Consider the following 57,671-nt stretch of genomic DNA (forward strand, 5'->3'; position numbering starts at 1 on the left):
TCCATTACAAAGAATATGTCAGGTTCAACCCAAATATTGATTTAAATATTTGATCACGGTTTTCCTAACCATAAAATGACTCATCCAGACTCAAGATATCCACACTGAGTGACACTAAAATACGATTTTATATTTATTCTAAAATATCAATAAATTTTAAAAACACAAGAAAATTATTTTAAAGGCTTACGACAAAAACCTTAGTACATGAAATTTAAAACATTTATATAAAAATACATTTATTTAAAAAACAAATTAATTATTTAATAAAACTCATCAATACTAAATATAAATATCAAATCCACTCACAAAATAAATCGACACGGTGCTTAAAAATAATATTGATCAATACTGATCTAATAATAAAATGCTCTTTTCGAATGTTTTACAAAAAAACTCGCACTTCACTTCGTCCATTCGTTATGATTATGCTTTAAAAATCAAAAACTTTTGCAGACATGGAAAGCTGAATGACACTCAAACAATTAAAAGCATTTTTGGCACTGGCGCGAAGCCTGAATTATGCCAATGCATCGACAGAGTTACATCTCAGTCAATCTGCCTTGAGTTTAAGTATTAAATCCTTAGAAGAAGAATTGGGTGGCAAACTTTTTAAGCGCAATACTCGCCGGGTAGAACTGACGCAGGAAGGCAAATCCCTGATTCCTTATGCCAGAAAACTCCTCGCCAATTGGGAAGACATGGAAAATGATGTTAAACAAAGATTTAAATTAAATCGTGGTACTTTAAATATTGCCTCGATGCCCTTCGTGACCCATGCCATACTTCCTCAAGTTATTCAGTCTTTTTCAAATCAGCACCCGAATTTAAGTTTTTCTATTCATGATATTCCCAATGAAAAAATTATGGAAAATGTACTGGATGGTATTTTTGAGTTAGGCATTTGTTTTCAACCGATCATGAATGATCAACTTGAATTTAAACCATTATTTGATGAGGATTTTTTGGCACTCGTTCCCAAAACGCATGCTTTGGCTAGCCAAAGTAGTGTAACTTGGCAACAACTCTATGCGCATCCTTTTGTGACACTGCAACATCCTTCCATTGTGCGTTATTTACTCGAGCAAAATGCAGCCCGCTTAGGTTTAGTGCTGGATTTAAAAGTGGAATGTCATCAAATTAGCTCTTTTTCAAGCTTTGTGGCTTTGGGAATTTGCGTCAGTGCTATTCCTCGACATTTTCAACATTCAATTGATAAAACACATAATGTATTACTAGAAATTGAACATAGTGATGTCCATCAAGCCGTCGGTATTGTGTATAAAAAAGATGCCGAGCTTTCCAATATTTCCAGTGAATTTATTGCGACTTTGTCCAATTATCCTTATGAGAACATCTTGCATTCATCTCAGGTATAATCCTGCAATCGTTGTATTAATGCTTTGATTGATAAAAATAATACGCTTCATTTTGAGAGGGTTGATTTAAACATTCCTCTTATTCATCTTCGCATTGATTAATTTTCCTCATTAATCCTTTAAAATTTTCAACTTCATTAAATAAATTACAACTGCTAATAATAAAAACACTAAGGGATATAGAGTAATCACAATGAATAAAGTGTATGCCAGTGCAGCACTTGCACTACAGGATATTGTTCAGGATCATCAAACTTTGGCTGTTGGTGGTTTTGGTCTTTGTGGTATTCCAGAAGCATTGATCCAAGCCTTAAAAGATACACAGGTAAAAGGTTTAACCTGTATTTCAAATAATGCAGGTGTGGATGATTTTGGTCTGGGCGTGTTATTACAAACCAGACAAATTAAAAAGATGATTTCTTCATATGTTGGAGAAAATAAGGAATTTGAACGTCAATATTTAAATGGTGAACTGGACGTTGAACTGACCCCACAAGGCACCTTAGCTGAAAAACTTCGGGCTGGCGGTGCTGGGATACCTGCATTTTTTACTCAAACAGGCGTCGGCACACTCATTGCTGAAGGTAAAGAACAACGCGAGTTTAACGGTAAAACTTATATTCTTGAACCTTCTCTCAATGCAGATATTGCACTGGTTAAAGCCTATAAAGCAGACAAGGCAGGTAACCTCATTTTCCGTAAAACTGCACGAAATTTTAATCCCGAATGTGCAATGGCAGGCAAAATTACCGTCGCAGAAGTCGAACACATTGTAGAAATTGGTGAGTTGGATCCAGACGACATTCATCTGGCAGGCATTTATGTTCAGCGTATTGTTCTCAATGAACACCCAGAAAAACGCATAGAACAAAAAACCCTAAAAGCACAGGACGCATGATCATGGCATGGACACGTGAACAAATGGCACAACGTGCCGCACTTGAGTTACAGGATGGCTTTTACGTCAATCTTGGTATCGGTTTACCGACTCTGGTCGCAAATTACATTCCTGATGACGTCAATGTCTGGTTGCAATCTGAAAATGGTCTGCTCGGCATTGGTGAGTTTCCAACTGAACAAACACTCGATCCCGATTTGATTAATGCTGGCAAACAGACAGTCACCGCAAGAAGCGGTGCTGCATTTTTTTCAAGCAGTGAATCTTTTGCCATGATTCGAGGTGGTCACGTCAACATTGCAATTTTAGGCGCAATGGAAGTCTCTGAAAAAGGCGATCTTGCCAACTGGATGATTCCGGGTAAAAAAGTGAAAGGCATGGGCGGTGCAATGGACTTGGTGGTTGGTGTACAGCGTGTGGTGGTCTTAATGGAACACTGCGCCAAAGACGGCAGCTCTAAAATTGTTGCTGAATGTACCCTTCCACTCACAGGTCAAAACGTGGTGCATCGTATCATTACTGACTTGGGTGTCATGGATGTTGTACCTGAAGGTCTGCAATTGGTTGAACTTGCGGAAGGTGTCACGCTGGAACAGATCCAAGCAGCTTCTGGGGTCGATTTGATTGTCGCTCTTGAAGTCTAAAAATTGACTGCGGCTGTTGCGTTCAATTGAGCTGCAACAGTCCATGTAAAAAATAAAAAAAAGGGGATCATCTCTGGATGGAACGATCGCCCTCAACATCAGATGGAATTTGATTATGGACAAACAACCTGCGATTTTAGAACGTTTCGCGATCAGTATTAGCAACTGGTCAGAAAAATGGTTTCCTGACTCTTATATTTTCGCTTTGCTCGGTGTGATTATTGTGGCGACGGCCGCGATTTTTATCGGAGCTTCTGTACAGGATGTTGCCAACTCTTTTGGTAACGGTTTCTGGAGCCTGATTCCATTTACCCTACAAATGACGATGCTGATTATTGTTGGCTACGTGGTTTCAGTCTCTAAACCTGTGAAAAAACTGATTCAGAAAATGGCACGTCTTCCCCACTCAGGTCGGGGTGCGATTGTGCTGGTTGCTACAGTCAGTTTGCTTATTTCACTGGTCAACTGGGCAGTGAGTACCATCCTAACCGCATTATTGGTCATTGCTTTAGCCAAACGTAAAGAATTGAATATGGACTATCGCGCGGCAGCAGCGGCAGCGATTATTGGGATGGGAGCGACTTGGGCACTTGGCATCAGTTCTTCTGCGGCACAATTACAAGCCAACAAAGCCAGTCTGCCAGAATCAATTTATAACCTCACTGGGGTGATTCCATTTACTGAAACTATTTTTCTGTGGCAATCGATTGTCATGACTGCCATTCTGATCGTGGTTTCGATTGTCATCGCGTATATGTCTGCACCCAAAGGGCAGAATGTGAAAACCATGCAGGATTTTCATCTGAATTTTGAGGATGAAGAACAACAGGAAACCCAGCAAACTAAATCCAAGCGTCCGGGTGACTGGTTAGAAAATTCGCCACTCTTGACCATTTTAGTGGTTGCGCTTGGTCTGATCTGGATGATGCTGGAATTTTCCAAAAATAATCCCATTATCGCCATTTCAAGTTTAAACACCTATAACTTTATTTTCCTTATGCTCGGTCTTGCATTGCATGGAACGCCACGTAATTTCTTAAATGCAGTGAGTAAAGCCGTGCCTGCTGTTTCAGGTGTACTGATTCAGTTTCCACTGTATGGCAGTATCGCTTATATGATGACGCAAGCAGTGAATGCACAGGATTTATCGCTGTCGCATTACATTGCACACTTTTTTGTTTCGATTGCCTCTCATGATACCTTTGCGGTAGTGATGGGAATTTATTCAGCTATTTTAGGCTTTTTTGTTCCTTCGGGTGGCGGCAAATGGATTATTGAAGCACCTTATGTGATGCAGGCAGCCAATGATCTGCAATATCATCTGGGTTGGTCAGTACAAATTTATAATGCGGCCGAAGCTCTGCCTAATTTAATCAATCCATTTTTTATGCTCCCGATGTTAGGCATTTTAAAATTAAAAGCCAAAGATGTGATCGGGTTTACTGTCACACAATTGGTGGTACATTTACCATTGGTACTGTTTTTACTATGGATCTTGGGTAAAACCTTAAGTTATACCCCACCTGTATTTTAAATACTGAATTGCAAGGAATCGGAACAATGTCAAAAATCGTGATCGTAGCAGCAACACGTACGCCTATGGGCAGTTTTCAGGGCAGTCTTTCGGGTGTGTCTGCACCAGATTTGGGTGCAGTGGCCATTCAAAAAGTGGTTGAACAAGCCAGTATCCCTGTTGATGATATTGATGAAGTGATTATGGGCTGTGTCTTACCCGCAGGGGTCAAGCAAGGTCCTGCGCGTCAGGCGATGCGTAAAGCAGGTCTGCCTGATCATGTTGGAGCAACCACCATCAATAAGGTCTGTGGTTCAGGTATGAAAGCAGCCATGCTGGCATCAGATGCGATCAAGGCTGGCAGCATTAAAATTGCGGTCATTGGCGGCATGGAATCCATGAGTAATGCCCCGTACCTACTACCCAAAGCACGTACGGGTTATCGTATGGGACATGGTCAGGTCATTGACCATATGTTTCTGGATGGTTTGGAAGATGCTTATACAGGTCGTGCCATGGGATCTTTTGCTCAGGAAATGGCCGATAAAAAACACTATACCCGCGAGCAAATGGATGAATTTGCGATTCGCTCACTAACACGTGCGCAAAAAGCCATTCAAGAAGGCTATTTTAAAGCTGAAATTTCACCTGTTACTGTCAATACCAGAAAAGGTGAAGTCGTGGTGGATACCGATGAAAACCCAGGTAATGCCAAGATTGATAAAATTCCAACATTACGCCCTGCTTTTGCCAAGGATGGAACCATTACTGCGGCAAATTCAAGCTCGATTAGCGATGGTGCATCTGCATTGCTCATCACGTCTGAACAAGAAGCTGAACAACGGGGTTTAGCTGTGTTGGCTGAAATTAAAGCGTACACCACTAATTCACAATTACCTGAAGAATTTACCATTGCTCCTGTAGGCGCAATTGAAAAATTACTCAAGAAGGTCGGTTGGTCTGCGGATGAAGTCGATGTGTGGGAAATTAATGAAGCATTCGCCATGGTCACCATGGCTGCAATTGATGCCTTTCAACTTGACCCTGAAAAAGTCAATATTCATGGCGGTGCGTGTGCGTTGGGACATCCACTTGGCTCATCGGGTTCAAGAATTATGGTCACCTTAATTCATGCCCTAAAACGTTTAGGAAAACGTAAAGGTGTTGCTGCACTATGTATTGGCGGCGGAGAAGCAACGGCTATTGCGATTGAAATAAGCGCATAAACTTTACCAGCGTCAGAACTTTGTCAGTATTAAAACAAACAAAAGGCAAGCATTAGTCTGGATGCTTGACTTTTGACGAATAGAAATAAAGATCGATAGATTTAGTTCTAATCTTAGATTATTTTGCGTGATGTGGCTCTTTAATCAGCTTACTCAAATCATAACCTTGTTGGCGCGCTGTTTCTAAATAAGACTGATAAGTCGCCTCATCCAAATTTGGTGTCCGAGACAATACCCATAAATATTTATGCGTTGGTCCACCGACTAAAGCTGTCTGATATTCAGGGTCAATACGTAATACCCAATAATCGCCTTTGGTAAATGGAACCCAACGTAAAGCTTTAGGTAAGAAACTGACTTTGAGCTTACTTTTACCTTCATTGGCAGCATAGGCCACGCCTTCAGCACTTTCTATTTCACCTGATTTATTTCGACAACTATTGACTACTTTAATGGTCTGATCTGGATTCAAGGAATATACAGCATTTGTATCACTGGCACATTGGCGCTGGAAAAACATAGGTAAATAGGCAATGGTGTACCATTTTCCACCATATTTATTGACATCAATACTGTCTACTGCTTGAGGTTTAGGTGTGTCGGCATGACTGAGAGATACACACCCTAAAGCAAAAGTCGATACTAGACCCAACGCTAAAATATACTTTTTTTGAATATGCATGATTAAACCTGATGCTTGATTATAATGTCTTTAAAATAATCTATTTTGATCGATATAAAAGCGATAAATATAGAATAACGATATGATTACAACAGAAAATTTATACAAATACACAAATAGTTACCGATTTAATTGCACACTTTTCACAGAAAAAAAGAAGTAGATCTTGGCCAGTTTCTACTTCTTTTTTTGTTTAGGGATGCTTAATTCCCCCGGTAAGTCGAATAGCCATATGGGCTTAATAGCAATGGAATGTGATAGTGCTTTACTGCACCGTCTACATTAAAAATGACAGGAACTTCTGGGAAAAAACTACTTTGATTATGTTGTTTAAACCAATCACCTGTCTTGAAAGTCACACGATAAATACCTTGCTCCAGCTTTTTATTTTCTGAATAAAGCGCAGTAATTCGCCCATTTTCATTGGTCATTTTTTCATTGAGTTTGACCCACTGACCGTTTTTGTTTTCTTCAAGTACCACGCTGACTTTTTCTGAAGGTAAACCCGTTTGCAAATTAAGCACATGTACGCTCAGTGGATTATCAGCAGCCATGACAGATACACTGCTTAAAAGTCCGGCACTTAATATTAATTGTTTTAACATATTTCAACTCCTGTTATTTAAAGGTCATTTTGATGGCTTGTTCAGCACACCAATCATCATTTTTTGAACCACCTGAACCTGCTACTCCAATTGCACCGACTATTTCATCCTGATATTGAATGGGGAAGCCACCTCCCAATAATAAGAGTTCAGGGACAGTGGTCAAATTTTGTGAGTCGACAGATTGTCGTGCATTTTGGCTAAATATAGTGGTTGCAGTTTTGGTTGATAAAGCCGTAAACGCTTTTTTCTGTGCCGCAGTAGCATTGTGTGGGCCGACCGATTCATGTCGTTTCACAATTAAAGGCAGACCAGCACCGTCTAAAACTGCCACAGCCAAATGCTTATGAAACTGATTTTGACATGCCTGTTCTGCATGTTGTGCTAATAACTCAGCCGTCTTTAAATCAAGATTATATTGCTGGGGAAGCTGAATCGTTTGCGCAGCACTCATTTGAGTAATGCTTAAAGCCAGCAGCGACCCTAAAATGATGTGTTTCATTCATCACGCCTCATTTGTCATACAGCTATTTTAGATAAAGCTTGATATATTCAGCATGACAGTTGCATTACAGTCTTGTCATGTTGCAAATAAGTGAGCAATACATGCGTATTCTTATCATCGAAGATGAAGTCAAAATTGCCCATTACTTGGTGCAGGGTTTAAACGAATCCGGTTATCAGGCAGAGTGCGTACATGAGGGTCTGCTCGGTTTGGAACGTCTGAAACAGAACAGTTATCAATTGGTCATTTTAGATGTCATGCTTCCTGATATTGAGGGCTGGACCATTTTAAAAGTACTGCGTCAATTTTCGCAGGTTCCTGTGCTTTTCTTAACGGCTAAAGATCATGTGCTGGATCGGGTTAAAGGTTTAGAACTAGGCGCGGATGACTATTTGGTTAAACCTTTTTCGTATATTGAGCTACTTGCTCGTATCAAAAGTTTATTACGTCGCCACCAACCTGTATCCGAAAATTTATTGCGTCTTGGAGATTTAAGTATGGATCTGATTCAGCATACCGCTTGTCGTGGCGAACAAATGATTGACCTGAGTAAAAAAGAGTTTGAGCTGTTACGTTATTTTATGCAGCATCCCAATGAAATTGTATCGCGTCGACAAATTGCCTCACACGTCTGGAACATTAATTTTGATACCGATACCAATTTTATTGATGTCACCGTTCGACGTTTACGCAGCAAGATTGATGATGATCATGATTTAAAACTGATTCACACCATTCGTGGGCTGGGTTATAAATTTTCTGAACATAACATTTGATAGCACGCTGATGAATGTTCGCTCTTTAGAATTTCGCCTTACAGTGCTGGTTACGCTCCTCTCGACGATTATTTTATGTATCGTTGGATCACTGACCTATTTTGCAATTCATCGCATTTTATTAAATGAGCAAGATCAAGCCTTGGCCAGCCGTATTGAACGTTTAGAAGTTCTATTACAGGACAGTGAAAATATTCAGCAAATTATCCAGCGTCCAAAAATCTATCAAAACATGCTGGGCAATCAGGATAATCTATTTATTTTAAGACATGATCAACAACAACTGATTCATATTAATCCATTACATATCAACATCCCAAAACTTGACTCACAATCTGGAATTCATTTTCTGGATTTGCATGAACAACAACGTTCAACCCGAATTGCATGGAAAAATTTTAATATTCAGGGACAGTCTTATCAACTCATTGCAGGCAAACAATGGTCTGAGCGTCTTAATATTTTGCATCAGTTCCGTCAGGATTTAATTTTATACTTCGGTATTGGACTCCTCATTTTATTTTTAAGTGGTTGGCTGACTTGTCATATCACCTTAACGGGGTTGCGCAAACTTACCCAACAAACTCATCAGATTGATATCGGTTCTTTACGGCAGCGACTGGAGATACAGCCTCACAGTACTGAAATAAGCCAATTATCCTTAGCGATTAATCATATGTTGGCGCGCATAGAAGCTGGTTATGACCAACTCAATCGGTTTTCAGAAAATATTGCGCATGAGTTTCGAACACCACTGAATAACCTGATCGGACAAACCGAGATTTTGCTGTCAGAAACACGTGAGCTTAGCGACTATCAGGATTTGCTAGTCTCGCATCTGGAAGAATATCAACGACTAAAACGCATGATTAACAGTATGTTGTTTTTAGCTAGAGCTGATCAGCAGCATATTCAATTGAAAATTGAAACGATCGATTTAACGGTGTTAATTGAAAATATCGTCAGCTTTTTAGATATCTATGCCAGTGAAAAAAATATAACCCTTCAAACCCAAATCACACAAAATGACCTTACTGCTGACTTTGAACTGTTGCAACAAACGCTGTTTAATTTGATTGAAAATGCGGTATTGCATGGTCAAAATCATTCAAATATTTTAATTAAAACCCAGAGCATTGAAATTGAGCAAAAATCTTACACCCTTTGTTCCGTTTTAACCGAAAATAATTTTATAGATGAAAAACATCTGCCCCATGTATTTGAACGTTTTTATCAGTGTAATACATCCCGTCATAATCAAGGCCGTTCTGGTGGCTTAGGTTTGGCTATTGTTGCGTCTATCGTCGAATTACATGCAGGATTTTACCAAGTAGAAAATACTCAACAGGGTATTCGCTTCAGCGTGTATTTTCCAATTTTAGCGAGCCTATCAGTAAATTCAGAATCATGATAGCAGTTCACCGCAAGGGGATTTATCGTAAAATATGACAGATGCAGTCTAAGATTCATTTTAAACTAAAAAATAAAATGGAGCACAGAGTTCCATTTTGATCAATCTTAGGTGATTTTAGTTGACCAAAAGATTAATCTTCCAAAATACGGCTATGATTTTTTTGATCTTTCTTACGGATAGCCGCCATCACTGATTGCGCCAATATAATGATAAAGATGGTTGCTGTGGAAAGCATGGTAGCTACTTCTTTGGAAAAGTTAGCGATATTCACCATAAATTTTTGCATATAGGTGGTATAGGCTATGCTTAATGAATGGACTCAATCCGGTCTATGTGGCTTCACAGTTGGGTCGTAGTCTGGTGATGCTTATGAAGCGTTATGCGAAGTGGATTGACTCAGTTAAGAACAAACAAGAGATCGCTAAAATTTCGAATAGTGTCAAAATTGTGCCAAAGAAAAAGGGAATCAAACTATATATTTGATCCCCTTTTAAATATTTGGCGGAAGCGGTGAGATTCGAACTCACGGAGGACTCACACCCTCGTCGGTTTTCAAGACCGGTGCATTAAACCGCTCTGCCACGCTTCCATGTGCGTAAGAATACAAAGACACTTCATTTTATTCAAGAAAAATTTTGATGCTCATATTCAATTGGATATTGTTTCATCAACCATCAGAGCTGTGCAGCCAATTCAGCACCCTCTCGAATAGCACGTTTGGCATCTAGTTCAGCCGCAAGCTTTGCCCCACCAATAATATGATAATTTGCAAGTGTCTTTTCATGTTCATTAGGCATGATGTCTTTAATTGATTCTTGTCCTGCACACACTACAATTGTATCGACGCGTAACAGTTGATCATGCCCATTGAGCTCAACCCATAAGCCTTCATCGGTAACTGCTTTATATTGCACACCACGCATCATACGCACTGCGTGTTTTTTCAGCTGTGCACGATGTACCCAACCAGAAGTTTTACCTAAACCAATTCCAAGTGGCGTGGTTTTACGCTGTAAAAGATAAATCTGGCGAATCGGTACTTCAAGTTGCGCAGGTTGTAAACCACCTTCAGTCATATAATCTGGCTGAGGATCAATTCCCCATTCACGCTGCCAATCTGCTAATGGTTGTGGCTGAGGTTGATGGGCAGGTTTCAATAAAAACTCAGACACATCAAAACCAATTCCACCTGCCCCAATCACTGCGACTTTATCGCCTACTGGAGCACCTTTTAAAACTTCTGCATAAGAAAGCACTTGCGGTAAATCACTCCCTTGGATTTTTAACTGACGAGGAATCACGCCTGTTGCCACAATGACTTCATCAAAGCCTTCACGCTCCAATTGCTCACGGTTGACGCGTGTATTTAAACGTAAATCCACTCCAGTTTTTTCAATTTGAACTTTAAAATATCGAATTGTTTCATGGAATTCTTCTTTACCCGGCACCACTTTTGCCAAATTGAATTGACCACCAATTTCAGCGTTTGCTTCAAATAAAGTAACCGTATGTCCACGACTGGCTGCCACAGTTGCCGCAGACATCCCTGCAACGCCACCACCGACAACGGCTATTTTCTTAATCTTTTTGGCTTTCACATAGACTAGTTCTGTTTCATAGGCTGCACGTGGATTAACCAGACAAGTCGCACGTTGATTTTTAAAGGTATGATCCAGACACGCCTGATTACAAGCAATACAAGTATTAATTTCATCAACACGATTGGTCGCCACTTTAGTGACCCAAAAAGCATCAGCTAATAATGGTCGTGCCATTTGCACCATATCAGCCTTACCTGCTGCCAAAATGTCTTCAGCCGTATCTGGCATATTGATACGATTTGATGCAATCACAGGAATCGAAACATGCTGTTTGACATAAGCAGTATAATCGACAAAAGCCGCTCGTGGCACAGAGGTCACAATGGTTGGTACACGTGCTTCGTGCCAACCAATTCCTGTATTTAAAATGGTCACGCCAACTTTTTCCAAAGCCTGCGCAATGGTAATTACCTCATGCATGGTGTTACCGTCATGCACTAAATCCAGCATGGACAAACGAAAGCTAATGATGAATTTTTCACCGACTTTTTCACGAATGGCTTTGACAATCTCAACTGCAAATCGCATGCGATTTTCAACTGTACCGCCCCAACGGTCATCACGTTGATTGACATGACGACTTAAGAATTGATTGAGCAAATAACCTTCAGACCCCATAATTTCTACGCCATCATAGCCGGCCTTTTTGGCAAGACTGGCGCAACGGGCATAATCTTCGATGGTCTCCAAAATATTGCTTTCCGACATTTGGCGCGGTTTAAACGGCGAAATAGGTGATTTAATGGGACTCGCAGATACCACAAAAGGCTGATAGCCATAACGACCGGCATGCAGAATTTGCATCAAAATCTTACCACCATGTTTATGCACGGCATGAGTGACTAGACGATGATGCGGAATATCAGCCAATGAATTCATGGTTCCACCCGCAGGTAAAAGCCATCCTTGACGATTGGGTGAGATGCCTCCAGTAATAATCAACCCCACACCGCCTTTTGCACGCTCGCCAAAATAAGCCGCTAATTTTGGATAATTATAAAAACGGTCTTCTAAGCCTGTGTGCATCGACCCCATAACAACACGATTTTTTATAGTGGTAAAACCCAAATGTAATGGTTTTAAAATATTTGCATAGCTAGTCATAGGGAATCCTTATCGAATTTGGCGGTGCAACTTGTTGCATACTACTTTAGCGTTTTTTTTTGAATTTTGGATGACTGAATTGAATGGCTATTGAGGCAAAAACGCCAATCCATCATTTCAAGTATTACAAAAAATAATTTAGTTCAAATATTTCAAAGACATGCAGTTGATTAAATCGAAGATTTATATTTTAATTTATCTTTATTTTACAAAAAAACTCTACTTATTCTGTTATTGCCCACACTCCGTTATTGCTCCGATAGAACATGCTATAAAATGATCTATCGAAGCTTTAGAACAACATCTAGTCAAGATGTTTAGAACAATAGGTTAAATCTGAATTTTTTGCTTTTAGCTTTAAGGAACTCATCACAATTCCTGAACAGATCAATGCAGCCCCTATCAAAATATTCATGGTGAGTGGTTCATGCCAAATGAATGCACCAAAACATAAACTCAAAACAGGAATACACATAATTGAAATAGATGCGATAAAGGTATCGATCTGACTCACAATCCAGTTCCAGAGCGCAAAGGCAAAACCAGTTCCAACAACCGCGATATACAAGAGCAATGACTGATTTAAAGGATTCTTCCAGACCGTCAGATCTACAGGTTCGAATATTAAAGCACCGATCAAAATCGCAATTCCACCAATCAACAGTTGCCAGATCGTCAGTTTAACTTTGTCATAGTTTGCAAAATTTCTTTTAATATAAATCGTTGACAATGCCCAGAAAAAACCAGATCCAATCAAAAGTAATTCCCCTGCCAAAGACAAATTCCAGCTCAAATGCAACAGTTGTGGCCAAAGAATGGCAATTAGTCCTAATGTACCTAAAATTAAACCTAATATCTTTTGTCGGTTTAGACGTTCATGTAACACATAGTGCGCCAAAACACCAATAAAAATAGGCATGGTAAATACCAACACCGCAGACAAGCCAGAGTCTACAAATTGCATGGCAAAGATTTGCGTTGCGTAGAAACCCAGGCATACCATTGCACTTAAAATGACCAAAGGTTTCCATTCGCTAGGTTTAGGCAAAATGGTTTTTTTCAAAATCAACTGAAGTAGCATTAAAGTCACAGCAGCCAAAATCAGACGTAGCGAGGTAAATAAAAAAGGCGGAAAAACCTGCAAACTATGTTTGACCAGCCCCCACAAAGAACCCCACACCAAACAGAGCAAGCTAATAGCACTGACAACACGAATATTCACGGGTCTTACTCTTAAAACGATAAGGTCTCAATAGTGTATAAAATAAATGACATCATGAATAATGTTATGTTTTAATAGATCCATCATTTTTTTTAATGTCTTTTTCAGATCAACATTTCATTTTTAGAATAATGGGATCGACCTGAATATTGAGGTTTTGCCGTGAATATTGATATGAGTGATATCCGATCGTTTGTCACTGTGGCTGAGCTGAAAAGTATCAGCGCGGCAGCGCATAAGCTCAATTATTTACAGTCCAACATGACCGCCAAGATCAAAAAGATTGAAAATCACTACAAGCGCCAACTTTTTATACGCAAACCCAAAGGCGTTGAGCTGACTGAATCAGGCATGAACTTGTATAGCCAATACAAAAAAATGATGTTCACTTGGGAAGAAACTGAACATAAAATTTATCAAGAGGAAAACTATTTACGTTTTGGCACCAATACCAGTTTAGGCGGTATGCGTTTTTATCCCTCATTTAGCCAACTTTATACAGCTTATCCCGACTTGTCCATCACCATGAAAACTGGGGCAACAGGTTTTATTGAAGATGAAATTTTAGCTGGAAATCTTGATATTGCTTATGTTCTGGGTCATCCTAAACATAAAAATCTTCAATATATTCATAAAGCTGAAGACCAATTGGTGATCATTGGTAAAAATATGATTAATCATGACCATTTTCATGAATGTTTGCATCAACAAAATATTTTATTGGCATCTGAAGCATGTTGTTATGCCACGACACTCGATCAGATTTATGCAGATTACCAACTTAGTAAAGGTGAGCTGACCTATATTCATGATCATGAGGCTCTGATTCATTTCACTCAACTAGGTATGGGCGTGTCCATGATTGCAAAATCACTCATTCAAAAATTTAATATTGAATATTATCGGGAAATTCCTGAGCAATATCGCAACATTGGTCTTTATCTTATTGCACGAAATGACCATGTATTTACTGCAATCGAAAAACAATTTATTGGATTAAATGATTCACTTGAACGAAGTTAACATTGTAGCTCATTGAGATCACAAGGTTTTACCTCCTGAAATCGATTCAATTTAAATGAAGTATTGGAACCTGCCAAATCCATCCATACAGATTTAGTGTTTTTCGGTACGGATATTCAACCATCACGAAAAATAAAATAAAAAAAGTGCTACAATATCTGCCATTCTGAATTCTCAAGACCATCACTTCAGGTCTTTTTACAAATGTTAGTTAGGATTAGCAATGACTGATAACGCAACCATTTTGCAGCATGTACCAGTAGGCAAAAAAGTGGGTATTGCCTTCTCTGGTGGTCTGGATACTTCAGCAGCTTTATTGTGGATGAAACAAAAAGGCGCAGAACCTTATGCATATACTGCAAATCTGGGTCAGCCTGACGAAGATGACTACGATGCCATTCCAAAGAAAGCTGAACAATATGGCGCGGTCAAAGCCCGTCTGATTGACTGCCGTTTACAACTGGCTTTAGAGGGGATCGCAGCAATCCAATGTGGCGCGTTTCATATCAGTACTGGCGGTGTTCCATATTTCAACACCACTCCACTGGGCCGCGCGGTGACTGGAACCATGCTCGTCACTGCCATGAAAGAAGATGATGTCAATATCTGGGGTGATGGTTCAACCTATAAAGGCAATGATATTGAGCGTTTTTATCGTTACGGTTTGCTGACCAATCCAAGCTTAAAAATCTATAAACCATGGTTAGACCAAACGTTTATTGATGAGTTAGGCGGTCGTGCTGAAATGTCTCAGTTCCTGATCGATAATGGCTTTGACTATAAAATGTCAAAAGAAAAAGCCTACTCAACTGACTCAAATATGCTCGGTGCAACGCACGAAGCCAAAGATCTTGAATATCTGGATGCGGGTATCAAAATTGTTGATCCAATTATGGGTGTGGCATTCTGGAAAGATGATGTTGAAATTCAACCAGAACAAGTGAGCATTACTTTTGAAGAAGGTATGCCTGTCGCGCTCAATGGTCAACGTATTGAAGATGCTGTTGAGTTTATTTTAGAAGCCAATCGTATCGGTGGTCGTCATGGTCTAGGCATGTCAGATCAAATTGAAAACCGTATCATTGAAGCGAAATCTCGTGGTATTTATGAAGCACCAGGCATGGCATTGCTACACATTGCCTATGAACGCTTGGTGACAGGTATCCACAATGAAGATACGATTGAACAATACCGCATCAACGGATTACGTTTAGGTCGTTTACTTTATCAAGGTCGCTGGTTCGATTCACAAGCGCTTATGCTGCGTGAAACTGCGCAACGTTGGGTCGCCAAAGCCATTACGGGTACTGTGACTTTAGAACTGCGTCGTGGTAATGACTACACCATCATGAATACTGAATCTCCAAATCTCACATATGAAGCAGAGCGTTTGACGATGGAGAAAGGTGATTCAATGTTTACACCGATGGATCGTATTGGTCAGTTGACCATGCGTAATCTGGACATTACCGATACTCGTGCAAAACTTGGGATTTACACCAATACCGGTTTGCTGTCTATTGGTCAGGGTTCAGCAGTTCCACAGTTGGAAACTAAAAAATAATTTTGTTTTTAAATAACAAAGCTCATTGAACTACTCAATGAGCCAATAAAAAAGAGAGATTCAATTGAACCTCTCTTTTTTTATTTCTAGGTCACTTATGATCGACGGCGATAAAGCACTAATCCAGCCAATCCTAATATTGTAAAAATACCTAAACTCCCCCCGCCACTACTACTTTGGTTATTAGGTGTCGATTCAGAATTTTTTAATGTGACGGTCGCTTCAGGCGATTTCGCTCCATCAGCATCGTAAATTAAATAGCTGAATTTGTAGTCAAAGACGTTGAAATTATTTTTAACCTGTACGGTGAGTTTACCGCCATAACAAGTTTCTTTCTGATCTGGATATGGACAAGCACCAGTGCGTTCAGGTGTTACGGTAATCCCAGAAGGAACAGTGGTTAATCGAATCGGTAATTCAACCCCTTCTGAATCTTGATAAAAAGCAGGTTTATTCGGTTTATTAACCAATGTTGAGACTGAACCATCCCCATCATCAGAATCATTTTCCAGCAAATTAACTGAAATTTTTTGATCAGTGCCATATTGAATGTTATAGCTATCCGCTTTGGCAATTGGTGGTATATTGACAAAGTTCACCTGCATAAGACCTGAAGATTTTTTATCAGTATTTTTTAAGGTCAACGTATATTGACAGAAATTGTATTCTCCCGCTTGGGTAATCCCATCATCTATACGGTATGCCACAATTCGTTTTAGATTGGCATCCCATTTACAGATCAAATGGTCATCAGGTTTGGCTTCGAGTCTAGTATCATCGCCACTACCGGTAATTACACCCACCCCACGTGGAATCACAGTCACATCATAGTTATCTGCGGTTAAATGTTGGATCTGACGACTACCATCAATCGATACCACTTCATCTGGTAAACTAAATTTAAATGGATCGACATAAACTGCGCGATAGTTTTGATTCGCCTTGGTATAGGTAATCAAATCCTCATATTCCTTAATGCGCTTATTATAATATGGCAAGAAATCAGGATTGGTGCTGGTATTTGCGACTTGCTCTTTAAAGAAATCTAATTCTGTTTGATAACTATCTAATAAGGTCACCAACGAAGTATTGACTATTCCATTAATATCACCTGCGGTTAAACGCATGATTTCAGTCGAGCCAATATCACAGCTATTGCGTACAGTGGGCTCTAACACCAGCGTACCATCAGTAATACGATTAATGCCGCGCTGATCTTGTGTGCTACAACCATCTGCGTTTACATCAACTAAATCTGTTTCCGATTTATTATCTTTCGGGAAATAAACTGGTAAAAAACCCGTATATTCTGTAGGTGTTTGTAAATTGCTGAGCAACTCAGCTCGGTTATTGCTGCTTATATTAATATTGGTGTGTTGCTCAGGTAATACTTCACTCGCAACATCACACTGACTTTGACTTCCCTCAGTCAAACTTAAAGCATTATAAGCTAAACCGACCCCTGTATTTTTTTGATCCTTTGCGTCACCCAATAAATAACGACATGAGCGATTACTATTAAATGCTAATACATTAAATGCCAAGACTTTGACACCAATTTTGTCATATAAAAAGGTACTAAATGCATTATTTTCAACAATGGTATTACTGACCATCTCTAAGCTACTGGATGTACTGAGCTTATTAACATCCGTATTTACTCGACTATCACCCGTAAATTTCAAAACACTACCGTCATTCGGATTGGTAATATTTTGAGCAATGGTGTTGGCAGTTAAGGTTGCTGTAGGTTCACCGCAAAACTCAAATGTACTTTTGCTTGAATTGGAACCATTTCCAATAAAGCTATTATTGTTAAAAGTTAATGTACGTTTGGTATAGACCAAATTATCCAAGCAACTCATCGCAAGAACATCACCCAGCACGGGTAAATTGCCATTAACTGTAGAGTTGCCCTGATAAATACCCCCAGTCAGCGTTAATGATGAATTATCCCCTTCCAGATAAATAGCTCCACCCTGATTCGCAGTAGAATTTAGAATAGAGACCCCTGTCAATGTGGTGGCAGCACCCAAATATAACGCACCACCGCGGTCATTACTTTTACCATTTTGAAAGCGAACATTACTCACCACAATACTAGATTTACTATTGCTGGTATTAATGAGACGTGTCTTATTTTGACCATCAATAATGGTTTTTAATGCGGTTTTAGCCGGATAATCATTGGTAATTACATCAACTTTACTATAATCCTGCGGGATTTTCCCCATAATTGAAATGGAGGATTTTGGCACCAGTTCAGTATTGAGCTTGTAAGTTCCTTCTTCTAATTGAATATAATCCTGAGCAGAAGGCGCAGTGTTACCCGCAGCACACCCTCCATAAGATCGATTCAATTCAGCAGCTTTTACAGCCATACGAAGCGAGCATTTATTACTACTTTGATCATCAATATCATCAGAAGTATTCACATAAATGGTTTTATCTTCTGCTGCCATCAATGACATCCCAGATAACACCATGATTGTCAGTAGTCCTTTTTTATAATTTTTCATGACCTATTCCTTGTCTTTATCTCGCGTAACGTCTTAAACCGATGAGTCCCAATAATGCAATCAATATTCCAAGCCCAAAGCTTCCGCCACTGACTTTAACTTTCTTGTCTTTGAAGTCATTTGGTGGGTCTTGTACAATTTTTGCTGGAATTTCAATATAACGATTCCCTACTGAATCACTGAATCGGGTAATCGTGGTCATCACCTGAATTTTAAACTCATCGGAACCATGCCAGTTTCCGTTTGGCACATAAGTCACATTACCCTCCTGATCCAGTGTTAGCGAACCTTTGGATGGCGTATTGGTTTGTACAATTTGCAAACAACCTGCTTGCCATGCCTGACCATCGGCTCTTTTACCAAGTAATGTTTCACATTGGCTGGCTGGGAGTAATTCACCATCTGCCAATTGATCTGCAATTGAAAATTTCGCAGTTTCTCCATATAAAATATCTTGTCCGACTGGAGTAATTGAATCGGCATCAATCACCAATTCGATTGCACCTAAGTCACACAACTCTTTGGTACTTCTTGTTTTGCCACGCTGGTCAGATGCTTCACAGCTTGAAAGACTGGTGACATTAGTACCATCACTGAGCACACGACCACGGTTGATAATCAGTGAATCAGATAATGTTTGATAAGACATGAGCAGACGTGGCTTAAAAAAGCCCAAAAATTGCTTTTCAGGGGTGTAATAAGGACACAATAATCCATCCGCTGGAGCAGCGTCACACTTGCCTTCAAGGCTTCCTGCTAATAACTTATTATTCCCAACGTTCACATTCGGATCAGTGGTACTGCCTTGACCACAATCTGCTGTACTGGTATTGGTCAGGTTATTGATCAAATTGGTTTTATCATCTGGCGCAAATGTACAGTTATTGCTTCCATTTTCAACAATAATACTATTTGAGACATAAGCATTGCCTTTAGGGCCTTGCAAATAAAGACCATCATTATTTCTGATCATGGTGATATTATTAATAATCATGCCATCTCGAACGTTGGCAATATAACCCGTATTATTAAAGATCGTGCTGTTTTTTAAACCATACGAACGTGAACTGGCATTTCCACTGGTCGACTCATCATCAAAAGCAATGGCTGAATACAGTAACGTCGGAGTGATATTGCCGGTTGCTTTATTATGACGAATCACGGTTTGGTAAAAATTGAAACGTGGCAATTCACTATAAATTACAGCACCTTGTACCGCATTATTATTTTGAAAAATCACATTTTGTGCAGCTACATAACCCGCAGTTTTATCTGTAGATACACCCTCATTATAAATTGCACCACCATTTACAGTCGCATGACCATTTTTTAAATTCACATACTGTAAAGCCAACTGTTCTCTATTAAAAATCAATCCACCATTATTAATTGTACTATTTGGATTTCCTTCTAAATTTACTTCTATAAGTGAAACCTGATATTGTGCATTTTCACTATTATCATCATATACATAGAATATACGGTCATTGCCGACCATTTTAATCGTGGCATTATTTACACCATATTGATTTTCACCAATTCCAGTGTCATAGGTCGTTTTGAGTTGAAGACTTTTCTGAATTTTAATTTGACTATTTAATTCATAGGTTTTTTGTTTTTCCAAAAGCACAACCGCAGTGGAATCTTTACCCCCACAGCCATTATAGCCTGCTTCTGGCATTCCCTGATTAATATACTCAATTGCTTCACGCAAAGAACAGAGAGTGTCCTGCTTAACTTCGTCAGCTGTTGTGTTTACAATAATCTCACCTGCACAATATGCATGGCCAGAAATACACAATAGCCCAACGCCTATACCCCGCTTGAGCATACCTTTCTCCTTCATTCCCATTTTCATTATTTTTTTAAAGTCGCCAATTCCTAGCAACTTATTACTTAATTTGCGTACTTTCGCATAGCTTGAGTAATTACTCAAGATTTTTCACGTGACTAGCGATACTCATCAATTAAGGCATAAATTTGTCTTAATGTGGCATTGGAAAGTCTAGTTTTCTCACCTTTAAGTAATTTTTCAAGTTGTGCCAGCGTTTGTAATAGTAAAGAGGCTTGATGCGGTCCATGCAATAGCAAATATTCAATTATTTGCGGATCAAAATGCAAACCGCGACGTGACATGGTCGATAATACCAGTGCCTCCCGATCTGCATATAGACTTCCGTTTGGAACCTTCACACTGACCGCTTGTGTCAGACGCGATTGTAAATCAGGAAGTTCAAGTTTAAGTTCTATAGGAGCTACACGGGATGAAAAAACCAGTTGTCCACCGACTTCATTGTTATAATTAATCAGATGAAAAACTGCACGTTGCCAGTGTGGAACACCACTAATGGCTTCAATATCATCCAGAGCCACCAAATCATATCGTTCAAGTGAAGTGATGGCTTCTATGGGTGCATCCAGTAATTCAAGTAATGACACCTTGATTGCAGATTTTCCAATTTCCAGATACGAGTCGCAGATAGCAGAAAGCAGATGGCTTTTACCTGAACCTGCCCCACCATAAATATAAAAACGATTGACTAATCCTGCATGCAACTGACGAACAGCATCAACAACATGTCCCCAACCCGGTCCAGAAAAATCGCTGATTCTGGCATCAAGTTGAGGTTCAATATTCAATTGTAGTTGACGCATGCTATGTCATAAACCTCTTTATCAGCCTCGCGGTTCATTGGGGGGAGATTTGTATGTAGAATCATTTGATACATCAGTATCTTGCGGCTTTTTGACTTCAATATCAAGATCAACATTTTCAGTTTCGACACTAATGTGTTGACCATCTCCACCATCCACAACGACTGTACGTGCGCCATACATCCGACTATGTTCATAGGCTTCACGCACATGGCGAAGCAATACCACTATGACCGCAGCGACAGGTAATGCAATTAACATTCCCAGAAAACCCGCCAATTGTGCACCTGCAAGTACGGCAAAGACCACTGCAACTGGTGATAAACCAATTTTATCACCCAATAAAAACGGTTGAAGAATATAGCCCTCTACCGCCTGTCCAATCATAAAGACAACACCCACCAGCACCAATTGCATCCAGTCCACTCCAAACTGGAATAAGGTTGCAATTATGGCTGCAATAATCCCCACCGCAAAACCCAGATAAGGGATAATACTGGCAAGTCCTGCGACCATTCCAATAATTAAGCCAACTTCAAGGCCAATCAGTTGCAGACCAACAGCATAGACAATGCCCAGTAACAACATGACTAAAAATTGACCTTTTACGAATGCACCCAGAACACTGTGACATTCCCTCACGATACGCATGGTACTGGCTTCATAAGGTCTAGGAATCAGCCGATGCAAGCTCTGCAACATTCTCTCCCAGTCTAGCAAGAAGTAAAATGCAATCACGGGAATCAATACTATCGTGCCGCCAATCTGGATAAAATTCAGACCTGATTGTGCAAGACGCAGTGCCATGGTTTGAATGCTATCCGCACTATAATTGGTCTGGATATATTGCATGACCACTGTTGATATCTGATCGGTATCAATTTCCATGCGTTCGACATTAAAGGTATTGGAAACCCACGGTAAAAAGGTGGCATTCACCCAATGTATACCAGCAGGAATACTGTCTCTAGCATACATCAACTGTTGCCAAACCAAAGGAACAAGAAACCACATGGCCCAGACCAGCAACACACCAATCCCTATAAATACGATTGAAATAGACAACCAGCGCGGCAAACCAATTTTGGTCAGTTTCTCGACCAGTGGGCTAAACAGGTATGCAATTAGAAATGCACCAATAAATGGAATCACAACAGGCTTGAGTAAATACAAAACCCAAAGTAAAAGTGCTATACCTGCTAAAATAAAAATACGACGTAGCGTACGATCTTGCATAAAATCTAGCCTTTTTCTAATGTATTCGTTTATAGATGTAAAAATATTTTATTAAAGATAGCATTTTCAAGCATAAATAACATAAGAGTTTCGTATATTCAGGTTATAATCTGCCGCCAATGCGGAGACTTCACTATGAGCAACTCAACTTCTAACCCTAACACTGGTTTAAGCTATAAAGATGCGGGTGTCGACATTGAAGCGGGCGACGCACTGGTCGATCGTATCAAGTCGGTAGCTAAACGTACTACTCGTCCAGAAGTCATGGGCGGTCTAGGTGGCTTTGGCGCACTTTGTAAAATTCCAAAAGGCTATGAAGAGCCTGTATTAGTGTCTGGCACAGATGGCGTTGGAACAAAATTGCGTTTGGCCCTGAATTTAAACCGTCACGATACGATTGGGCAAGATTTGGTTGCCATGTGTGTGAATGATCTTCTGGTCTGTGGTGCAGAACCTTTATTTTTTCTCGACTATTATGCAACAGGTCATTTAAATGTTGACGTTGCAGCCAATGTGGTTACAGGTATTGGTAAAGGCTGTGAACTAGCTGGTTGTGCCCTTGTCGGGGGTGAAACTGCTGAAATGCCAGGCATGTATGAAGGTGAAGATTACGACTTGGCTGGATTTGCAGTGGGTGTGGTTGAGCAAAGCAAAATTATTGATGGTTCTAAAGTAAAAGCGGGTGACGTTTTAATTGGTGTGGCATCAAGTGGTGCACATTCAAATGGTTATTCCTTATTACGTAAAATTCTTGATGTAAAAAATGTAGATTTAACTCAACAGATTGATGGTCGTTCATTGGCAGATGTGGCAATGGAACCAACGCGTATCTACGTTAAACCTGTACTTGAACTATGCAAACAAGTCGATGTGCATGCAATGGCTCACATTACTGGCGGTGGTTTACCGGGTAACTTGCCACGTGTTCTACCAAACGGCGCACAAGCGGTCATTGATGAAGCATCTTGGGAATGGCCAGAATTATTCAAACTTTTACAACGCGAAGGTGGTGTAGAGCAGTTTGAAATGTATCGTACATTCAACTGTGGCGTAGGTATGGTGATTGCCGTTGATGCTACTGATGCAGACAAAACCATTGATGTGCTGAATTCACAAGGTGAAAAAGCATGGAAAATTGGTCATATTCAGGACAACGCTGAATCAGTTGAAGGTGCTGACGAAAAAATTCGTGTGATTTTTGCACAATGAAAATTGCGGTACTGGTTTCAGGAAATGGCAGTAATTTACAAGCCTTGATTGATGCACAACTTGCTCAACATTGTTCTGGCACAATTGTCGGTGTCATTTCCAACAAAGCAGATGCATTTGCATTGCAACGGGCCAAACAGGCCAATATTGAAACCCAAGTGATTGAGCATAAAGTCTATCCGACCCGTGAAGTGTTTGATGATGCCATGCATCAACAGCTTTTAGAATGGGAAGTAGAACTGGTGGTGCTTGCGGGTTTTATGCGCATCCTGAGTGAAAAGTTTGTACGTGCGTGGGAAGGGAAAATGATTAATATCCATCCTTCCCTGTTACCTTTGTATAAAGGGATGCATACGCATCAACGTGTACTCAATACTGGTGATGTCTTTCACGGTTGCACCGTTCATTACGTGACTGCTGAATTAGATGCAGGTCCTGCATTATTGCAAGGCGTACTTCAAGTTCATCAACACGATAATGTAGAAACGCTGGCAAAACGTGTGCATGAACTCGAACATGTCATATATCCGCAAGTGGTAGAATGGATTTGTAATCAAACTATTCAGCATCAGGCAGGGCAAGCTTTTTATAAAGGGCAACCTCTGCTTAAGCCTTTACAGCTTTGTCAAATGTAAAGCCTTTCTATTGATTAGACATAATTTTGCTCATAAATAAAAAAAGCGCGTAAATTACGCGCTTTTTTACCATGATTATGCCTACTACTCTTTAATGAGTTTTTTGACCTGTTCTGAAGTTTCCAATGGATATTCCAATGGAAACATATGACCGCCTTTGACCACAGTATAAGGAATACCTAGCGTTTTCTTGGCCTTTTGTGGAAAACCACGTTTCAGAAAATCACTCCGCTCACCAACAACCAGATGTACAGGCACGGTTGGCGCATGACGTGGCGTTAACCACCACCAAGATGGATTTTGCTGAAAAATTTCGACTTCATCAGCTTTGGGAATAGTTAATGTCACACCACCACGGGCAGGATCAGCCGTCAAAGCATAATCGATATATGCCTGAAAACATTCTGGATCAAAATGTTGATAAAATCCTTTTGGACGTAAAAGTTCAGCAGCTTGTTCTCTGGATTCCCAATGATCACGGCGACGTGAAGATAATCCCGCAGGGGTCATTTGATCCACTTTCTTTGGACTGAGTAATTTTGCCATATGAAAAGCAAATGAATATTTACCCAAAATTAAAGGTGGATCCAGCATAATCACTTGTGAGAATAACTCAGGACGTTGATAGGCCGCCATCAAGGTTAAAACTGAACCCAGCGAATGCCCCAAACCAATGACTTTACGACCTTGCGCCTGCTGCACAATACTGTCTACAATTTGATCCACCAGATGTGGCCAATGATTGGTAATTGGATAACGTTTATCCGGACCAATTAAGGGCACATTAATGATGTCATAGTCATCTTGCAATGCATCAAATAATTTTTGATAGACTTTGGAAGGCACGCCATTGGCGTGCGCAAAGTGAATTAAAGGTTTATCAGATCTCATATTTATTTACGCACACCATTATTTGAGTTGCGCCTGTTGCTGAGTTTGTAATTGTTGAGAAATCGACTGACTGATTCCTTGACCTATTTCAGAACCCATTCGTCCAACCAATGATTCGAATGGACTACGCTCAATGGTATAGTTGACTTTGGCATCAAGTTTCAGTTCACGCATTAAACTGTCAATATTACCTGTACGATCCGCCACACCGAGTTTAATCGCTTGTTCGCCAGTCCAGAAAAGTCCTGAAAAAATGGCAGGATCATCTGATTTTAGACGTTTGCCACGTCCTTGTTTGACTGCATCAATAAAATGTTGATGCACATTGTCCAGTAATGCCTGAATATGTTGACGTTGCTGAGGATCAATCGGTTTGGTCATACTCAGGATATCTTTGTTGGAACCCGAAGTCATGGTACGGTCTTCAATACCTAGTTTTTGTGCAAGACCATTAATTCCATAATTCGGCATAATCACACCAATCGAACCGACCAGACTGGATGGATTTACAATAATTTCATCAGCCGCAGACGCGATATAATATGCACCCGATGCGCCCATATCTCCAATCACTGCATAGACTTTTTTATCAGTATGTTGCTGTTTTAAATAACGGATTTGCTGCCAGATTTCGTCAGATTGTACAGGCGAACCACCCGGAGAGTTAATATTTAAAACTACCGCTTTACTTGATTTGGCCTCAAATGCTCGTTTCAACGCTTTATTGGTATCATCACTATTAACAGACTGATTAGAAGAATCGATAGTGCCAATAATATTGACCACAGCCAGATGAGCACTATTGGTTGAAGAAGTTACACTTTTATCCGTGGTTGAACAGCCACGGCCTAACAGAATAAAAACGAAGATAAGATAAGCAAAAGTCAGTAATTTAAAGAATATTCCCCAACGTCGTGCACGACGTTGCTCTTCAACTGAGGCAAGAACCGCCTTTTCTAAAATTTGCCATTCTTGTCCCGTCTTATTATTCAGGTTAGACGGTTCATTTTGTGGTTTTGGTGGCCAATCGGACATAAAAAACAACCCAAAGAATTAAAATCTCTGACATTATATACGCTCAATCTGTAAAAACTGTTTAATCTGTCTGTTTTAACTTATAATATTTTTTATCTGATGATCTATTTTTTGACTTTTTAAATTTTTTGATAATGACTACATCTGACTCACCCAGCTTAAATTATCGCATTTTGAAATTTATAAGCCGACAACCGATTCAATTTTCACGCTTTATGGCGCGTATGTTGGCTGGCTTGGTCAATGCTTTAAAAATCACCAAGACGTCCAGAACTATTCAATTGAATTTAAAAATTGCTTTACCCTATTTAGCTGAAGCTGAACGTGATCGTATCGTACAACAGGCTATTCGCAATGAATTAACCTCATATTTTGAATTTTTCAGTGTTTGGGGCACCTCAAATGAAAAAAACATTGCAAGAATTGATCAAGTTATCGGTGAGCAGTATTTTCATGACTCCTTAGCAGAACAAAAAGGTCTGGTTTTAATCGTGCCACATTTTGGGACGTGGGAAATCATGAATGCATGGTGTGCCCAATTTACCGAAATGACCATTTTATATAAACCTGTTAAAAATCCAGATGCAGATCAATTTGTTCGTGAGGCACGCAGTCGTGAAGGGGCTCATTTAGTACCAACCGATGAAAGTGGTGTGCGTCAGATTTTTAAGGCTTTAAAAAAAGGCGGAACAACGGTGATTTTGCCTGATCACTCCCCTAATGTGGGCGGTGATATGGTGAAATATTTTGGTATTCCATTGGCTTCAAGTAATCTGAGTTCAAAGCTGATTCAAAAAACCAAAGCCAGAGCGTTGTTACTTTACGCGATAAGGAATGAAAATGGCGGCTTTAATATGTTTATTGAACCGATGAATCCTGAAATTTATCAAGGTTCGGATTCAGAGGGAACATTCATTATTCACCAAGCGATTGAACATTTAATTCGTCGCTACCCAGAACATTATCATTGGAGTTATAAACGCTTTAAGGCGAATCCTGAACTGGATTTTGTCTATAAACTCGAAGATGATGAAGCAATAGAAAAAATTGAAAAATTACGCCAAGAAGCCAGTCTACTTACAACTGATCAGGCCAATCTAACCATTTAAAATGTTCGCGATAGGTGTCTAATTTTAGCTCATGATCTTTTAAAACAAAGTTCAATGTTCCTGATTGTATTGTAGTTTCTAAAGGAATATTCAGTGCTTTTAAACGCGCTTGAGTCTGAATAGAGGGATGCCCATAACGATTAGCATAACCCACCGATGCCACAGCCAGTTTTGGCTGATAATGCTTTAAAAAGTCATATGATGAACTATGTTGACTACCATGATGCCCCAAAACCAGCACGTCGACCTTGAGCTCTGGGTGGTTTTGTAATAACTGAAATTCTGTTTGCCAACCTGCATCTCCCATAATTAAAAAATGACGCAAATTTTTCGCGCTTAAAAATTCAATATAAATCACGCAGGAATGTTCATTTCGATTGAGGGTAATGAGTTGATCATCCATCCATGCTGGAGATAAAACGGTCATTTTCACATCCTGCGTTTGCCATGTTTGCCCTGCATGACATTTGGACACCGAAGAATTTAAATGAGTATCAATAGTTTGATTGGTCAGCGTTTCATTGGCCATAAGATTTTTGACAGGCATCGCCTGCAAAACTGAATCCAGTGCACCGCTATGATCCTGATCCAGATGCGAAAGAATGATTCGATCCAGTTCAGTCACTCCCTGCTGCCGTAAATAGGGCAAAAGCACTTGTTGACCAATACTGAATTTACTTTCATCATAAAATCCCCCTGTATCAATCAATGTGCGCTGTTTTGCATCTTGTACAAACACAGCCTGACCTTGCCCGACATCAATCACAGATAACTGAATATCACGCTTTGCCCACACCACCAGAAAAATAGGGCTGATACAAAGCAGTGCCCATGTCTTAGGAAGCACATTTCTAGGAAGAAATAACAGCGTAATGCCGAGGGTAAAGCTGAATAAAATAAACGGCGTCAGTGCAAATGCATGGAGTTGAGGATTGAATAACTGATCAATTGCATTTAAAAGCATAAATAAAATGCGAATCAGTAGATCATTGAGTTGAAATAATAATGATCCCAAACTCGGCAGTAACAACTGCATCAACGCAGCCAGAATATTCAAGGGAATAATCACCGCGCCCAAAAAGGGAATGACCAGTAAATTTGCAAACGGCGCCATCCATGTGACTTGTTTAAAGAAAATAAGTACCAATGGAAACAACGCAACAAAAATTTTCCATTGTGATTCAATTAAAATACGACAAGAACGCCATGCTTTTTGTCTAAAACTCAAACCATGATGAGGTACTGTAGATGTGATTGCCTGATATATATTGAATAAAATAAAACAAGCACCGTAAGACAACCAAAATGCAGCAGATAAAACACTAAAAGGATCAAGTAACAAATTCAGACTGGCACTTAAAATCAATATTGAAAAGGGTCGAATTTCAGATTTAAACAGTAAAAATAAACTGCTGATGAGCACGAATAATAAAGTACGGAGAGCTGGAATTTCAAAGCCGACAAAGGCTGTATAAAGCAAAACAAAACTAATGAACGGTAAAACAATCAGAATTTTTCTGGGATATTTCAAATAGAGTTCGGGTTTTATCCGATGAATCATAAATGTGATCAGCCAAGTCATCATGCCTGCTAAAATCAACACATGCGGCCCTGAAATTGCCAATAAATGAGCAATACCAAAACGCTGAAATAATTGTTCGGTGGGGCGATCCAGTAAACTTCGGTCTCCCGTTAATAGTGCCAGCATCAATGCTTTATATTGCACAGGTTGCTGTTGCAATGTACTTCGATAATTCAGGCGAAGTTGCTCTACATACAGTCGAAACCTTTGCCAGAGTTGATCTTGCTGTTTTAAATGAGCTTGATAGCCTAAACCAGAGACTTCGGCTTGACTCAACTCTTGAATATGTTGAACTTGAAAACTGGACATCCAGTTTTGTTGAATAAACCATTTTTCCTGATCAAATCCCCCAGCATTGGCATAGCCATGCACAGGTTTCACCCACCCCGTTATTTGATAATAATGCCCTGGAAACAGGCTATCACTTTGCTTTGCTAGGTTTTCTAAAAGTGCATCATTGACATATATCAACCATGTCACATGATGTTTACTGTTCGACAAAACTTCTGCGGGTTGTTTTATTCCTTTTTCAGTTTTTTCCCCAATTTTACGGATATATATAATTTCCGATGTCGTCCGAGCTGTTAATTCCCGATGATTAAGTCGTTCAAGCAACGCCTGATCCGCATAGCTCTTACCCAGACAAAACATAGCAAAAATTGAGCTGACTATAAGCAAAATTTTAAAGCCACGATGCTTTTGCACTGTATTCGCTTGATAAAAATAGATTGCCCATAACAGCAAACTCACAGGAAGGAATACATAGGCCAATGAATGCCAGATAGGTAAAGCTTGCCCCATGAAAGCAATACCCACAATCCAGCCTAACAATATAATTTTTAACATGTAATTTTAATAAATATGATTTTTGGGCAAAATTAAAGCCCATTTTCATGAGCTTTAAAAGAGATTATTTTAAAAATTTAAATTTATGGGATGGAGTCAACCCATAAACCATCTTGCATATGCAAAATAGAATCTGCGGATTGTGCCAATTGCTCATCATGCGTCACAATCAACATCGACATGTTCAATTCTTTTTTCAGATCCATCAACAGTTGAAAAATAGTCATGGCAGTCTTACGATCCAGATTACCGGTAGGTTCATCAGCCAGCATTAATGCAGGTTTGGTGACCAAAGCCCGTGCCAAAGCCACACGTTGACGTTCACCACCAGACAATTCACCCGGTTTGTGTTCCAGACGATGCGACAAACCGACCCGTTCCAGTAAATATTCGGCACGTTGTTTCACTTCTTTAAAGTTACTCTGGCTCCGCAACATTAAAGGCATCGCGACATTTTCAAGCGCAGAAAATTCAGGCAATAAATGATGGAACTGATAAACAAAACCCAAGTATTCATTTCGCTTAAAACCACGCTCGGCTTCACCTAAATTGTCAAAGCGTTGTTCATTTAAAAACACTTGCCCTTGAGTTGGCTGATCCAGTCCACCCAAAACATGCAACAAGGTACTTTTCCCAGAACCGCTGGCACCCACAATGGAGACAAACTCACCCGCCCGAACTTGTAGCGACAAGCCTTTAATCACATCGACACTCGATTTACCATCGGTAAAACTTTTATAAATATCCTTGGCTTCCAAGACAATTTTACTCATAACGTAATGCCTCAGCAGGTTGAATTTTGGCAGCGCGTAAAGCTGGGTAAATGGTTGCTAAAAAACTTAAAATCAAAGACACAGAGACAATGAGCAGGACGTCCTGCCATCTTAAATAAGACGGTAAATAGTTAATAAAATAAGCATCAAACAAGTGCCAGCCGAATGCGGTATTTAACCAATCAATCAGATTACTGATACTGGTTGCCATAATCACACCCAGAATCGCACCTGCTACTGTGCCAATCACCCCAATTACAGTGCCTTGCACCATAAAAATTTTGGTAATGGTGGCAGGTGAAGCACCGAGTGTTCTTAAAATAGCGATATCGGACTTTTTATCAGTCACGACCATCACCAAAGATGACACGATATTAAATGCTGCGACCAATACAATCAGGAAAAGTAGCAAGCTCACCATGGCTTTTTCCATTTGAATCGCGCTGAATAAGTTACCGTGCGTATAGGTCCAATCTGATGCATAAAAGTTCGGTGGCAAGGTTTTTACAATATCGTTCGCCACTTGAGGCGCTTGAAAAATATTATCTAGTTTCATGCGAATGCCTTGTGCGCCATCGGGTAAGCGTAACAAGGTTGATGCGTCATTCAAGGCGATATAGCCGATCATGGAATCAACTTCTGCACCGATACTAAAGATGCCGACGACTTTAAATCGCTTAAAACGTGGCACCACGCCTGCGGGTGATGGTGTTGCTTCAGGTAGAACCAGCGTAACATTGTCATTGAGTCCAAGGCCCAGCGCATCTGCCATTTGCTTACCCAATACAATGCCAAACTCCCCTTTTTTTAGACCATCAATACTCCCAGCCACCATGTGGTTTTGAATGATGGACACTTTAGGTTCGTACTTGGGCTCGATCCCCGTTACCATGATTCCAGCAACCTGACCGTGTGCAGTTAACATGCCTTGTAATTGCGTAAAAGGGGCAACACCCGTGACGTGCGGATGTTCTTCAATTTTTTTTGCAAGTTGCGGCCAATCTGTTAAAATTTGTGTTGAAGAAACAGTAGCTTGAGGTATCATTCCCAAGACACGGTTTTTCAACTCACGGTCAAAACCATTCATGACTGATAGCACGGTAATCAGAACAGCAACACCGAGCGTGAGACCAATCATGGAAACCAATGCAATAAAAGAAATAAAGTGATTACTGCGTCGTGCGCGCGTGTATCTCAACCCGATATATAACGAGATTGGTTTAAACATACCATCTAATCCGAGGTAATTTCATTATGGAAAGTTCACAGCATTCCAGTGGTATAACTGAACGCCGTGTCATGTCTCGCATAGATGCTGCATTAAGAATCAACTATCAGGTAATTTCTGAGGCGGTTGCTCTTAATGATCCTTACGATCCAAATTTTGTTTTGCCGCGCTATTTTCTACTACTTGCAGAATTAGATCAAATTGATCATGCATTTAGCTACGAATTAGAACAATTAAATCAAAAAGATCAACAAATTGCTCGAATCTTATCTTTATTTAATCAAAAATTGAATTTAATTACAGGTTCTTTGTACGACTCCATTGTACAAACCTTGCTGCCTATTCCTGAACAAGTCAATGTCTCAGAAAGCGGTCTCAGCTTTTATAGCCCCAATGCACTTAAAGAAGGTACATATATCCATATCACACTCAGCCACCCTGAAAACTATTTTCATATTGCAGTTACTGCCCAAGTGGTCTATAGCCATGAAGAAGAAGATCATCGTTTTAGAACAGGTGTTTATTTTATTACTTTGCATCCACATGACCGCGTGAAACTTGCAGAGTGCATTGCTGCGGGACAAATTGAATAATTATTCTAAGTTACGGCATGGGGCTGCCAGCTTACACCATTTATTGGTCTATACTGGACTGTCGAAGGTGGGCCTGTAAACGACGGCTGGCCTGCAAATCTTTGTAAAAATATAAAAACAAACCCGTCAAAATGATGGCTGCCCCCAATACCCCAAAAATGGATAACGTTTCATGATTGACCCATACGCCAATCAACATTGCCAATAAAGGAGTCATGACATTGGTTAAAGATAATGTCGTCGCCTTGATATTACGCACCAATTTAAAATAACAAAACATGGCAATCAGTGATGCCATCACCACGGTATAAATTAAAGCAAGCAGCGATTTGGTGTCTGGAATATGGGTCGGTGCATATTGCCAAATCCATGGCATCAAACATATTGCGCCCAACGCAGAAACTAAAATTGACCCCGTTGCCTGTGCCATTGGTTCAATATCTGCATTGACTTTTTTCACCCAAAAGATCGATAAGCAATAAGTAAACACACTGATCAGCATCAGCCCTATTCCAACTGGATGAATATTCTGTGCTGAACCTGCAAAACAAATTAAGGCGAGTCCTGACACCGCCACCAACATGCCAAGCCATTGCAATCTTTTTAAACGTTGATTCAGCGCAAAATGTGCCATCAAGCCTGCAATAATCGGGGCAAGACCAAACATCAACGCAATAACACCCGAACTCAAATATTGGGTCGCGATATAGGTAAAAATTTGCGAACCAATTAAACTTAAAGAGCCTGCCACATAACTTTGTAATGCGGTTTTATGGATAGGAAATTTAACTTTTAAGATCAGCAACAGTAAAGCCGCAATAGGCAAAGCAATAAAAAAACGCAATGACATTGCCCAAAGAATATAAATATCCGACACACTCCACACAATTGCCAGTGGCGTGGTAGCCCAGATAAATACCAGTACAACATAGGTTAAAACAATGTTGTTTTTAGAAGGCATTATTTATACTCATGCGGTTTTTCTTTTTTGTTTTAAAATCGTTTGATCAAGCGCGCTGGAAAATTCACGTTTATCACGTTCCGAGATTGGCGGAGGCCCTCCCGTTTGTACACCTGCACCACGTAAAGTGTCCATAAAATCACGTAAATGCAAACGCGCTTTGACATTGGCAACTGTATAAATTTCCCCGCGTGGATGAATCGCAATTCCTCCTTTTTCAATCACTTGCGCTGCCAATGGAATATCCTGCGTAATGACAATGTCATGCTCATGCATACGTTCAACAATTTCCTGATCTGCCTGATCAGCACCGCTCATGACTTGAATGGATTTAATTCGAACAGAAGGTGTAATTCCCACATTTTGATTTGCAACAAAGATCACGTCCAATTGATAACGATCTGAAGCACGTAAAATCACTTCACGTAAAATTTTCGGTAATGCATCTGCATCCACCCACAATTTGAATGGCAACACCAAAATCACTCTTGCACAAATAAATGCAATTTTAGCAGATTCAAGCCAACACGCGCAGCGGATTCGTTCGAGTTTGGAAGTCGCCAGATCAATTTGAGCGAATATTATGTTTACCCCTAGATCTCATGCTTTTTCTTACATCGCTCTTGTTTAAGAGAACTAGCTGAAGTGATTAAAGGCGAGTGACTGATGTTCAATACGAACTTAAAACCATCATTCCTGCTTCTTTTAAAATAGGCTAAACCTGTAAAATGCATGATTTTTTTATGGAATATTTTTACATAATTATCGTGTCAGACTTGAAAAAATCAGGATATGCTCGATTAAATACAACAAGTGATCCATTTTTTTATTTGCAGCCTATATGAAAAATCAAAACAGCCCTGACATCGTGATGATCGAAGAACATAATTTTGGCAGTCATGCGCAGCATTGGAACCTACTGTCAGCACAACCCGAACAAGATGTACCCAAATGGCTGGGGATGGCACTCGATAGCCCAGTCATGCCGATGGGTATTTGCGAATGTGAAGATGACATGGATCAGGCTTTTTGGCTTATTCAAGGGCCAGAAAAATCCCCTATTCAACTGAATCAAATTATTCATGTTGAACAGAATAAACCCAAAGCATTAAAAACAGCATTTCCGAGTTTTGAAGGGCCCTATAAATTTAATGCGACGATTGATCGAATTATTACCTCCAATTCTGACACACAGGCAGTGTTACAGTTAAAGGTAAATGCCAATACCATTATTTATGCTTTTGACAGCCTATATAGTGTCAATCATGGACATTATCAAAAAGATCAAATTTATCAGGTTCAACTCAACGCTTGGGCCTATGAATTAGAAACTGTTGCAGACAATGAAACCATTGTCGTCGACGATCCAGCTTCAATTAAACATCATCGCGCTTTAAATGCCATTTTGGCAGAGCATAATGGTGTTGCTCCAGAAAACTTACAAGAACTGATTAATGCTTGGCAACCTCAAACTCCTGAAGATGAAGAACCTGTTACCGTTGATTTTTCAAAAATGGTGGCCTATTTATATGGCGAGACAATCGGACAAGAAGATGAAGCATGGTTTCAGGGAAATATTGTAGGTAAAACCTCAATGCGATTTATGGAGCAGGATTACACACTTTATGATGTCACGCTGGTTTTAGAAGATAATCTTCCTGCCACATTAATTCGTATTGCAACGAAGGATGATTTGTATAAAAACTTTGAAATTGGTCAGTATATTCGTGGTAACCTCTGGATTCAGGTGAATATTTATGCTAAAAATACCAATAATTAATATATTTTCACAATAATTTAATTATTAGGTTTATTAATGAAAATTATTCGAGAACAACAAAACTACAGTCTGATTGATTTTAGTGGTCAACGCATTAAGTTGGATAAAGCCGCTTTTTGTTTTTTTGTTCTCGGAATGTTTATTGCTGCCATGATCATTTACCATTTTGGCTTATTAAGCGTTTAATTTTCAAAATTTTATAAATGATAAAAAAAGCCCTCTTATGTTTGAGGGCTTTTTCATGTGGTGATCAATTTAACCGTTACGTTTGACAAAATCCTGCATAAAGTTAACCAATGCCTGCACCCCTTCAAGTGGTACAGCATTGTAAATACTCGCACGCATGCCTCCCACAGAACGGTGTCCTGCCAGATTAAGCAAATGATTGTCTTCAGCTTCTTTCAGGAATAATTTTTCCAAAGCTTCATCGGCCAATGTAAAAGGTACATTCATGATGGAGCGGTTTTGAATGGCAATCGGATTATTATAAAAATCGCTGGCATCAATATAACCATACAGCAATTTGGCTTTTTCAAGATTGACTTGATGAATAGCATCTACCCCACCCTGCTCAAGTAACCATTCAAAAACCAAACCTGACAAATACCATGAATAAGTTGCAGGTGTATTGACCATCGAATCATTTTTAGCTTGCGCAGAATATTTTAAAATACTCGGAATATCTGAACGTTCCTGATCAAGTAAATCGTCACGTACAATGACAATGGTAAGACCTGCTGGACCAATATTTTTTTGAGCACCCGCATAAATCAAACCAAACTTGGAAACATCCAGCGGCGCAGATAAAATGCTTGAAGATAGGTCAGATACTAAAGGTGCATCAACTTGAGGAATACCTGAAAATTGAAGCCCACCAATGGTTTCATTATCAGCATAATGCACGTATGCAGCATCTTTAGACAAATTCCATTGGCTTTGATCTGTAATTGCAAGTTTACTCTCAATAGAGGTTCCTGCTTCAACAACGTTAATCTCGCCATAACGTTGCGCTTCTTTTAACGCTTTTTCAGACCAGATACCCGTGTGAATATAGTCAGCTTTAGGATTTTTACCCAATAAATTCAGTGGAATTGCAGAAAATTGAAGAGACGCACCACCTTGTAAAAATAAAACCTGATAATTTTCAGGAATATTCATAAGTTTGCGTAAATCAGCTTCCGCTTTTTCCGCAACCGCGACATAATCTTTACTGCGATGACTCATTTCCATGATGGAAAGACCTTTGCCCTGCCAATCCAATAACTCAGCTTGAGCTTTTTCTAAAACGGCAGTGGGTAATGCAGCAGGGCCAGCACAGAAATTGTACGCGCGCATGATTTTTCCTTGGTTAGAGTGAAACAAAACTGAATTGTGGCATTTAACCATATCTTGAGGTTTCGTGCAGTAATTGAACGCATAAATATGCAATATTCACTGCAATTCGTCGTGATATTAAGTAGCAAAATCCTTGTTTTCGGCTAAGATAAAATCTTGTTATGTCCAAAGCCAATTTCAATCATGGGCTGTGCAAGCTTTATGGTTTATTCTTGGCTTATGAACAACTGATATACAAATGTATTGTAAACAATTCAATAACTTATTTTTATAAACAATCGATTAAACTAACTGAAAATATTACAAGTTGTGCACTATGAAATTTAGACGTCAGGTTTTAAAAACAAGACCAACCTTTTTGACGCAAGTTTTAATCAAGGTAACGGCAGTCGGGTTAGGTTTTACAGTATCATCTCAAATGCTTTATGCACAGAGCTTTAGCTATGCTCAAGCAGAACAGCAGATTTTAGAAAACTCTTATACATCGCAAGCGAATACTGCTTTACAAGATTCAGCAAAGCTGGATGCTGAAGCAGTCAAAGGACTTGGTTTGCCTCGAATTGACTTCAATGTCCGTGCCTATAAATTTCATAGTGAAGCAGACGTTCCCTTAAATTCATTTAAACAAGGCATCGAAAATGCATTGAATGAAAAACTGGATGATCAACTCAATCAGTGGCAGAACGTCATTCCACCCAATATTATTACCGATATTGAAAATGGTATGGGCAGCGTGATTCAGGATGGGGTCAATATGGTCCCCAATTATGCCAATTTGACTTTACAAGATGAACAAATTCGTTCTTCTATTTCGATGGTTATGCCTATTTATACGGGGGGTTTACTTAAATCGACCAAACAAATTGCAGCGATTCAATCTCAACGCTCAGAGCTCAATACTGAACAGCAGCAAGACGTTCAACGTTTTGAAATAATTCAGGCTTACTTTAATGTGCAATTACAACAACAGTTACTCAAATCGAGTCAGTTTAATTTCAATGCCATGCAACGTCATCTGGAAAATGCCCTAAAACTTGAGAAACAGGGATTTTTGAGCAAAGGACAGCGTATGCAATTTGAAGTAGCCAGAAATAATGCGCAGCGTTTACTGCAAAATGCGCAGGCAGGCTTACAGAGTAGTCAGTTTCAGTTAAATAATCTTTTGAGAACAGCCCAAGTCAACCAACTGACGACACCATTATTTATCAATAAGTCCCAAACTCAATCCCTTGATACACTCATGGCAACTTATCCTGAGCAGTCGAGTCTGGTGCGTAAAATGCAAATGGACACTCAAATTGCCAATGAAAATGTCCGTGCACAACAAGCCGCTAAAAAACCGAATCTGTTTGCCTTTGGAGAATATAGTCTGGATGATAAAGAAAACTGGATTGTCGGAATTGCCGCCCGTTACAACTTATTTTCAGGCATAGATAAAAGCAAAAGTATTCATTCGGCAGAACTAAAACGCTATGCAACTGAATTACTGACCGCCAGAACGAAACAAGAAATTGAAAATGTCATGAATAAATCATTTAGTGAATTAAACTCAGCACAGCAAACGCATGCCTTACTTTTACAGAATCAAAAAGCGGCACAAGAAAATCTGCGTATTCAGGAATTGTCCTTTAAAGAAGACATGGGCACAGCAACACAAGTGATTGATGCACAAAATGCCTTAAATGCCTTAGATACTGAAATGGCACTGAATGCTTATAAATATATTTTATCACTGGCGACTTTGTTACAAAGTCATGGCTCGATTTCAAATTTTAAAGCCTATGTCAATCAGCCAAATACTGACTACATTCGTTAAAGGAGAGGACATGATGAATCCAGATCAACCATCATCTGATACTCAACATTCAGATTCCTCTTCTGATGCTGAAAACAATCCAACACAGACGAATCAATCGACACAGGGACAGCAGTCAAATCAGCCTGAACAATCTAAAAATAAAGGCATCCTTAAAGTTGTGATTGCCATCATTGTATTGGTTCTGCTTGGACTGATAGCTTACGGTCTTTGGAAAGCGTATCAACCCAAACAAGTTGAATTACAAGGTCGCGTTGAAGCTGAAACCTTGCATATTAGTACTAAACTACCAAGTCGTATTGAGCAAATTTATGTCAGTGAAGGTCAACACGTTAAAAAAGGACAAGAGCTGGTACTTTTAGTCAGCCCAGAAATTCAGGCTAAAAAACAACAGGCACAGGCTGCTTTACAATCGGCGCAAGCTTTGCAGTCGACAGCAGAACGTGGATCTCAGGAAGAAAATATTGATACGCTATATGCCAACTGGAAAAGTGTACAGGCGCAAGCTGAACTGGCAAGCAAGACCTATCAACGTGGTGCGGTTCTTTATGGTGAAGGTGTAATTTCCCGTCAGCGTCGCGACGAAATGTACGCAGCACAACAATCTGCCAGACAACTCAGTGAAGCAGCTTACCAGCAATATGCTCGTGCCAAACGCGGCAGTACACCGCAACAAAAATCCATGGCGGATGCGCAAGTCGACATTGCCAAAGCAGCCTTGGCTGAAGCGAATGCATTGGAAGGCGAAACCAAACTATACTCCCCTGTCAATGGAACGGTCTCTAAAACCTATGGAAAGCCATCGGAACTTGTTGCCACAGCAGTTCCTGTGGTCAGTATTTTGGAAGACGATGAACTTTGGGTGAGTTTAAATGTTCGTGAAGACCAATATCGTTCTGTTTATCAAGCAAAAACGTTGAAAGGTTATATCCCCGCGCTGGATAAATCAGTTGAATTTAAAGTCAAAAATATAGATGCCGAGGGAGAATTTGCCACGATTAAAACCACGCGACAAACAGGTGGCTATGATATTCGCAGTTTTAAATTGCATTTAGTGCCTGCACAAGCTGTGCAAGACTTAAAAGTCGGGATGAGCGTTTTGTTTAAAGTGACTGAGGTCAAATAACATGTTCGCTTCCATGCTGCGCGAACTACGCTATTTACTTCACAACAAGTGGGATTTAGCGATGGTACTTATCGCACCACTGGTTGTTATTTTACTGTTCAGTGGCATGTTTTTAAAAGGAAAACCTGATCATTTACCTATTGCCGTAATTGATCAGGATCAGAGTGAACTCAGCCGCAATATCGATCGCTATTTATCGCTTAATCACACGCTTGATGTGAAATATCGAACTCAAAATCAGACTGAAGCCGAGACTTTGCTCAATCAAACTAAAATTTGGGGCTATGTGCACATACCCGCAGGTGCAGAACAGCGCTTAGTCAATGCTCAGGATGCACAAATTAGCATTGCATTTAATCAGTCTTTTTTTAGTGTGGGAAATACAGTTTCTTCCGCGATGTTAGTGGCAACACTCAATGCAATCGCTGATTTTTCTGGAGAAAGTTATTTCGGAAATCTGTTGCCTTATCTGGATGTTCCTACCCCAAATGTCAAAATTTCGACGCTGTATAATCCCAATTTAAGCTATGAATTTTATCTAGAGCCTTTTCTCATTCCAGCGATTTTGCATTTGCTTCTGTGTTGCTGTGTTGCATTTGCAATTGGGCAGGAACTAAAAAGAAAAACCTTAAGAAGCTGGGCGAATCAACAGAATTATATCCGTGCATTATTTGCCAAAATTCTAGTTTATGTGATTATTTTTACCCTTTGGACTTGGGCTTGGATGTTCTGGCTGATTGTGTTCAGAGGCTGGTTTGTGGCAGGCAGTGTGTGGCTGATCTTAGCTGGACAAATCCTACTCTACTTTGCCTATGCCTGTATTAGTTCAACCGTGGTATTGGCCAGTCAGGATCTGGGGCGAACTTTTGGTTTTGTAGCGGTGTATGGAGGGTCATCCTTGAGTTTTGCCGGCGTCACTTTACCACTGAATAATGCACCTATTTTTACCCAGTTTTGGTCAATGATTATTCCTTATACGCCTTATGCACGTCTTCAAACCGAACAGTGGGTGGTCGGTAGTGATATTGCGATTTCGCTTTTGCCTTTTTTTATTTTATTGGGATATTGCCTGTTTTATTTTTTACTCAGTGCATTGCTCATGAAAAAGTTAGTGAAGGAATAATCGTATGAAAAAGTTCTTACACTATTATTTTGAAACGTTTAAAAATATTTTTAAAAATTCCTCTATTTTAACCACTGTCATTTTGTCGGTATTTTTTTATAGTTTCTTCTATCCTACGGCTTATAAAGCAGAACATGCAGAATCCTTACCCATTGTGATTGTCGATGAAGAACAAAGCGTGGTGACATCCACCATTATTGCCCAAGTTACTCATAGCCCAAATGTAGAAATAAAAGCAGTCACCGCCAATTTTCTTGAAGCACAACAGATGGTGCGCAATCAAAAAGCGGATGGAATTTTGTACTTACCTGAGAATCTATCTAATAGTATTCGACGTGGTGAAGTCGGTGGAATCGGGCTATATATTAGTACCGCATATTTTCTAAAAACCAAAGATATTGGCCTTGGACTGGCTACCGCCATTGAAAATGCGATTCGTGAACAGGCGCAACGTTTCGGACAGATCTCTCATTTTCGACCAGAGCTTTCAATTCATCAAATTCCTCTATTCAATACTCTATCAGGTTATGGAAGCTATATTTTTCCCGCCGTTGCCCCTTTGATTATTCATCAAACTATTATTTTAGGTTTAGGGATGCTGATTGGTGGTTTTCGTGAACATCACTGGCGTCCGTCAGCACCTGAGTTTTGGGGGATTTTTGCTTGTTTTTTTAGTATTGGTTGTTTAGGTTGTTTTTATTTATTCGGTTTCATTTTCTGGTTAAATGATTATCCACATGGTGGAAATTTCTGGGGCATGTTGTTGGCAGTTCCGATCTATGTGAGTTGTATCACTGCATTAGGACTATTTTTTGGTTCTTTGTTAGATATGTCAGAACGTGCAGGACATTTTTTGGTATTTACCTCTATTCCGCTATTTTTACTCAGTGGCATCGCATGGCCAATTCAGGCAATGCCGCTCTGGATTCAAGGATTTACTGAGTCATTGCCTTCGACACACGCAATTCAACTTTTTATTCAACTCAATCAGATGGGAACACTTAGCTATTTCATTTTGCCTAAATTGATCTTTTTAGGTTGTGCTGGTGCTATCTTTTTGATTATTGCGTATTATCGCTTGGTTATGCATCCCAACCTATCAAGAAAAAAACCATAAAAAAGTACGCCTGAAGCGTACTCTTTTATCTACTTCAATCAATTACCAATTCACATTGACACGCCGATTCGGCTCTAGACATTCAACCAATTGCGCTTTTGTTGTCTCACTACATTGTTGATACGCCGATGTCTGATTTCTGGCTTCAATTCGAATACGACTTGAGTCAACCCCATATTGAGTTAATAGTGTCGCAACCGTTTGTGCACGTTTAGCGGAAAGTTTTTGATTATACGCCGCAGAACCTAAACGATCTGTATAGCCAGCAACAATGACTGGATGGTTGGTATTAGATTGAACAATATGTTCAGCCACTTTTTTTACAGCATCTACACCCGTAGTAATTCCAGAAGCATCAGATCGATCAAAGGCAAATAAGATATCTTGTGACCTAACTGGTGCTTGATGAGATGATGCTAACAGTGGTTGCGATACTGGAGTAGGAATTGCTTGCACAGGATGAATGAGTGCTTCACAATCCTGCCCCTTCCATGATAATCGCGTTGCTTTATATTTTTGATCAAAATCAATACGAAGCTGACAACGTTTATAGTTGCTGGTATTGGGGATACGAATATCAAGCACATAATTCCAGACCTTAGAGCCAAAAAGACCTTCATTAAATTGTGGATTTCCCAATAAATGTCGGATCTGATCTTTATTCAATCCAGTATCTAAACGTGCTACATCATCGACTTCATAACGTAATACTTGTTTAAGATAGCTTTTATCAATATCAGGAAAAGATATTTCTTCGTTCGTCGCTATTGGTTCAACTGCCGCGGCTGACATCATAAAGCCCAACATTGCAGCGAACATAAAAGTTTTTTTCATTTGCATAGCTTTTGTTCTCTTTAATATTTTTGTAGAAGAAGACTGGCTATTGGCTCAGTCCTCTGTTGAGCATTCATGAAATTAATCAATCACACCACTAAAACCGACACGGAAACTTGGATCACCCTGTGAAGCTGCCGCTACACCACCCGTGATCGACCAGCGACCATTATCGGAAGTTTTACGTAAAGTCGCACCAACCGCATTTTCCCCACCATGATAAGCTCCACCAACTGCATAGGTGTATTTACCTGCAATAAATGGTGCAGCTTCAAGTGCAAGTGCTGCTGCAATACCTGCATTGGCTTTTTTCTCTACATCATCAATGCGCCCATTCACATTATTGAAGATTTGTTCAACCCGATCTCCTAAATTGGTAATACGATCTCCAAGATTAATGTCCGCCTGATTCAATGCGCCTAACGCATCTCCAACGTTGTTGTAACTTCCATTATTTACGTTGTAGGTTGGTGAGGTAAATTCACCATTTTCATATTTTGCTCCTCCACCTAAAGAGTTAACAATGTATTGATTAGAGGTATTAAGTTGCGAACCATTCACTGCATCTTTAGAGCTACTTGAAATTTCACCTGGTGCAACATTGCTAATTTTCTTATTGCCTGCATTAATACCATTTTGGTCAATATTTACATCGCCAACTTTTACATTATTTGCAGTCACGGTATTGGAGGTAACGGAGTTAAATTTCACATCATCCGCAGTCGCAACAGTATATTCTTTACCACCATTGCTGTTGATGCTTTCTTTAACGGTAATATTTTGCCCTTCTACGACCGTTGGTTGTTTACCCGCTTTTTGATTAATTGAACTGATGGCATCATTAATATTGGTTGCCCCAGTACCACCAATGTCAGTAATCGTATTGCCATCACCTCCTTGGAATGCACCATCACCGATAATATCGTGGATCTGGCTACCATTGACTGCATCTTTACTATTTTGAGCAATACTGCCCTCAGCAACACCAGTGACTTTATTACCCGCCGCATCAATACCATTTTTGGTTACACTTGGCCCACCATTAATGCTTAAACCACTGTTATTTACCGTCGTATCACCAGCCGTCATACTATCAACTTTAATATCTTTAGCTAAGTCAACTGTAATGTTATTGCCAGTGTTGTTTACTTTAATATTGCCGTCTTTGTTGGCAAAATCCACAGTATCTGTTGGTTTTACCTGACTTGCATTTTGACCATTGGTAGACACTGTCCAACCTTTATTAGCATTCTGGGCGGTGTCATTAATCGATTTGATCGCATCATTGATATTGTTCTGTCCAGTATCACCAATGTTATTATTGGTATATGTTCCTGTATTCGGGTCGTAGGTGGTATTACCCCCAATGATATTTTGAACGCCACTACCTAGATCATGAAGTTGGCTGCCATTCACTGCATCTTTTGAATTTGCCGCAACGGTTCCAGCTTCTACACCGGTAATTTTATTGGTAGTTTTATCAATAACGACATTTCCAACATTAACCTTGTCAAAAGTAACTTCTGGAGTGGTGGTAATGGTAACTTTATCACCATTTTGAATTAGCTCCACGTTATCGCCAGAAATCATAGTAAAGGTTTGATTTGGCTTGATGGTTTGAAGCGACGAATTAAAAGTTTGCCCCTTACCTGATGTCGCTGTGGTAAAGACCCATCCCTCTTCTGCAATCGCTTTCACATCATTTAACTGATTCACATTGACTGCATCTGTCCCATTTTTTCCTGGTGCAACATTCGTAATAATTTGATTACCCGCGTTAATCCCTCCTAATGAGATAGAAGGGGTATTGGTTAATGGTAAACCTGTGATTGGATCAACAAAACGAAGACCCGTATTGTCAATTACAGTTCCGCCAGCATTGACACTGTTAAGTAATAAATCCTGACTTAAACCAAAATCAATGGTAGTTAATCCATTTGAATGAGTTGCGGTCGCTTTTAGATTATTTTCACCATTGGCAAGACCTATATCAACGGTATCCCCTGGTTTAACCTGTGTAGAATTCAATGTGGAATCTGATTTAACATTCCATCCTTTATTTGCATTTTGAGCAACATCACTCACTGATTTAAGCTGTTCTTCTGTGGCTGCCTGTTTCTGATTATATGTAGCACTCGGATCCCATGTCGTATTGGTTAATCCACTGACTCGTCCGGTGGCTCCATTAATAATAACTGGGTTTGATCCAGCCCCCACTGTAATTTGTGATGCACCTACGGTGGTCGTATTTGTTCCATCAGATACCACTGTACCNTTCCATCCTTTATTTGCATTTTGAGCAACATCACTCACTGATTTAAGCTGTTCTTCTGTGGCTGCCTGTTTCTGATTATATGTAGCACTCGGATCCCATGTCGTATTGGTTAATCCACTGACTCGTCCGGTGGCTCCATTAATAATAACTGGGTTTGATCCAGCCCCCACTGTAATTTGTGATGCACCTACGGTGGTCGTATTTGTTCCATCAGATACCACTGTACCATCTACCGTACTGCTATTCGATTTTGCACCGTCTTTGAGTTCTAATTTACCATCAGTAATTTTACTATTGCCGACAGTTAAACTGCCTGCTTTAGTCAAATCTATATTCTTAGCCAGTTCAACTGCAACTTTTCCATCTACAACTTTGGTGGTGATATTATTATCTGCACCTACAATATCAATAGTTTCTCCCAATTTTTTGTTCACTGTATTACTATCGGCAGCTTTTAGACCAAAACCTGAATCAGTTATATCTGTTTGAACAGCTTTTAATTGTTCTTCTGTTGCAGCACGTCCTACGGTTGCAAAATCAGGACCAGTGATGGTTTTGTTGGTTAGACCTGTAATACTGCCAGCTGTAACACTTGTCGTACCAATAGTTAAACTACCCGCCGAAGTCAAATTAATATCAGGATTGAGATTTACAGTTAAATTATTAGCTGTAGCAGCTAATTTGACATTGCCATCCGTGTTATCAAAATCTAATGTTTCATCAGGTGCAATTTTCTGAGAGGATGATGCTATTTCTCCTTTATTTGTTGAAGTAAACTTCCATCCTTTATTTGCATTTTGAGCAACATCACTCACTGATTTAAGCTGTTCTTCTGTGGCTGCCTGTTTCTGATTATATGTAGCACTCGGATCCCATGTCGTATTGGTTAATCCACTGACTCGTCCGGTGGCTCCATTAATAATAACTGGGTTTGATCCAGCCCCCACTGTAATTTGTGATGCACCTACGGTGGTCGTATTTGTTCCATCAGATACCACTGTACCATCTACCGTACTGCTATTCGATTTTGCACCGTCTTTGAGTTCTAATTTACCATCAGTAATTTTACTATTGCCGACAGTTAAACTGCCTGCTTTAGTCAAATCTATATTCTTAGCCAGTTCAACTGCAACTTTTCCATCTACAACTTTGGTGGTGATATTATTATCTGCACCTACAATATCAATGGTTTCTCCCAATTTTTTGTTCACTGTATTACTATCGGCAGCTTTTAGACCAAAACCTGAATCAGTTATATCTGTTTGAACAGCTTTTAATTGTTCTTCTGTTGCAGCACGTCCTACGGTTGCAAAATCAGGACCAGTGATGGTTTTGTTGGTTAGACCTGTAATTGCACCTGTATTACCATTAATCGTAACAGGGTTTCCGCCAGTCGTAGGACCCACTTTTATCACAGGCTCTAAACCAAATGTGATTCCATTTTTACCTGTATTGGTGACTTTAATATTAGTATCAGTAGAACTGAAATCGACATTTTCCCCTAAAGCAATTGTATCTTTAGAAGCAACATCATTATTGGCACTCACAGTAAAACCTTTATTTATAATATCTTTAATCTGACTGCCATTCACTGCATCCATTGAAGTGTCAGTAATTGCACCCGCACCGACATTCGTAATCTTATTGGTTCCAGCATTAATACCCGTTTTGCTAATGCTTGGTGAATTAGGTACCGCTCCACCACTTACATCCACAAAAGTCAGACCTTTATCATCGATGACAGTACCAGCAGCATTCACACTATTTAGTTTAATATCTTTGGCCAGTTTTATACTCAGTTTGTTGTTAGTACTATCTGCGACTACACCAATATTATTGTCAGTTAAGTTTGTGGCGACAGATTCCCCACCCACAATGTCTAAAGTTTGACCTAATTTACGCTGAACAACGATACCAGCATTATCACCCCGAAAACCAAGTGGTGTTGCAAGTTGATCTTCTGTCGCTGCGCGTCCACTGGTATAGCTGTCTGGATTAAATGGGCTGGTATTTTTTAAGCCTGTAATATACCCATTTTTACCATTAATACTGATGGTTGAACCTCCTGGCAGTCCACCAATATTTACAACCTCAGCAAGTTTTAGATCAACATTTGTACCACTATGGCCAATCGTAATGTTTTTGTCGCTATTAGAGAAATCTACTGTTGCATCTGGTGCAACATTGGACTTATTGACTGTATCTTTATTCGTCGTTAGATTCCAACCCTTGTTGGCTGTATCATTGACTTGTTTCAATTGTTCTTCAGTCGCTGCACGACCTTGAGTTGCAAATCCTGCTACGGTTAAAGTTTTATTAGTTAAACCTGTTAATGTTCCAGTTGTACCACTCAGCACAACATTGTTACTTGCATTTTTTAGTGTAATTGTATTGGCATCAATAGTATTACTACTCGCACCTGCTGTAATAGTATGATTAGTCGACGTATTTACATTACTATTATTTGAAGCATCTTTTATTTCAACTTTTCCATCTGTTAGCTTAGTAGTTCCAACCGTTAAACTACCTGCGCTAGTTAAATTCACATCTTTGGCTAATTTTAGCTGTAAAGTATCTGAACCATTCGCTACTACACCAATATTATTGTCTGTAAGTGTGCCTGCTGCCCCACCATTTACTTTAAGATCACTGCCTAATTTACGCTCGACTTTAGCCCCTTTGTCATCGACAAAACCTAGTGGCTTTTGCACTTCTTCCTGTACGGCAAAGAGTTGACTTCCATTGACAGCATCTGTACTTGTAGAACTTACTCGACCAGCGGCAACATTGATAATTTGTCGTTCTTTACCACCACTTCCTATACTCAAAGTTGAAGTTGGTGCTGTACCTGCATAGTTATAAGTTCTTCCATTAATCGTCGCACCACTTGTCGCATTTGCATTTCCAGAAATAGAATCACTTCCCAACGCTATCGCATTAGGATGAGTACTCTCTACTTTGGCATTTTTACCTATCGCAATTCCATTCGTCGCACCATTACTAATGGTAGCATTCGTACCAACAGCAATTGAGTCAATTGCATTGTTATTTACGTTTGCGCCATTACCCAATGCTGTTGCATTGTTAGATCCACTTCCAATTGCAGCACCACTACCGATAGCAAATGCATCCTGTGCATCACTTGATGCTTTATAGCCAAGAGAATAAGCATTTTTTGCTCGTGCTTCCGCTTCTGTACCCAAGGCATAAGAATTTTCACCAAATGTTTCTGCCAAAGTACCAATAGCTGTAGAATCTGATCCACTTGCAGTGGTATTTCGACCTAAAGCAAGAGCTTGTGTAGCTTTACTACGTGCCTCATGCCCAATCGCAACACCATTGTCTTGTTCTACAGTAGCCTTTCGACCAATGACCACAGCCTGATCGGCATTCTGAACTTCTGCTTCACTACCAATGGCAATCGCATAGTCTGTGGTTCCGCTGGTTTGATCTGTCTGAACATTTTTACCAATCCCAATACTATCTTTCCCTTTGGTACTGACTAGATTTCCCAGTGCAATATTGTTTTCATCCAAAGCTGTATTGGCTTTACCTAAAGCAATAGAACTTTCACCTCTCGCTCGAGTGTTATTGTTACCAATTGCAATGCTACTCTCGGCTTCTGTTTGAACATTTGACCCTAGGGCGACACTATTTTTTGCAGCTACACTTGTCGCTGCGGTAGGTCCAACAGCAATCGAATTACTACCAATCGCCTGATCACTTAATTTATTGGCACCATCAGTACTATTAATTGAGACATATTTGACAGTTGCATTTTGAGCTAATGCCTTAACTTGGCCTAAATTAACGGCCTGATTATCATTGGTTGCTGTTGCAACATTGTTAATGGTGGTTCCTTTGCCGCCATTTAACCCAAGAGTGATTTCATTTTGGCTTGAATTCGTATAAGTGACATAATAATCTGATGGTAAGGTTCCTCCACCTCCACCACCTGCCGCGATTGCAGCCACAATACTGCTATATTTATTCCCATTAATATCTATTTCACCAAATTTACTATCAGTTGATCCCGTTAAACCCAAGATAGTATCAACATCCTTATGTAATTGAGTGAGCTGACTTACATTAACAGCATCTGTAGGATTCCCCCCAGGTGCAACATTGGTGATTCTTCGATTTAAAGTTACTGTTCCATTCGTTGAGCCAACAGAAACAATGTTGTAACCATCCACTGCCACATTTGGAACCGTATCTGAGACTAAATATGCTTGTGTTTTTGAGTTGGTACTAGCATCACTATTGATACCTAATGCAATATTATTCGCTGATGCTGCTGCATTTGAACCAATTGCAACCCCCCCTGTACCCGTCACTTTAGCACTAGAGCCAATCACTGTGGCCTGAGGGCCACCGCTTACTTGTGCTGAATCACCAATCACTACTGATTCACTAGAATTTTTGGTGTTAGAGCCCAATGAAATCGAACGTGTAATAGATCCACCATCTTTATTACTATCACGTCCAATGGAAATGTTATCATCTCCATCAATATTACTACCCGCTTGTATACCAATCGCAATATTGCTATCAGAACTACTTTTGTCATCTTTCGAAAGATTTGTGCCAGCACCACTACCTATGGCAATATTTTGATTTCCATAAACATTTTGTCCAGCATTTTTACCAATAGCAATATGTTCAACCCGATCAGTCGTAATTCCTTGAGTTGAACCTATCCCTGCATTCTCACCAATCGAAATGCCTGAGGTAGTATCTGCTACGGCACCATTACCAACTGAAACTGCATTATTCCTTGTTGCGCTGGCTTTGTTACCAATTGAGGTAGAACTATTACCGGTTGCAATCGTGCTATCGCCGATTGCAACACTTGAAAGCCCCCCGGCATTATTTGATGACCCCAACGCCACACTTGAAGTTCCCCCTGCTATATTTGCAGTTCCGACTGCTGTACTGTTTGCGCCAATTGAGGTATTTGCACCGCTTAAGATTACTGATTTTATTGCATTGTATTCAGCTTGAGTAACAGGGATGCCATTAATTTTGGTAATATCTGTCTCATTTGGACCAGTCGCTTCAACAGGTACCCCATTAATACTTGTGATCGTACCCACATTATTTTTGGTAATGACTAAAGACCTTACAGCGCCAGCACTACCAACAGCGGTACTGTTTTTACCCAATGTGGCTGTTCCTTGCCCCACTGCTACTGAGCCATCCTGTAAAGACTGCGAACCTTTACCAATTGAAATACTTCCAACACCTGTGGCAGTTGAGGTATTCCCTATCGCAATTGAACTATCGGAATTTGACGTAGCCAATGGTCCAATTGCGGTAGAGTCTTCACCTAAAGCACTCGCATCAGCTTTGGTTGATTTTGTTCTAAAATATTGTATCCCATTATAATTATTACTAATGCCTAAATTCTTAATTTGACCGTAATTTACGGCATCACTATCAGCAGTTCCATTTGCTAAACCCGTAATTTTCTTATTATTTAAATTTGCACCATTATTTAAATTGGCGCTTCCTGTAACAGTTAATGCTCCTCCTATTGTTGTATTTCCTGTAGTTGTAATAGTATTAAAGTTAACATCATCTGCTGTTTTAACTGTATAAATCGTTTGACCATTACTACCAGAGCTAGGCGTCACGTTAATATTTTTACCTGCAACAACATCAGTTTTTGCAGCTTTAACGTCTGATTGCAATGTATTTATTTTTGAATTCGCGCTATTTAAATCAGTTTGCGACGCTTTTGTTGCAAGGCCTGTAGTCGCATTATTAACTTGATTATTAAGAGCAGTTAAATCACTTTGAGATGCCTTGGTTGCAAGACCTGTTGTAGCGTTATTGACTTGACTATTTAAATCATTGAAAGATGCACCACTACTGGTTGTTACATCTGAACCTGTAACAACACCTGTGGCTGTTATTTTACCAGCTACATTCAAATCTTCATTGATATCTTGTGCATGAGTTGAAATAGCTACAGCTGCTATAGTTCCAACAAATATACTATTGACTGTCTTTTTGACAGATTTTGATTTGCTTTTAGACTTAGCTAATTCAGAAACCGCGACCCATGCTCCTAAAGAAGCATTCCATACAACCTTATAGATTTTATTCATAATTTATCCGCCACTTTTTGTTTGTAAAATTCGTTTATTAAATTTAAATAATTTTGTTTTATTGGAATTTTATAGCTTTATTTTTCCATCGACTCAATCACATATTTAAAAAAATATGTAACCAAGAAAGAAATAATTTAATGACAAAATTATATTCAATAATTATTCTAAAAAAAATAAGAATATACAATCATGTAGTAGATAAGTAATCATTTTAAATATATAATCTTTTCTACTATAATTTCATTATTCATTGAGAGTTATGTATCAGTTTGTTAATCTATTAACATTGTAATTAAAATGAAAAATATTCGTAAAACTTTAATTCAAAAGCGCAAACAGCTAGACAAATTTCAGCAACGTCAATCAGCGTCGTTGGCATTAATTTTTTTTAGAACATTTTTAACAACGTCTTATCATCAAAAAATAGGTCTTTACCTCCATGCTTTTGGCGAAGTTCATACTCAACTTTTAATTGAAGAATGTTATCGATTAAACAAAGACGTTTATCTGCCCATGATTTGTAACATGAACAAAAAATTGGTCTGGGTTAAAGTCAGTCACCATCAATATCGAAATAAACGGTTTTCACTTCATCGCTTAGGTATGAAAGAACCTACGGCAAGCCGAGGTCATCATGTTTCTTATCTTGATCTATTGGTTGTGCCGCTCGTAGGTTGCGATCATAAAGGAACTCGACTGGGAATGGGCGGTGGTTTTTATGACCGTACTTTAGCAACTGCACCACACAGACCTTTCCGACTAGGTTTGGCGCATTCATTCCAGTTACTTGATCAAACGCTTCCACGTCAGCCATGGGATCAAGCACTGGATGCATTACTGACACCCGATCAAATTTATCATTTTAAACGTTAAGCTTTTAAAAAAATAATTCCGACCGATTTGCTTATTTTTTTGCATTTTCTGTTGTCATCCCCTTGTAATTTTCAAAATACACATCACTATAAAAACATGGCAACATCGTTGTCACTCATTAGGAGTGCCCATGTCTGAAAATATGATGAATATAGAAACCTTAGAGCCTCAGGTTCCAAGTGTATTACCGCTTTTAGCGTTACGTGATGTTGTGGTTTATCCACACATGCAAATTGCGCTATTCGTGGGTCGTGAAAAATCGATCAATGCAGTGGATGTGGCTCGTAACAGTGACAATTTAGTATTTGTAGTTGCACAAAAAGATTCTCTTACTGAAGAAATTGATCACGACAACCTTTATCAATACGGTACTGTCGCGAAGATTGTGCAAGTTGTGAATCACGAAAATGATGAAAACTGTATTAAGGTTTTAATTGAAGGTCTTTACCGTTCAAAATTGACTCAAATTATTGATGAAGATAGCCATTTAACCGCTGAACATCAATTAAGTCCAATGACTGTCAAGATGGATAAAAAAGATCAGGAAACGCGTTTGCAGGAGCTACAAACATTATTTGCTCAATATGCGGAAGCTAAATTACGCAACGCACGTGAGCTGATTACTGCTGCAAATAAAATTGAAGATCTGTTACAACTCATGTTCTTTATTGCGACTCGTGTTCCTTTAAATATCGATGTGAAACAGAAGTTTCTGGAATATGACGAATTTGAAGCACATTTGCAAGAACTGACCAGCTACTTAACTCAGCAATCTGCGGAACAACAGATTGAACAGACCTTACATGACAACGTAAAACGTCAAATGGAAAAGAATCAGCGTGAATACTTTCTCAACGAAAAAATGAAAGTGATTCAACGCGAGCTTTCCGATATGAACGGCGGTGCGGAAGATGACGTGGCTGAAATTGAAAAACGTCTTGCAGAAGCTGATTTACCAGAACATGTGCGCAAAAAGGCCGAAGCTGAATTTCGCAAATTAAAAGCCATGCAACCTGCTTCAAGCGAAGCGGCTGTGGTGCGTAATTATCTTGAAGTGATTCTGGATACACCATGGAATACCGCAAGCAAAGTCAGCATTAACCTGAAAAAAGCACAGGAAATTCTGGATGCCGACCATTATGGTTTAGACGATGTCAAAGACCGTATTGTGGAATATCTTGCTGTTCAATCCCGGGTGAAAAAACTTCGTGGCCCAATTTTGTGTCTAGTTGGACCTCCGGGTGTGGGTAAAACCTCACTAGGTGAATCCATTGCAAAAGCCACAGGCCGTGAGTTTGTTCGTATGGCCTTGGGTGGTGTCCGTGACGAAGCTGAAATTCGTGGTCACCGTCGTACTTACATTGGTGCGATGCCGGGTAAAATTGTGCAGTCATTAACAAAAGTAGGCGTGAAGAATCCATTATTCTTACTCGACGAAATTGACAAGATGGCACAGGATTATCGTGGCGACCCTGCTTCTGCGTTGCTTGAAGTACTTGATCCATCGCAAAACAGTAAGTTTAACGATCATTATCTCGATCTTGATCTGGACTTATCAGAAGTGATGTTCATCTGTACTGCAAACAGCATGAATATTCCTGAAGCATTGCTGGATCGTATGGAAGTCATTCGCTTACCGGGTTATACCGAGGAAGAGAAAGTCAATATTGCTGAGCGTTATCTGGTTCCAAAAGCAATTAAAGACAATGGCTTGCGTAGCAGCGAATTGACTGTTCATGAAGAAGCGATTCGCGATATTGTTCGTCGCTACACCCGTGAAGCAGGTGTGCGTAGCTTAGAACGTGAAGTGTCTAAAATCGCACGTAAGGTCGTGAAAGAAGCGGTCAGCAAAAAGTCGAAAAACTTGCACATCGATGTTACAGGTGAAAATCTGCCAGACTATTTAGGTGCGCATAAATTTGACTATGGTATGGCTGAAGATGAAGCCCAAGTTGGGCGTGTTAATGGCTTGGCATGGACTTCTGTCGGCGGTGAATTACTGACCATTGAAGTGGCAGCAGTTAAAGGTAAAGGTAAATTCATTACTACGGGTTCGCTCGGCGATGTGATGAAAGAGTCGATTACCGCAGCCATGACAGTCGTTCGTACCCGTGCAGATGAATTGGGCATCGAAGCTTCTCGCTTTGAAGAGACTGATGTTCACGTTCACTTGCCTGAAGGTGCAACGCCAAAAGATGGTCCATCTGCGGGTCTTGCTTTAACGACCGCATTGGTTTCTGCATTTACTGGGATTCCAATTCGTGCCGATATTGCAATGACAGGTGAAACGTCTTTGCGTGGTAATGCGCTACGCATTGGTGGCTTAAAAGAGAAACTTTTGGCTGCTCACCGTGGCGGTATCAAGTTAGTGTTTATTCCGCAGGATAACGTCCGTGATTTGGCAGAAATTCCAGATAACGTGAAGGAAGGTCTGGAAATTAAAGCAGTGAAAAGTATCGATGAGATTCTACCACTTGCTTTGACCAGCCAACCCAAACCATTGCCAAAAGCACCCATTGTTAAGCCTGTCGAAGAATCAAAAGCAGCACGTCATTGATTGAATGACATATTGTAAAAAAAGAGAGCTTCGGCTCTCTTTTTTTACATTTAATAGGTTGAAAAATAACCAGTCATACCCATAATAAATATAAGAGATCATATTTTTATTCCCTATCTTTTCAATGCTCTTGGTATGGTCATCTGATTCTCCAGACAGATGGCCTTTTAATCGCAGCCCTTCACGCTTTTGGGCTGCGTTTTTTTATTCAAATGTTTTTATAAGCCGGTATACAGCTGTTTAAGGCTTAAACATTTAATTATCTCAAATCACAATCTATATGAAGTCAATTTACTTCCCCGTTATACTGATTGCTGTTCGCATATGTCATTGGACCATATTATGAAAATTCGTATTCTTACCATTGGTCAAAAAATGCCAGCTTGGGTACTCACAGGTTTTGAAGACTACTTCAAACGTATTCAACCTTTTGTACAAACTCAAGTGATTGAACTTCCTATGGCTAAACGTGGTAAAAATGACTCAGATGCGGATATTCTAAAATATTGTCAGCTTGAAGGCGAAAGCATACTCAATGCACTCAAAGCAAATGAGACCCTGATTGCACTGGAAGTGGGTGGTCGCGAATTAAGTACCGAAAAACTGGCAGCCACCATGAAGTCATGGATGCTTGAAGGTCATAATGTAGCCTTAGCGATTGGCGGCCCTGACGGATTGTCTGATCAAGTTCGTCAAGCTGCTGCGTGGCATTGGTCTTTGTCTAAACTGACCCTGCCCCACCCCTTGGTTCGGGTTTTATTGATAGAACAATTATATCGCGCCATGAGCATTAATCATAATCACCCTTACCATCGTGCTTAATCTTGGTATGGAATCAAATTTTTTATTCCATACCTTGAAACAAAAAGTTTTACCTAAAACTTTTATTCTTTGGCAACATAAGCCTGATATTTGGACAAAGTGAGCCACATAATGAACTTACAAACTTTACCGGGATTATTTATTTCCCATGGTTCACCTATGCTGGCACTTGACCCAGAGCAAGTCGGACCTGCCTTACATCGTTTAAGTTTTAATTTACCGCACCCCAAAGCCATTATTGTGATGTCCGCACACTGGGAAAGTGAAACACTTGAAATTAGTACCTCAACACGCCCACGAACATGGCATGATTTTCGGGGTTTTCCCAAGCAACTTTACGACATTCATTATCCTGCGCCGGGCAATCCTGAGCTTGCAGAAGAGATCTTAAAGTTATTGGCTGAACAGCATATTTCTGCCCACGCCAATAGCACTCGACCACGAGATCATGGCGTGTGGATGCCCTTATTGCATATGTATCCTGAGGCGGATATCGCCGTGATTGAAATTTCATTGCCCATGACCATGAATGCTGATGAGATTTATCAAGTCGGTCAAATACTGGCACCCTTGCGTGAACGACAAATGCTTTTAATTGGTTCGGGCAGTATTACCCACAATCTGGCAGAATTGTCTTGGGAAGGTCAGGCACAGTTAATTCCAGAATGGGCCTCGTCTTTTCGTAATTACGTTGTAAATAAACTCGCCCACCAAGACTATGATGCTGTACTGAATTGGCCAGAAATTCCCTATATCGAGCATAACCATCCCACTCTTGAACATTTTGCCCCACTTTTTTTTGCCATGGGAACAGGTAATCGTTTTTCAATTGTGCATAGTAGTTTTTCAATGGGTGCGCTTGGAATGGATATCTATCGTTTTGACTAAAACAACTTTTCTCTTAAATTTTTATTAATTTTTCAGGGAGTTAAGTTTAGCAATTGTTGCAAAATAGATACAATCTGAAACCGAAAGCCTTCATTCCACTCATTCTATTTTTAAAGCCACCCATTAAAATATATTCTGTTTAAGTCATCACTGTATTATTAAATGAAAATCAAATATTTAATTCTTGCTCTTTTACCTTTTTCTATTGTGGCTTGCCAATCTGTAACGCAGAACTCAGCGCCCATGACAACCATAAGTGCAGAAAAACAAATGAATGTAGATAAAACTTTAACGGCTTATACTTGGTCATATCAACCTAAAGATACGCCCCGTCCAATTCAACTCAACTTTTCAGAAAATCGTTTGAGTATTATTACAGGCTGTAATAATCAGGGCGGTTCATGGAAAATTGAAAATAACCAATTGGTCACTTCTTCTTTGGTTTCGACCATGAAAGCTTGCGAACCTACCTTAATGAAAAATGAGCAGTTTTCGAGCAGCTTGTTTAGCGATCAAAAAAACAAGTTTGAACTGAATACCTCATCTGTCGAAAGTCCAAGCTTGACCATTACAGCGGCCAATGGTCAAAAATATGAATTTAAAGGAACGATGACCCCTGAAACCAAGTATCAATCTCAAGGTGAAATTATTTTTCTGGAAATTTCTCCTGAAACAAAACAATGCACAGGTGTAGCACCTCAAACCTGCTTACAGGTTCGCGAAATTAAATACGATGATAAAGGCATTAAAACTCAAGTTGATAAAGACTGGACTTTATTTTATGACCAAATCGACGGCTATCAGCATCGTGATGATCAGCGCGTGATTATACGAGTCAAACGTTACGAACGTAAAAATCCAGCCGCGGATCAGTCAAAATATGCTTATGTACATGATATGACGGTGGAACAGGAAATCGTCAAAAAACCGTAATTAAATCATTAAAAGCATCCGATACAGCGTGTATCGGATGTTTAAGATTGCATTGATCTAAATTCACCTTATGATTGAAATGTGCAACAAAATAACCATTAAAACAGATCAATCTATTTCATCTTTTTTCATGCTAAAATAACCTATTGATCTTTGTATCATCATATTTTCTGCTCTTTAATCTTGTCCTTAATTTGTCAAATCCATGAATGCTGCGCTTACGTTGATCCGCGAAATTGATGCCTTGTTACCCCAAACCCAGTGTGGTTTGTGCGGACACCGTGATGGATGTTTACCTTATGCCAAATCTATTGTTGAGGGTGAAGATGCCAATAAATGTGTGCCGGGTGGACAGCCAGTTGCAGATGCTTTAGCTGATCTTTTAAATCGCCCACATTTACAGGCTGAAGAGAGTGTCTGGCCCATACAGGCTGATGGTCGTCCACAGCGCATGAAAGCCATTATTCGTGAAGATGAATGTATTGGCTGTACCAAATGTATTAATGCCTGTCCCGTCGATGCGATTATTGGCAGTGGCAAATTGATGCATAGTATTTTGACCGATTTATGTACGGGTTGTGAACTCTGTATCCCCCCCTGTCCAGTCGATTGTATTGATCTGGTTGCAGACACACAGTCCTTATTAAG

45 protein-coding genes, 1 tRNA gene and 1 pseudogene (1 of these 47 cut by a window edge) are annotated in these 57,671 nt (G+C 39.7%); 26 read left to right on the plus strand and 21 right to left on the minus strand.

What is annotated here, in order from left to right:
* Positions 1-470: 470 nt before the first annotated feature.
* The 5 genes from E0D95_RS00860 to E0D95_RS00880 all read left to right on the plus strand — a co-directional run bounded on the left by E0D95_RS00860 (position 471) and on the right by E0D95_RS00880 (position 5,660).
* On the plus strand, positions 471-1,379 hold the full coding sequence (locus tag E0D95_RS00860) for a LysR family transcriptional regulator (protein ID WP_130802105.1): 909 nt from the start codon (positions 471-473) through the stop codon (positions 1,377-1,379).
* A 193-nt stretch (positions 1,380-1,572) separates the two neighbouring features.
* Positions 1,573-2,277, plus strand: coding sequence for a CoA transferase subunit A (locus E0D95_RS00865; RefSeq protein ID WP_130802106.1), 705 nt, complete (start codon positions 1,573-1,575; stop codon positions 2,275-2,277).
* Between the two features lie 2 nt (positions 2,278-2,279).
* A complete protein-coding gene (locus E0D95_RS00870) occupies positions 2,280-2,921 on the plus strand; it encodes a 3-oxoacid CoA-transferase subunit B (protein WP_130802107.1) in 642 nt (213 codons plus the stop codon).
* Between the two features lie 115 nt (positions 2,922-3,036).
* Complete coding sequence (locus E0D95_RS00875; RefSeq protein ID WP_130802108.1) at positions 3,037-4,455, plus strand: short-chain fatty acid transporter; 1,419 nt, start codon at positions 3,037-3,039, stop codon at positions 4,453-4,455.
* A gap of 26 nt (positions 4,456-4,481) precedes the next feature.
* Positions 4,482-5,660 (plus strand): thiolase family protein, encoded by a 1,179-nt coding sequence (locus tag E0D95_RS00880; RefSeq protein ID WP_130802109.1) that lies wholly within the window; start codon positions 4,482-4,484, stop codon positions 5,658-5,660.
* Between the two features lie 118 nt (positions 5,661-5,778).
* On the opposite strand, the gene E0D95_RS00885 is transcribed toward E0D95_RS00880, so the two are convergent.
* The 3 genes from E0D95_RS00885 to E0D95_RS00895 form a co-directional block, all read right to left on the minus strand.
* On the minus strand, positions 5,779-6,342 hold the full coding sequence (locus E0D95_RS00885) for a lipocalin family protein (protein ID WP_130802110.1): 564 nt from the start codon (positions 6,340-6,342) through the stop codon (positions 5,779-5,781).
* A 203-nt stretch (positions 6,343-6,545) separates the two neighbouring features.
* The gene (uraH, locus tag E0D95_RS00890) at positions 6,546-6,947 is read right to left on the minus strand and encodes a hydroxyisourate hydrolase (protein ID WP_130802111.1); all 402 of its coding nucleotides are present in this window, start codon (positions 6,945-6,947) and stop codon (positions 6,546-6,548) included.
* A 13-nt stretch (positions 6,948-6,960) separates the two neighbouring features.
* A complete protein-coding gene (locus E0D95_RS00895) occupies positions 6,961-7,449 on the minus strand; it encodes a GlcG/HbpS family heme-binding protein (protein WP_130802112.1) in 489 nt (162 codons plus the stop codon).
* Positions 7,450-7,553: 104 nt separating this feature from the next.
* Here E0D95_RS00895 and E0D95_RS00900 point away from each other — a divergent pair, with 104 nt between their 5' ends.
* Together E0D95_RS00900 and E0D95_RS00905 are read left to right on the plus strand one after the other, a co-directional pair.
* A complete protein-coding gene (locus tag E0D95_RS00900; protein WP_130802113.1) occupies positions 7,554-8,228 on the plus strand; it encodes a heavy metal response regulator transcription factor in 675 nt (224 codons plus the stop codon).
* 10 nt (positions 8,229-8,238) lie between these two features.
* Positions 8,239-9,639, plus strand: a complete 1,401-nt coding sequence (locus tag E0D95_RS00905; protein WP_130802114.1) for a heavy metal sensor histidine kinase — start codon at positions 8,239-8,241, stop codon at positions 9,637-9,639.
* A gap of 133 nt (positions 9,640-9,772) precedes the next feature.
* Here the strand turns inward: E0D95_RS00905 and E0D95_RS15630 are convergent, their stop codons facing one another.
* Entirely contained in the window at positions 9,773-9,916 is a 144-nt protein-coding gene (locus tag E0D95_RS15630; RefSeq protein ID WP_165443222.1) for a hypothetical protein, read from the minus strand.
* Positions 9,917-9,942: 26 nt separating this feature from the next.
* On the opposite strand from E0D95_RS15630, the pseudogene E0D95_RS00910 reads away from it, so the two are divergent.
* A pseudogene (locus E0D95_RS00910) lies at positions 9,943-10,125 on the plus strand (tyrosine-type recombinase/integrase); the annotation flags it as partial.
* A 16-nt stretch (positions 10,126-10,141) separates the two neighbouring features.
* On the opposite strand, the gene E0D95_RS00915 reads toward E0D95_RS00910, so the two are convergent.
* The 3 genes from E0D95_RS00915 to E0D95_RS00925 form a co-directional block, all read right to left on the minus strand.
* Positions 10,142-10,231: transfer RNA gene (locus E0D95_RS00915), tRNA-Ser, on the minus strand.
* Positions 10,232-10,316: 85 nt separating this feature from the next.
* Entirely contained in the window at positions 10,317-12,347 is a 2,031-nt protein-coding gene (locus E0D95_RS00920) for an NADPH-dependent 2,4-dienoyl-CoA reductase (protein WP_130802115.1), read from the minus strand.
* Between the two features lie 304 nt (positions 12,348-12,651).
* Complete coding sequence (locus E0D95_RS00925) at positions 12,652-13,569, minus strand: DMT family transporter (RefSeq protein WP_130802116.1); 918 nt, start codon at positions 13,567-13,569, stop codon at positions 12,652-12,654.
* 162 nt (positions 13,570-13,731) lie between these two features.
* Here E0D95_RS00925 and E0D95_RS00930 point away from each other — a divergent pair, with 162 nt between their 5' ends.
* Together E0D95_RS00930 and argG are read left to right on the plus strand one after the other, a co-directional pair.
* Entirely contained in the window at positions 13,732-14,592 is an 861-nt protein-coding gene (locus E0D95_RS00930) for a LysR family transcriptional regulator (protein ID WP_130802117.1), read from the plus strand.
* Between the two features lie 223 nt (positions 14,593-14,815).
* Positions 14,816-16,156 carry an argininosuccinate synthase gene (gene argG / locus E0D95_RS00935; RefSeq protein ID WP_130802118.1) on the plus strand — a complete coding sequence of 447 codons (1,341 nt, stop codon included), beginning with the start codon at positions 14,816-14,818 and terminating at the stop codon, positions 16,154-16,156.
* Between the two features lie 95 nt (positions 16,157-16,251).
* Here argG and E0D95_RS00940 read toward each other — a convergent pair whose 3' ends face one another.
* The 4 genes from E0D95_RS00940 to cxpE form a co-directional block, all read right to left on the minus strand.
* Positions 16,252-18,675 carry a CSLREA domain-containing protein gene (locus tag E0D95_RS00940; RefSeq protein WP_130802119.1) on the minus strand — a complete coding sequence of 808 codons (2,424 nt, stop codon included), beginning with the start codon at positions 18,673-18,675 and terminating at the stop codon, positions 16,252-16,254.
* Positions 18,676-18,691: 16 nt separating this feature from the next.
* Positions 18,692-20,506, minus strand: coding sequence for a rhombotarget A (rbtA, locus tag E0D95_RS00945; RefSeq protein ID WP_130802120.1), 1,815 nt, complete (start codon positions 20,504-20,506; stop codon positions 18,692-18,694).
* Positions 20,507-20,625: 119 nt separating this feature from the next.
* Positions 20,626-21,330 carry a DnaA regulatory inactivator Hda gene (gene hda, locus E0D95_RS00950; RefSeq protein WP_130802121.1) on the minus strand — a complete coding sequence of 235 codons (705 nt, stop codon included), beginning with the start codon at positions 21,328-21,330 and terminating at the stop codon, positions 20,626-20,628.
* A 21-nt stretch (positions 21,331-21,351) separates the two neighbouring features.
* Entirely contained in the window at positions 21,352-22,566 is a 1,215-nt protein-coding gene (gene cxpE / locus E0D95_RS00955) for a chloramphenicol efflux transporter CxpE (RefSeq protein ID WP_130802122.1), read from the minus strand.
* Between the two features lie 135 nt (positions 22,567-22,701).
* Here cxpE and purM point away from each other — a divergent pair, with 135 nt between their 5' ends.
* Positions 22,702-23,775 (plus strand): phosphoribosylformylglycinamidine cyclo-ligase, encoded by a 1,074-nt coding sequence (gene purM / locus E0D95_RS00960; RefSeq protein ID WP_130802123.1) that lies wholly within the window; start codon positions 22,702-22,704, stop codon positions 23,773-23,775.
* Positions 23,772-24,410, plus strand: coding sequence for a phosphoribosylglycinamide formyltransferase (gene purN / locus E0D95_RS00965; RefSeq protein ID WP_130802124.1), 639 nt, complete (start codon positions 23,772-23,774; stop codon positions 24,408-24,410). The genes purM and purN overlap by 4 nt, the downstream gene beginning before the upstream one ends.
* A gap of 84 nt (positions 24,411-24,494) precedes the next feature.
* Here purN and E0D95_RS00970 read toward each other — a convergent pair whose 3' ends face one another.
* Both E0D95_RS00970 and sppA read right to left on the minus strand, forming a co-directional pair.
* Positions 24,495-25,301 (minus strand): alpha/beta fold hydrolase, encoded by an 807-nt coding sequence (locus E0D95_RS00970; RefSeq protein WP_130802125.1) that lies wholly within the window; start codon positions 25,299-25,301, stop codon positions 24,495-24,497.
* 18 nt (positions 25,302-25,319) lie between these two features.
* Positions 25,320-26,336, minus strand: a complete 1,017-nt coding sequence (gene sppA, locus E0D95_RS00975; protein ID WP_130802126.1) for a signal peptide peptidase SppA — start codon at positions 26,334-26,336, stop codon at positions 25,320-25,322.
* Positions 26,337-26,470: 134 nt separating this feature from the next.
* Here sppA and E0D95_RS00980 point away from each other — a divergent pair, with 134 nt between their 5' ends.
* A complete protein-coding gene (locus tag E0D95_RS00980) occupies positions 26,471-27,445 on the plus strand; it encodes a lysophospholipid acyltransferase family protein (protein WP_130802127.1) in 975 nt (324 codons plus the stop codon).
* On the opposite strand, the gene E0D95_RS00985 is transcribed toward E0D95_RS00980, so the two are convergent.
* From E0D95_RS00985 to E0D95_RS00995, 3 genes are all read right to left on the minus strand, one after another.
* Positions 27,414-29,873: a DNA internalization-related competence protein ComEC/Rec2 gene (locus E0D95_RS00985; RefSeq protein ID WP_130802128.1), complete on the minus strand. Its 2,460-nt coding sequence runs from the start codon at positions 29,871-29,873 to the stop codon at positions 27,414-27,416. The genes E0D95_RS00980 and E0D95_RS00985 overlap by 32 nt on opposite strands.
* Before the next feature lie 83 nt (positions 29,874-29,956).
* Positions 29,957-30,646: a lipoprotein-releasing ABC transporter ATP-binding protein LolD gene (lolD, locus tag E0D95_RS00990; protein ID WP_130802129.1), complete on the minus strand. Its 690-nt coding sequence runs from the start codon at positions 30,644-30,646 to the stop codon at positions 29,957-29,959.
* On the minus strand, positions 30,639-31,874 hold the full coding sequence (locus tag E0D95_RS00995) for a lipoprotein-releasing ABC transporter permease subunit (RefSeq protein WP_130802130.1): 1,236 nt from the start codon (positions 31,872-31,874) through the stop codon (positions 30,639-30,641). The genes lolD and E0D95_RS00995 overlap by 8 nt, the downstream gene beginning before the upstream one ends.
* Positions 31,875-31,900: 26 nt before the next feature.
* Between E0D95_RS00995 and E0D95_RS01000 the strand changes: the two genes are divergently transcribed.
* On the plus strand, positions 31,901-32,467 hold the full coding sequence (locus E0D95_RS01000; protein ID WP_130802131.1) for a PilZ domain-containing protein: 567 nt from the start codon (positions 31,901-31,903) through the stop codon (positions 32,465-32,467).
* A gap of 40 nt (positions 32,468-32,507) precedes the next feature.
* Here the strand turns inward: E0D95_RS01000 and E0D95_RS01005 are convergent, their stop codons facing one another.
* Positions 32,508-33,428, minus strand: a complete 921-nt coding sequence (locus E0D95_RS01005; RefSeq protein ID WP_130802132.1) for a DMT family transporter — start codon at positions 33,426-33,428, stop codon at positions 32,508-32,510.
* A 9-nt stretch (positions 33,429-33,437) separates the two neighbouring features.
* A complete protein-coding gene (locus E0D95_RS01010; protein WP_130802133.1) occupies positions 33,438-33,905 on the minus strand; it encodes a YaiI/YqxD family protein in 468 nt (155 codons plus the stop codon).
* A 364-nt stretch (positions 33,906-34,269) separates the two neighbouring features.
* Between E0D95_RS01010 and E0D95_RS01015 the strand changes: the two genes are divergently transcribed.
* Both E0D95_RS01015 and E0D95_RS15635 read left to right on the plus strand, forming a co-directional pair.
* Positions 34,270-35,208 carry a hypothetical protein gene (locus E0D95_RS01015; protein ID WP_130802134.1) on the plus strand — a complete coding sequence of 313 codons (939 nt, stop codon included), beginning with the start codon at positions 34,270-34,272 and terminating at the stop codon, positions 35,206-35,208.
* A 36-nt stretch (positions 35,209-35,244) separates the two neighbouring features.
* Entirely contained in the window at positions 35,245-35,394 is a 150-nt protein-coding gene (locus E0D95_RS15635) for a hypothetical protein (RefSeq protein WP_165443223.1), read from the plus strand.
* Between the two features lie 69 nt (positions 35,395-35,463).
* Here E0D95_RS15635 and serC read toward each other — a convergent pair whose 3' ends face one another.
* The gene (serC, locus tag E0D95_RS01020; protein ID WP_130802135.1) at positions 35,464-36,543 is read right to left on the minus strand and encodes a 3-phosphoserine/phosphohydroxythreonine transaminase; all 1,080 of its coding nucleotides are present in this window, start codon (positions 36,541-36,543) and stop codon (positions 35,464-35,466) included.
* A 316-nt stretch (positions 36,544-36,859) separates the two neighbouring features.
* Here serC and E0D95_RS01025 point away from each other — a divergent pair, with 316 nt between their 5' ends.
* The 4 genes from E0D95_RS01025 to E0D95_RS01040 are packed head-to-tail and all read left to right on the plus strand — an operon-like array spanning position 36,860 to position 41,725.
* Positions 36,860-38,359, plus strand: coding sequence for a TolC family protein (locus E0D95_RS01025; protein ID WP_130802136.1), 1,500 nt, complete (start codon positions 36,860-36,862; stop codon positions 38,357-38,359).
* Between the two features lie 10 nt (positions 38,360-38,369).
* A complete protein-coding gene (locus E0D95_RS01030; RefSeq protein ID WP_130802137.1) occupies positions 38,370-39,485 on the plus strand; it encodes an HlyD family secretion protein in 1,116 nt (371 codons plus the stop codon).
* A gap of 1 nt (position 39,486) precedes the next feature.
* Positions 39,487-40,608 (plus strand): ABC transporter permease, encoded by a 1,122-nt coding sequence (locus tag E0D95_RS01035; RefSeq protein ID WP_130802138.1) that lies wholly within the window; start codon positions 39,487-39,489, stop codon positions 40,606-40,608.
* A gap of 4 nt (positions 40,609-40,612) precedes the next feature.
* On the plus strand, positions 40,613-41,725 hold the full coding sequence (locus E0D95_RS01040; RefSeq protein ID WP_130802139.1) for an ABC transporter permease: 1,113 nt from the start codon (positions 40,613-40,615) through the stop codon (positions 41,723-41,725).
* Between the two features lie 42 nt (positions 41,726-41,767).
* Here the strand turns inward: E0D95_RS01040 and tpgA are convergent, their stop codons facing one another.
* Together tpgA and E0D95_RS01050 are read right to left on the minus strand one after the other, a co-directional pair.
* Complete coding sequence (gene tpgA, locus E0D95_RS01045; protein WP_130802140.1) at positions 41,768-42,565, minus strand: trimeric autotransporter adhesin/peptidogylcan-associated protein TpgA; 798 nt, start codon at positions 42,563-42,565, stop codon at positions 41,768-41,770.
* Between the two features lie 75 nt (positions 42,566-42,640).
* Positions 42,641-50,947, minus strand: coding sequence for an ESPR-type extended signal peptide-containing protein (locus tag E0D95_RS01050; RefSeq protein ID WP_130802141.1), 8,307 nt, complete (start codon positions 50,945-50,947; stop codon positions 42,641-42,643).
* A 300-nt stretch (positions 50,948-51,247) separates the two neighbouring features.
* Here E0D95_RS01050 and E0D95_RS01055 point away from each other — a divergent pair, with 300 nt between their 5' ends.
* From E0D95_RS01055 to E0D95_RS01080, 6 genes are all read left to right on the plus strand, one after another.
* Complete coding sequence (locus tag E0D95_RS01055) at positions 51,248-51,823, plus strand: 5-formyltetrahydrofolate cyclo-ligase (protein ID WP_130802142.1); 576 nt, start codon at positions 51,248-51,250, stop codon at positions 51,821-51,823.
* A 130-nt stretch (positions 51,824-51,953) separates the two neighbouring features.
* Positions 51,954-54,380, plus strand: a complete 2,427-nt coding sequence (lon, locus tag E0D95_RS01060; RefSeq protein WP_130802143.1) for an endopeptidase La — start codon at positions 51,954-51,956, stop codon at positions 54,378-54,380.
* Positions 54,381-54,722: 342 nt separating this feature from the next.
* Entirely contained in the window at positions 54,723-55,202 is a 480-nt protein-coding gene (rlmH, locus tag E0D95_RS01065) for a 23S rRNA (pseudouridine(1915)-N(3))-methyltransferase RlmH (protein WP_130802144.1), read from the plus strand.
* A gap of 111 nt (positions 55,203-55,313) precedes the next feature.
* A complete protein-coding gene (locus E0D95_RS01070; protein WP_130802145.1) occupies positions 55,314-56,090 on the plus strand; it encodes a dioxygenase family protein in 777 nt (258 codons plus the stop codon).
* A 162-nt stretch (positions 56,091-56,252) separates the two neighbouring features.
* Positions 56,253-57,023 (plus strand): META and DUF4377 domain-containing protein, encoded by a 771-nt coding sequence (locus tag E0D95_RS01075; RefSeq protein ID WP_130802146.1) that lies wholly within the window; start codon positions 56,253-56,255, stop codon positions 57,021-57,023.
* Positions 57,024-57,228: 205 nt separating this feature from the next.
* Positions 57,229-57,671: the 5' portion of an RnfABCDGE type electron transport complex subunit B gene (locus E0D95_RS01080; RefSeq protein ID WP_130802147.1), read on the plus strand. Its footprint extends 352 nt past the window's final position; 443 of the gene's 795 nt are visible here — the first part of the coding sequence; the start codon lies at positions 57,229-57,231; the stop codon falls past the right edge of the window.

The sequence above is a fragment of the Acinetobacter ihumii genome, from assembly GCF_900625095.1.
GTDB lineage: Bacteria > Pseudomonadota > Gammaproteobacteria > Pseudomonadales > Moraxellaceae > Acinetobacter > Acinetobacter ihumii.

Excerpts from the sequence above, each read along its gene's own strand:
- E0D95_RS00860 (WP_130802105.1), top strand. The coding sequence starts at position 471 with ATGACACTCAAACAATTAAAAGCATTTTTGGCACTGGCGCGAAGCCTG.
- E0D95_RS00865 (WP_130802106.1), top strand. The coding sequence starts at position 1,573 with ATGAATAAAGTGTATGCCAGTGCAGCACTTGCACTACAGGATATTGTT.
- E0D95_RS00870 (WP_130802107.1), top strand. The coding sequence starts at position 2,280 with ATGGCATGGACACGTGAACAAATGGCACAACGTGCCGCACTTGAGTTA.
- E0D95_RS00875 (WP_130802108.1), top strand. The coding sequence starts at position 3,037 with ATGGACAAACAACCTGCGATTTTAGAACGTTTCGCGATCAGTATTAGC.
- E0D95_RS00880 (WP_130802109.1), top strand. The coding sequence starts at position 4,482 with ATGTCAAAAATCGTGATCGTAGCAGCAACACGTACGCCTATGGGCAGT.
- E0D95_RS00885 (WP_130802110.1), bottom strand. The coding sequence starts at position 6,342 with ATGCATATTCAAAAAAAGTATATTTTAGCGTTGGGTCTAGTATCGACT.
- uraH (WP_130802111.1), bottom strand. The coding sequence starts at position 6,947 with ATGTTAAAACAATTAATATTAAGTGCCGGACTTTTAAGCAGTGTATCT.
- E0D95_RS00895 (WP_130802112.1), bottom strand. The coding sequence starts at position 7,449 with ATGAAACACATCATTTTAGGGTCGCTGCTGGCTTTAAGCATTACTCAA.
- E0D95_RS00900 (WP_130802113.1), top strand. The coding sequence starts at position 7,554 with ATGCGTATTCTTATCATCGAAGATGAAGTCAAAATTGCCCATTACTTG.
- E0D95_RS00905 (WP_130802114.1), top strand. The coding sequence starts at position 8,239 with ATGAATGTTCGCTCTTTAGAATTTCGCCTTACAGTGCTGGTTACGCTC.
- E0D95_RS15630 (WP_165443222.1), bottom strand. The coding sequence starts at position 9,916 with ATGGTGAATATCGCTAACTTTTCCAAAGAAGTAGCTACCATGCTTTCC.
- E0D95_RS00920 (WP_130802115.1), bottom strand. The coding sequence starts at position 12,347 with ATGACTAGCTATGCAAATATTTTAAAACCATTACATTTGGGTTTTACC.
- argG (WP_130802118.1), top strand. The coding sequence starts at position 14,816 with ATGACTGATAACGCAACCATTTTGCAGCATGTACCAGTAGGCAAAAAA.
- E0D95_RS00940 (WP_130802119.1), bottom strand. The coding sequence starts at position 18,675 with ATGAAAAATTATAAAAAAGGACTACTGACAATCATGGTGTTATCTGGG.
- rbtA (WP_130802120.1), bottom strand. The coding sequence starts at position 20,506 with ATGCTCAAGCGGGGTATAGGCGTTGGGCTATTGTGTATTTCTGGCCAT.
- hda (WP_130802121.1), bottom strand. The coding sequence starts at position 21,330 with ATGCGTCAACTACAATTGAATATTGAACCTCAACTTGATGCCAGAATC.
- cxpE (WP_130802122.1), bottom strand. The coding sequence starts at position 22,566 with ATGCAAGATCGTACGCTACGTCGTATTTTTATTTTAGCAGGTATAGCA.
- purM (WP_130802123.1), top strand. The coding sequence starts at position 22,702 with ATGAGCAACTCAACTTCTAACCCTAACACTGGTTTAAGCTATAAAGAT.
- purN (WP_130802124.1), top strand. The coding sequence starts at position 23,772 with ATGAAAATTGCGGTACTGGTTTCAGGAAATGGCAGTAATTTACAAGCC.
- E0D95_RS00970 (WP_130802125.1), bottom strand. The coding sequence starts at position 25,301 with ATGAGATCTGATAAACCTTTAATTCACTTTGCGCACGCCAATGGCGTG.
- sppA (WP_130802126.1), bottom strand. The coding sequence starts at position 26,336 with ATGTCCGATTGGCCACCAAAACCACAAAATGAACCGTCTAACCTGAAT.
- E0D95_RS00980 (WP_130802127.1), top strand. The coding sequence starts at position 26,471 with ATGACTACATCTGACTCACCCAGCTTAAATTATCGCATTTTGAAATTT.
- E0D95_RS00985 (WP_130802128.1), bottom strand. The coding sequence starts at position 29,873 with ATGTTAAAAATTATATTGTTAGGCTGGATTGTGGGTATTGCTTTCATG.
- lolD (WP_130802129.1), bottom strand. The coding sequence starts at position 30,646 with ATGAGTAAAATTGTCTTGGAAGCCAAGGATATTTATAAAAGTTTTACC.
- E0D95_RS00995 (WP_130802130.1), bottom strand. The coding sequence starts at position 31,874 with ATGTTTAAACCAATCTCGTTATATATCGGGTTGAGATACACGCGCGCA.
- E0D95_RS01000 (WP_130802131.1), top strand. The coding sequence starts at position 31,901 with ATGGAAAGTTCACAGCATTCCAGTGGTATAACTGAACGCCGTGTCATG.
- E0D95_RS01005 (WP_130802132.1), bottom strand. The coding sequence starts at position 33,428 with ATGCCTTCTAAAAACAACATTGTTTTAACCTATGTTGTACTGGTATTT.
- E0D95_RS01015 (WP_130802134.1), top strand. The coding sequence starts at position 34,270 with ATGAAAAATCAAAACAGCCCTGACATCGTGATGATCGAAGAACATAAT.
- E0D95_RS15635 (WP_165443223.1), top strand. The coding sequence starts at position 35,245 with ATGAAAATTATTCGAGAACAACAAAACTACAGTCTGATTGATTTTAGT.
- serC (WP_130802135.1), bottom strand. The coding sequence starts at position 36,543 with ATGCGCGCGTACAATTTCTGTGCTGGCCCTGCTGCATTACCCACTGCC.
- E0D95_RS01025 (WP_130802136.1), top strand. The coding sequence starts at position 36,860 with ATGAAATTTAGACGTCAGGTTTTAAAAACAAGACCAACCTTTTTGACG.
- E0D95_RS01030 (WP_130802137.1), top strand. The coding sequence starts at position 38,370 with ATGATGAATCCAGATCAACCATCATCTGATACTCAACATTCAGATTCC.
- E0D95_RS01035 (WP_130802138.1), top strand. The coding sequence starts at position 39,487 with ATGTTCGCTTCCATGCTGCGCGAACTACGCTATTTACTTCACAACAAG.
- E0D95_RS01040 (WP_130802139.1), top strand. The coding sequence starts at position 40,613 with ATGAAAAAGTTCTTACACTATTATTTTGAAACGTTTAAAAATATTTTT.
- tpgA (WP_130802140.1), bottom strand. The coding sequence starts at position 42,565 with ATGCAAATGAAAAAAACTTTTATGTTCGCTGCAATGTTGGGCTTTATG.
- E0D95_RS01055 (WP_130802142.1), top strand. The coding sequence starts at position 51,248 with ATGAAAAATATTCGTAAAACTTTAATTCAAAAGCGCAAACAGCTAGAC.
- lon (WP_130802143.1), top strand. The coding sequence starts at position 51,954 with ATGTCTGAAAATATGATGAATATAGAAACCTTAGAGCCTCAGGTTCCA.
- rlmH (WP_130802144.1), top strand. The coding sequence starts at position 54,723 with ATGAAAATTCGTATTCTTACCATTGGTCAAAAAATGCCAGCTTGGGTA.
- E0D95_RS01070 (WP_130802145.1), top strand. The coding sequence starts at position 55,314 with ATGAACTTACAAACTTTACCGGGATTATTTATTTCCCATGGTTCACCT.
- E0D95_RS01075 (WP_130802146.1), top strand. The coding sequence starts at position 56,253 with ATGAAAATCAAATATTTAATTCTTGCTCTTTTACCTTTTTCTATTGTG.